The 41462-nt window shown below is 61.0% G+C and carries 31 protein-coding genes; 12 read left to right on the top strand and 19 right to left on the bottom strand.

The window, feature by feature from the left end; translation table 11 throughout:
• Nucleotides 1–224 precede the first annotated feature (224 nt).
• Together BSF44_RS25345 and BSF44_RS25340 are read left to right on the top strand one after the other, a co-directional pair.
• On the top strand, nt 225–13223 hold the full coding sequence (locus BSF44_RS25345) for a non-ribosomal peptide synthetase (protein WP_095945841.1): 12999 nt from the start codon (nt 225–227) through the stop codon (nt 13221–13223).
• Between the two features lie 185 nt (nt 13224–13408).
• A complete protein-coding gene (locus BSF44_RS25340; RefSeq protein WP_095945840.1) occupies nt 13409–14233 on the top strand; it encodes an alpha/beta fold hydrolase in 825 nt (274 codons plus the stop codon).
• 94 nt (nt 14234–14327) lie between these two features.
• Here the strand turns inward: BSF44_RS25340 and BSF44_RS25335 are convergent, their stop codons facing one another.
• The 5 genes from BSF44_RS25335 to BSF44_RS25315 form a co-directional block, all read right to left on the bottom strand.
• On the bottom strand, nt 14328–15275 hold the full coding sequence (locus BSF44_RS25335) for a hypothetical protein (RefSeq protein WP_095945839.1): 948 nt from the start codon (nt 15273–15275) through the stop codon (nt 14328–14330).
• Nucleotides 15276–15399: 124 nt separating this feature from the next.
• On the bottom strand, nt 15400–16167 hold the full coding sequence (gene dsbG / locus BSF44_RS25330) for a thiol:disulfide interchange protein DsbG (protein ID WP_095945838.1): 768 nt from the start codon (nt 16165–16167) through the stop codon (nt 15400–15402).
• A complete protein-coding gene (locus BSF44_RS25325) occupies nt 16143–16997 on the bottom strand; it encodes a TlpA disulfide reductase family protein (protein WP_095945837.1) in 855 nt (284 codons plus the stop codon). The genes dsbG and BSF44_RS25325 overlap by 25 nt, the downstream gene beginning before the upstream one ends.
• A complete protein-coding gene (gene dsbD / locus BSF44_RS25320; RefSeq protein WP_095945836.1) occupies nt 16997–18733 on the bottom strand; it encodes a protein-disulfide reductase DsbD in 1737 nt (578 codons plus the stop codon). Before dsbD ends, BSF44_RS25325 begins: the two co-directional genes overlap by 1 nt.
• Nucleotides 18734–18892: 159 nt before the next feature.
• A complete protein-coding gene (locus tag BSF44_RS25315; RefSeq protein WP_095945835.1) occupies nt 18893–19585 on the bottom strand; it encodes a hypothetical protein in 693 nt (230 codons plus the stop codon).
• 294 nt (nt 19586–19879) lie between these two features.
• Here BSF44_RS25315 and BSF44_RS25310 point away from each other — a divergent pair, with 294 nt between their 5' ends.
• From BSF44_RS25310 to BSF44_RS25295, 4 genes are all read left to right on the top strand, one after another.
• Nucleotides 19880–20560, top strand: coding sequence for a response regulator (locus tag BSF44_RS25310; protein WP_095945834.1), 681 nt, complete (start codon nt 19880–19882; stop codon nt 20558–20560).
• Nucleotides 20557–21882 carry an ATP-binding protein gene (locus BSF44_RS25305; RefSeq protein ID WP_095945833.1) on the top strand — a complete coding sequence of 442 codons (1326 nt, stop codon included), beginning with the start codon at nt 20557–20559 and terminating at the stop codon, nt 21880–21882. The genes BSF44_RS25310 and BSF44_RS25305 overlap by 4 nt, the downstream gene beginning before the upstream one ends.
• Before the next feature lie 266 nt (nt 21883–22148).
• Nucleotides 22149–23549 carry an aspartate aminotransferase family protein gene (locus BSF44_RS25300; RefSeq protein WP_095945832.1) on the top strand — a complete coding sequence of 467 codons (1401 nt, stop codon included), beginning with the start codon at nt 22149–22151 and terminating at the stop codon, nt 23547–23549.
• A gap of 81 nt (nt 23550–23630) precedes the next feature.
• The gene (locus tag BSF44_RS25295; protein WP_057713869.1) at nt 23631–23858 is read left to right on the top strand and encodes an MbtH family protein; all 228 of its coding nucleotides are present in this window, start codon (nt 23631–23633) and stop codon (nt 23856–23858) included.
• Nucleotides 23859–24038: 180 nt separating this feature from the next.
• Here BSF44_RS25295 and BSF44_RS25290 read toward each other — a convergent pair whose 3' ends face one another.
• From BSF44_RS25290 to BSF44_RS25250, 9 genes are all read right to left on the bottom strand, one after another.
• Nucleotides 24039–24941, bottom strand: coding sequence for a metal ABC transporter solute-binding protein, Zn/Mn family (locus tag BSF44_RS25290; protein ID WP_095945831.1), 903 nt, complete (start codon nt 24939–24941; stop codon nt 24039–24041).
• The gene (locus BSF44_RS25285; protein WP_095945830.1) at nt 24942–25841 is read right to left on the bottom strand and encodes a metal ABC transporter permease; all 900 of its coding nucleotides are present in this window, start codon (nt 25839–25841) and stop codon (nt 24942–24944) included. It abuts the gene before it with no gap.
• Nucleotides 25841–26689: a metal ABC transporter ATP-binding protein gene (locus tag BSF44_RS25280; RefSeq protein WP_095945829.1), complete on the bottom strand. Its 849-nt coding sequence runs from the start codon at nt 26687–26689 to the stop codon at nt 25841–25843. The genes BSF44_RS25285 and BSF44_RS25280 overlap by 1 nt, the downstream gene beginning before the upstream one ends.
• Complete coding sequence (locus BSF44_RS25275; RefSeq protein ID WP_095945828.1) at nt 26686–27612, bottom strand: metal ABC transporter substrate-binding protein; 927 nt, start codon at nt 27610–27612, stop codon at nt 26686–26688. The genes BSF44_RS25280 and BSF44_RS25275 overlap by 4 nt, the downstream gene beginning before the upstream one ends.
• A gap of 35 nt (nt 27613–27647) precedes the next feature.
• Nucleotides 27648–28220: a DUF6162 family protein gene (locus BSF44_RS25270; RefSeq protein ID WP_095945827.1), complete on the bottom strand. Its 573-nt coding sequence runs from the start codon at nt 28218–28220 to the stop codon at nt 27648–27650.
• The gene (locus BSF44_RS25265) at nt 28217–28546 is read right to left on the bottom strand and encodes a hypothetical protein (RefSeq protein ID WP_095945826.1); all 330 of its coding nucleotides are present in this window, start codon (nt 28544–28546) and stop codon (nt 28217–28219) included. Before BSF44_RS25265 ends, BSF44_RS25270 begins: the two co-directional genes overlap by 4 nt.
• The gene (locus BSF44_RS25260) at nt 28543–29085 is read right to left on the bottom strand and encodes a thiamine pyrophosphate-binding protein (protein WP_095945825.1); all 543 of its coding nucleotides are present in this window, start codon (nt 29083–29085) and stop codon (nt 28543–28545) included. The genes BSF44_RS25265 and BSF44_RS25260 overlap by 4 nt, the downstream gene beginning before the upstream one ends.
• Nucleotides 29082–30284: a PepSY domain-containing protein gene (locus tag BSF44_RS25255; protein WP_095945824.1), complete on the bottom strand. Its 1203-nt coding sequence runs from the start codon at nt 30282–30284 to the stop codon at nt 29082–29084. The genes BSF44_RS25260 and BSF44_RS25255 overlap by 4 nt, the downstream gene beginning before the upstream one ends.
• Before the next feature lie 290 nt (nt 30285–30574).
• Nucleotides 30575–31033, bottom strand: coding sequence for a VOC family protein (locus BSF44_RS25250; RefSeq protein WP_095945823.1), 459 nt, complete (start codon nt 31031–31033; stop codon nt 30575–30577).
• Nucleotides 31034–31315: 282 nt separating this feature from the next.
• On the opposite strand from BSF44_RS25250, the gene BSF44_RS25245 reads away from it, so the two are divergent.
• The 4 genes from BSF44_RS25245 (at nt 31316) to BSF44_RS25230 (ending at nt 35539) form a co-directional block, all read left to right on the top strand.
• Entirely contained in the window at nt 31316–31585 is a 270-nt protein-coding gene (locus tag BSF44_RS25245) for a hypothetical protein (protein ID WP_008054245.1), read from the top strand.
• Nucleotides 31586–31686: 101 nt separating this feature from the next.
• Nucleotides 31687–32301, top strand: a complete 615-nt coding sequence (locus BSF44_RS25240) for a LysE family translocator (protein WP_007993943.1) — start codon at nt 31687–31689, stop codon at nt 32299–32301.
• 206 nt (nt 32302–32507) lie between these two features.
• Nucleotides 32508–33665: a cysteine desulfurase family protein gene (locus BSF44_RS25235; protein WP_095945822.1), complete on the top strand. Its 1158-nt coding sequence runs from the start codon at nt 32508–32510 to the stop codon at nt 33663–33665.
• A gap of 65 nt (nt 33666–33730) precedes the next feature.
• Nucleotides 33731–35539 (top strand): aminopeptidase P family protein, encoded by a 1809-nt coding sequence (locus tag BSF44_RS25230; protein ID WP_095945821.1) that lies wholly within the window; start codon nt 33731–33733, stop codon nt 35537–35539.
• Here BSF44_RS25230 and BSF44_RS25225 read toward each other — a convergent pair.
• The gene (locus tag BSF44_RS25225) at nt 35532–36449 is read right to left on the bottom strand and encodes a LysR family transcriptional regulator (RefSeq protein ID WP_172435398.1); all 918 of its coding nucleotides are present in this window, start codon (nt 36447–36449) and stop codon (nt 35532–35534) included. The genes BSF44_RS25230 and BSF44_RS25225 overlap by 8 nt on opposite strands.
• 102 nt (nt 36450–36551) lie before the next feature.
• Here BSF44_RS25225 and BSF44_RS25220 point away from each other — a divergent pair, with 102 nt between their 5' ends.
• Nucleotides 36552–37550, top strand: coding sequence for a zinc-dependent alcohol dehydrogenase family protein (locus tag BSF44_RS25220; RefSeq protein WP_095945842.1), 999 nt, complete (start codon nt 36552–36554; stop codon nt 37548–37550).
• Here BSF44_RS25220 and BSF44_RS25215 read toward each other — a convergent pair.
• On the bottom strand, nt 37547–38137 hold the full coding sequence (locus BSF44_RS25215) for a 2-hydroxychromene-2-carboxylate isomerase (RefSeq protein WP_095945819.1): 591 nt from the start codon (nt 38135–38137) through the stop codon (nt 37547–37549). The two genes, BSF44_RS25220 and BSF44_RS25215, sit on opposite strands and share 4 nt — an antisense overlap.
• A 36-nt stretch (nt 38138–38173) precedes the next feature.
• Complete coding sequence (locus BSF44_RS25210) at nt 38174–38902, bottom strand: SDR family oxidoreductase (protein WP_095945818.1); 729 nt, start codon at nt 38900–38902, stop codon at nt 38174–38176.
• Nucleotides 38903–38995: 93 nt separating this feature from the next.
• Between BSF44_RS25210 and BSF44_RS25205 the strand changes: the two genes are divergently transcribed.
• Nucleotides 38996–39556 (top strand): TetR/AcrR family transcriptional regulator, encoded by a 561-nt coding sequence (locus BSF44_RS25205; protein WP_095945817.1) that lies wholly within the window; start codon nt 38996–38998, stop codon nt 39554–39556.
• Between the two features lie 14 nt (nt 39557–39570).
• Here the strand turns inward: BSF44_RS25205 and BSF44_RS25200 are convergent, their stop codons facing one another.
• Nucleotides 39571–39852 carry a hypothetical protein gene (locus tag BSF44_RS25200; protein WP_095945816.1) on the bottom strand — a complete coding sequence of 94 codons (282 nt, stop codon included), beginning with the start codon at nt 39850–39852 and terminating at the stop codon, nt 39571–39573.
• Between the two features lie 169 nt (nt 39853–40021).
• Nucleotides 40022–40909 (bottom strand): threonine/homoserine exporter RhtA, encoded by an 888-nt coding sequence (rhtA, locus tag BSF44_RS25195; protein ID WP_095945815.1) that lies wholly within the window; start codon nt 40907–40909, stop codon nt 40022–40024.
• Nucleotides 40910–41462 lie beyond the last annotated feature (553 nt).

The raw sequence follows: 41462 nt of genomic DNA, 5'->3' as shown, positions 1-41462 counted from the left end.
GACTCACTTCACACCTCTTTGTGTTCCAGCCTGGCGACTAATTATCTCCAGACGTCATCCGTTCTCATTGGTGAATGCAACAGCGCAATCCTCATACCCCCTGTAGGAGCGAGCTTGCTCGCGATGGGCTCACCGGCGCCGCGTTTATCCAATGGCAACGCGTCATCGTTAACGTCCATCGCGAGCAAGCTCGCTCCTACAGCCGAAATCAGGCAGGAAACCTCATGACCGACGCGTTCGAACTCCCCAGCACAATGGTCCAAGCCCTTCAGCGCCGCGCGGCCCTGACGCCGGATCGGGTGGCCCTGCGCTTTCTCGCCGAGACCCCGGACCAGGCTGTGGTGCTCAGCTATCGCGAACTTGACCTGCGGGCGCGGACGATTGCCGGCGCGTTGCAGGCGCAGGCGGATGTCGGCGACCGCGCGGTGTTGCTGTTCCCCAGCGGCCCGGATTACGTCGCGGCATTCTTCGGTTGCCTGTACGCGGGCGTGATCGCGGTGCCGGCCTATCCGCCGGAGTCGGCACGTCGTCATCACCAGGAACGCCTGCTGTCGATCATCGGCGATGCCCAGCCGCGCTTGCTGCTGACCGGTGCCGGGTTACGCGATGGATTGCAGCAGATCGAAGGGGCGCCGCCGCTGCTGTGTGTCGATACCCTCGACGGTGCGCTGGCCGAACGCTGGGTCGCGGTGGACTTGCAGGACGATCACATCGCCTTCCTGCAATACACCTCCGGTTCCACCGCGCTGCCCAAAGGTGTGCAAGTCAGCCACGGCAATCTGGTGGCCAACGAGTTGCTGATTCGCCACGGTTTCGGCATTGACCTGAACCCCGACGACGTCATCGTCAGCTGGCTGCCGCTGTACCACGACATGGGCCTGATCGGCGGCCTGTTGCAGCCGATTTTCAGCGGCGTGCCTTGCGTGTTGATGTCCCCGGCGTACTTCCTCGGCCGGCCGTTGCGCTGGCTGGAGGCGATCAGTGAATACGGCGGCACCATCAGCGGCGGGCCGGATTTCGCCTATCGCTTGTGCAGTGAGCGAGTCAGCGAGTCGGCCCTGGAGCGGCTCGACCTGAGTGGCTGGCGCGTGGCGTATTCCGGTTCCGAGCCGATTCGCCTCGACACCCTGGAGCGCTTCGCCGGGAAGTTCGCGACCTGCGGCTTCACCGCGGACAGTTTCATGGCCTCCTACGGTCTGGCCGAAGCCACCTTGTTCGTGGCCGGCACAGCGCGCGGCCAAGGCATCGGCAACCTGCGGGTAGACGGTCAGGCCCTGGCGCAGAACCGTGTCGAAGCGGGCGAGGGCAGCCCGATCATGAGTTGCGGTATCAGCCAACCGGCGCACGCGGTACTGATCATCGACCCGGTCTTGCTCAGCGAACAGGCCGACAACGTTGTCGGCGAAGTCTGGGCCAGCGGGCCGAGCATCGCCTCAGGCTACTGGCGCAACCCCGAGGCGTCGGCCAAGACCTTTGTCCGGCACGCCGGGCAGACCTGGCTGCGCACCGGGGACCTGGGTTTCCTGCGCAACGGCGAGCTGTTCATCACCGGGCGCCTGAAGGACATGCTGATCGTGCGCGGACACAACCTGTACCCGCAGGACATCGAGCAGACCGTCGAGCGCGAAGTGGAAGTGGTGCGCAAAGGCCGGGTTGCCGCCTTCGCCGTCACGGTTGACGGTCAGGAAGGCATCGGCATCGCTGCCGAAATCAGCCGTAGCGTGCAGAAAATCCTGCCGCCCGAATCCTTGATAAAAGCCATTCGCCAAGCTGTTGCCGAGGCGTATCAGCAAGCACCGAGCGTGGTGGTGTTGCTCAATCCGGGCGCGCTGCCCAAGACCTCCAGCGGTAAATTGCAGCGCTCGGCGTGTCGCAATCGTCTGGCTGACGGCAGTCTCGACAGCTACGCGATGTTCCCGTCGGCCGCCACCGAAAGTGCAGGCCAGATCGAGTCGGGCTCCGAGCTGCAAAGCCTGATCGGCCAGATCTGGTGTGAGCAGTTGCAGGTGGGGCAGGTGGGTGCCGACGATCATTTCTTCCTGCTCGGCGGCAACTCCATCGCGGCGACGCAAGTGGTGGCGCGCCTGCGTGAGGAGCTCGGTCTGGAGTTGAACCTGCGCCTGCTGTTTGAAGCCCCGACCCTCGGTGCATTCGCCGATGTCGTGGCCTGCCAGCAACAGGACGGTGGCCTGGCCCAGGGCGCGATCACGGCGTTGTCGCGCCAGCAACCGATGCCGCAATCCCTGGCACAAAACCGTCTGTGGATCACCTGGCAACTCGACCCGCACAGCAGCGCCTACAACATTCCCGGCGGCTTGCGCCTGCGCGGCGAACTGGATGAGGAGGCATTGCGCGCCAGTTTCCAGCAGTTGATCGAGCGTCACGAATCCCTGCGCACGCGATTCTTCGAGCGTGACGGCGTGGCGCTGCAACAGGTCGTTGCGGCTGCCGGGGTCAACCTGCAATTGATCGACATCAGCGACCTGCCGGCCGCCGAGCGTGAGGTCCGGGCGCGGCAGATCCGCGAGGACGAAGCGCGGACCCAATTCGATCTGGAGAAAGGCCCGCTGCTGTGGGTGACGCTGGTTCGCCTCGACGACGAAGACCATCAGTTGCTGGTGACGATGCACCACATCATCGCTGACGGCTGGTCGCTGAATGTGCTGATCGACGAGTTCTCTCGGTTGTACGCAGCGGCGACCCAAGGCCAGCAAGCGCTGCTGGCGCCATTGCCGACGCAGTACGCAGACTATGGCAGCTGGCAACGGCAATGGCTGGCGCAAGGGGAAGGCGAGCGGCAACTGGCCTATTGGAAGGATTACTTGAGTGATGAGCATCCGCCCCTGAGCCTGACCACCGATCATCCACGTTCTGCCCAACAACTGCACAGCGCCGCTCGCCACACCGTGCGTCTGGGCACAGCCCTGAGCGATGCGATTCGGCAGACCGCGCGGGCCCATGAATCGACTTCATTCATGCTGTTGCTGACTGTGTTCCAGACCTTGTTGCATCGCTATAGCGGCCAACGAGATATCCGCATCGGCGTGCCCAATGCGAACCGTCCGCGTCTGGAAACCCAGGGCCTGATCGGTTTCTTCATCAATACCCAGGTGCTGCGTGCCGAGGTGGACTCACGCCTGCCATTCGTTGAGTTGCTGGCGCAGACCCGGCAAGCCGCATTGGGTGCGCAAGCCCATCAGGACCTGCCATTCGAGCAACTGCTGGAAGCCTTCCCGCAGGCCCGCGAGCAGGGCCTGTTCCAGGTCATGTTCAACCATCAGCAACGGGACCTCAGCGCCTTGAAGCGCCTGCCGGGGCTGTTGGCCGAAGAGCTGCCGTGGCATAGCCGCGAAGCCAAGTTCGACTTGCAATTGCACAGCGAAGAAGACCGCAACGGTCGCCTGACCGTGTCCTTCGACTACGCCAGCGAATTGTTCGAGGCCGCGACCATCGAGCGCCTGGCCGAGCATTTCAGCAACCTGCTGCGCGCTGTCTGCGAGCAACCGGACACCACCATTGGTGACCTGCCACTGTTGACGGCCGCCGAACACCTTCAGCAATCAGACTGGGCCACCGTACCCTGCGCAGCGGCCAGCCAATGGCTACCGGAATGGCTCAACGAGCAGGCACGCCAGACCCCGCAGCGCACCGCGATGATGTGGGACGGCGGCCAGATGGACTTCGCCGAGCTGCACACCCGGGCCAACCGTCTGGCGCATTATCTGCGCGACAAAGGCGTCGGCCCGGACGTCTGCGTGGCCATCGCCTGCGAGCGTTCGCCGCAACTGCTGATCGGCCTGCTGGCGATCATCAAGGCCGGTGGCGCCTACGTACCGCTGGATCCGGATTACCCCGCCGAGCGCCTGGCCTACATGCTCAGCGACAGCGGTGTTGAATTGCTGCTGACGCAAACCCGATTGCTTGAGCGCCTGCCAGCGACTGACGGCGTCAGCGTGATCGCCATGGATGCCCTGCATCTGGAGAATTGGCCGAGCCATGCGCCAGGGCTGCATCTGCACGGCGACAACCTCGCCTATGTGATTTACACCTCCGGTTCCACCGGCCAGCCCAAAGGCGTCGGCAACACCCACGCCGCGCTGGCCGAGCGTCTGCAATGGATGCAGGACACTTACCGCCTGAACGAAACCGATGTGCTGATGCAAAAGGCGCCGATCAGTTTCGACGTGTCGGTGTGGGAGTGCTTCTGGCCGCTGATCACTGGCGCGCGTTTGCTGATCGCCGGCCCCGGTGAACACCGCGATCCGCACCGCATCGCGCAGCTGGTGCAAGCCTACGGCGTGACCACGTTGCACTTCGTGCCGCCGCTGCTTTCGTTGTTCATCGAAGAACCGCTCAGCGCTGAATGCACCAGCCTGCGCCGGCTGTTCTCCGGGGGCGAAGCCTTGCCGGCGGAGCTGCGCAACCGGGTGCTGATGCAACTGCCGACAGTGCAATTACACAACCGCTACGGCCCGACCGAAACCGCGATCAACGTCACCCACTGGCATTGCTCCAGCGCCGATGGCGAACGCTCGCCGATTGGCCGTCCACTGGGCAACGTGATCTGCCGCGTGCTCGACAGCGATTTGAATCCCGTGCCGGCCGGCGTGCCGGGTGAGCTGTGCATCAGCGGCGTTGGTTTAGCTCGTGGTTACCTCGGTCGCCCCGCGTTGACCGCCGAACGCTTCGTGGTCGATCCGTCGGGCGAGCCGGGCGCACGCCTGTATCGCACCGGCGACCGGGCACGCTGGACGGCCAACGGCGTGATCGAATACCTCGGTCGTCTCGATCAGCAGGTCAAGTTGCGCGGGTTCCGCGTTGAACCGGAGGAAATCCAGGCGCGGCTGTTGGCCCAGGACGGCGTTGCGCAAGCCGTGGTGCTGGTGCGCGACACCGTGGCCGGGACGCAGTTGATCGGTTACTACACCGCAGCGAGCAATGCCGGGGACGAAGCCGAGCAAACCGCGCGCCTGAAAAGCGCATTGGCCGCCGAACTACCGGAATACATGATGCCGGCGCAACTGATGCGCCTGGAACAAATGCCCCTCGGCCCGAGCGGCAAACTCGACCGCCGCGCCTTGCCGGAACCGCTGTGGCAGGTTCGCGAGCACGTCGAGCCAGGGACTGAACTGGAGCAAACCATCGCCGGTATCTGGCGCGGAGTGCTGGGTTTGGCGCAAGTCGGTTTGCGCGATGATTTCTTTGCCCTCGGCGGCCACTCGCTGCTGGCCACGCAAATCATCTCCCGCACCCGCCAGGCCTGCGACGTCGAGTTGCCGCTGCGGGCGCTGTTCGAACACAGCGAGCTTGGTGCGTTTGCCGAACAGGTTCGCCTGATCCAGGCCAGCGGCAGCACCAATAAACAGCCGCCCATTGAAAAAGTCGACCGCAGCCAGCCGGTGCCGTTGTCCTATTCCCAGCAGCGCATGTGGTTCCTCTGGCAGATGGAGCCCGACAGCCCGGCCTACAACGTCGGCGGCATGGCGCGGCTGCGCGGCGTGCTCGACGTGGCGCGTTTCGAAGCCGCGCTGCAAGCCCTGATCCTGCGTCACGAAACCCTGCGCACCACGTTCCCGAGCATCGACGGTGTCGCCCGCCAGCAAGTACACGCGCAAACTGGCGTGCGCATGGCGTGGAAGGATTTCACCGCGCTGGATGCCGAAGTCCGAGAATGGCAGGTCCAGCAACTGGCCGACGACGAAGCGCACCAGCCGTTCGATCTGGAAACCGGACCTTTGCTGCACGCCTGCCTGGTCAAGACCGCCGAACAGGAACACTACTTCGTTCTGACCCTGCACCACATCGTCACCGAAGGTTGGGCGATGGACATTTTTGCCCGGGAACTCAGCGCGCTGTACGAGGCGTTCGTCGATGATCGTGAGTCACCGCTGGCGCCGTTGCCGGTGCAGTACCTGGATTACAGCGTGTGGCAGCGTCAGTGGCTGGAGTCCGGCGAGCGTCAGTGCCAGCTCGATTACTGGACCGCGCAACTGGGCCGCGAACACCCATTGCTGGAGTTGCCGGCCGACCGTCCGCGCCCGCCGGTGCAAAGCCATCAGGGTGAGTTGTATCGTTTTGACCTGAGCGATGAGCTCGCGGCAAAGGTCCGCGCCTTCAACGCGCAAAACGGCCTGACCCTGTTCATGACCATGACTGCCACCCTGGCGACGCTGCTGTACCGCTACAGCGGCCAGACCGATCTGCGCATCGGCGCGCCGGTGGCCAACCGCATTCGTCCGGAAAGCGAAGGGCTGATTGGCGCGTTCCTCAACACCCAAGTGCTGCGCTGCCGGCTCGACGGGCAGATGTCCGTGGGCGAGTTGTTCGAGCAGGTGCGCCACACGGTGATCGAAGGCCAGTCCCATCAGGACCTGCCGTTCGATCATCTGGTGGAAGCCTTGCAACCACCGCGTAGCGCGGCCTACAACCCGTTGTTCCAGGTGATGTGCAACGTGCAGCGCTGGGAGTTCCAGCAAAGCCGCAGCCTGGCCGGCATGACGGTCGAGTACCTGGCCAACGATGCCCGCGCGACCAAGTTCGATCTCAACCTGGAAGTCACCGACCTCGACCATCGCCTGGGTTGCTGCCTGACCTACAGCACCGATCTGTTCGACGAGCCGCGCATCGCGCGTATGGCCGGGCATTGGCGCAACCTGCTGGAGGCGCTGATTGCCGATCCGCAGCAGCGCTTGAGCGAGCTGCCACTGCTGGCGTGTGACGAACAACAACATCTGCTCGACAGCCTCGGCGTCGCGCCGGGCGAACACCGGCTGGATCAGTGCATCCATCACCTGTTCGCCGAGCAAGCCTTGACGCGCAAAGACGCTCCGGCCCTGACCTTCGCCGGGCAGACTTTGAGCTACGCCGAACTCGACAGCCGCGCCAACCGCCTGGCCTGGATGCTGCGCGAGCGTGGCGTCGGGCCGCAGGTGCGCGTGGGCCTGGCACTGCAGCGCTCGCTGGAGATGGTCGTCGGCCTGCTGGCGATCCTCAAGGCCGGCGGCGCCTATGTGCCGCTGGATCCGGAGTACCCGCTGGACCGCTTGCATTACATGATCGAAGACAGCGGCATTGGATTGCTGCTCAGTGATGCAGCGATGTTCAAAGCCCTGGGTGAAGTGCCGCCGACAGTGGGTCGCTGGTGCCTGGAAGAAGACGCGGAAAAACTGATCGATTACCCGGCCACCGAGCTGCCGCTGATCAGCCTGCCGCAGCATCAGGCCTACCTGATCTATACCTCGGGCTCGACCGGCAAACCGAAAGGCGTGGTGGTGTCCCACGGCGAAATCGCCATGCACTGCCGCGCGGTGATCGAGCGTTTTGGCATGCGCCCGGACGATTGCGAACTGCACTTCTATTCGATCAACTTCGACGCCGCCACCGAGCGATTGCTGGTGCCGTTGCTCAGCGGTGCGCAAGTGGTGCTGCGGGCTCAAGGGCAGTGGGACGCAGAAGAAATCTGTGGCCTGATCCGTCGTCATCACATCAACGTCCTCGGTTTCACGCCAAGCTACGGCGGCCAGTTGGCGCAATGGCTGGCAACGCAAAATGAAACCCTGCCGGTGCGCATGATCATCACCGGCGGCGAAGCGCTGACCGGTGATCACCTGGCGCGCATTCGCGCAGCCTTCCAGCCGAGCCGGTTCTTCAACGCCTACGGCCCGACCGAAACCGTGGTCATGCCGCTGGCCGGTCTTGCCCCTGAAGTACTGGAAGAGGGTGCCGGCAGCGTACCGATCGGCAGCGTGATCGGCGACCGCGTGGCCTACATTCTCGACGCCGACCTGGCGTTGGTGCCGCAAGGCGCGACGGGCGAGTTGTACGTCGGTGGTGCGGGCCTGGCCCAGGGGTATCACCAGCGTCCGGGCATGACCGCGGAGCGCTTTGTCGCCGATCCGTTTGCCGCCAGCGGCGGGCGTATCTACCGTACCGGCGACCTGGTGCGCCAGCGCGCCGACGGCCTGGTGGAATACCTCGGACGCATCGATCATCAAGTGAAGATCCGCGGCTTCCGCATCGAGCTCGGTGAAATCGAAACCCGTCTGCTGGAGCACGAATCGATTCGCGAAGCGGTGGTGCTGGCGCTCGATGCCCCGAGCGGCAAGCAACTGGTCGGCTATCTGGTGACTGACGTCGCCGGACAGAATGAAGCGCAGCAATCGGCCTTGCGCGAAGCTCTCAAGGCGCATCTGAAATCGCAACTGCCAGACTACATGGTGCCCACGCACCTGATCCTGCTGGCCAGCATGCCGCTGACCACCAACGGCAAGCTCGATCGTCGCGCACTGCCTGCACCGGACCCGGAGCTGAACCGTCAACACTACGTGGCGCCGAGCAACGAGCTTGAAATCACGCTGGCGCAGATCTGGTGCGAAGTGCTGAACGTCGGACAGGTCGGCCTCAACGACAACTTCTTCGAACTGGGCGGTGACTCGATCCTATCGATCCAGGTGGTCAGCCGGGCGCGACAGCAGGGCATTCACTTCAGCCCTCGCGATCTGTTCCAGCACCAGACCGTGCAGACCCTTGCCGCCGTGGCCAGCCGCAGCGAGCAGGTCAGCGCCGAGCAGGGCTTGATCATGGGGGAGACGCGACTGACGCCGATCCAGCACTGGTTCTTCGACACCGACATCCCGCACCGCCAGCACTGGAACCAGGCGTTGTTGCTGCAACCGACTGTCGCCCTGGAACCTCATCGCCTGGAGCAAGCGCTGCTGGCTGTGATCGAACAGCACGATGCCTTGCGCCTGCGGTTCAACAAGGTCGCCGGCCAATGGCAGGCCACACACCAGGGGATTTCCGACACGCCGGTGTTGTGGCAGGTGCGCGTTTCGTCCATGGACAAATGCACGGCCTTGTTCGCCGATGCCCAGCGCAGCCTCGACCTGGAACAAGGGCCGTTGCTGCGCGTGTTGCTGGTCGATGGTCCCGAGGGCCAGCAACGGCTGTTCATCGCGATTCACCATTTGGTGGTCGATGGCGTTTCATGGCGCGTGCTGCTGGACGATCTGCAAACCGTGTATCGCCAACTGGACGCGCGGCAGTCGGTGAAACTGCCGGCGAAAACCAGCGCCTTCAAGGACTGGGCTGCACGTTTGCAGGCCTACGCCGGCAGTGAATCCCTGCGTGAGGAACTGGATGGGTGGCAGGCGCAACTGGCCGGACCCACTGCTGATTTGCCCTGCGATCACCCCGAAGGCGGGCGGCAGAACCGGCATGCACAAACCGTCAGCGTGCGCCTCGACAGCGAGCGTACCCGGCAGTTGCTGCAACAGGCACCGAGTGCCTATCGCACCCAGGTCAACGACTTGCTGCTGACCGCATTGGCCCGCGTGCTGTGCCGCTGGAGCGGTCAGCCATCGGCGCTGATTCAACTGGAAGGCCACGGTCGCGAAGCGCTGTTCGACGAGATCGACCTGACCCGCACCGTCGGCTGGTTCACCAGCGCCTATCCCCTGCGCCTGACCCCGTCGAACGTTGAAGAAGCCGCCGGGCAGGGTGCGTCGATCAAGGCGATCAAGGAGCAACTGCGTGCCGTGCCGCACAAAGGCCTGGGTTATGGCGTGCTGCGCTACCTCGCCGATGACCAGAGTCGCCAGCGCATGGCCGGGTTGCCGGTGGCGCCGATCACCTTCAACTACCTCGGCCAGTTTGACCAGAGTTTCGGGGCGGACGCGCTGTTCCATCCACTGGATGAAGCCATCGGCGCGGCCCACGATGCCAATGCCCCGCTGCCCAACGAGTTGAGCGTCGACGGTCAGGTATATGGCGGTGAACTGGTGCTGCGCTGGACGTTCAGCGCCGAACGCTTCGATCCGCAAACCATCGACGAGTTGGCGGACGCTTACCTCGGTGAACTGCAAAGTCTTATCGAACATTGCCTGCGCGATGACGCGGGTGGCCTGACGCCGTCGGACTTCCCCCTGGCGAATCTCAGCCAGACACAACTGGATTCGCTGCCGGTCCCGGCCGGCGCCATCGAAGACGTCTACCCGCTAACCCCGATGCAGGAAGGCATGCTCTTGCACACCTTGCTGGAGCCGGGTACCGGCCTGTACTACATGCAGGACCGCTACCGCATCAACAGCGAACTCGACCCGCAGCGTTTCGCCCAGGCCTGGCAAGCGGTGATCGCCCGCCACGAAGCGTTGCGCGCGTCGTTCTGCTGGAACGTCGGCGAAGACATGCTGCAAGTGATCCACAAACCGGGTAGCACGCCGATCGAATACCTCGACTGGCGCGATCTCGCCGAAGCCGACCAAGAACCGAAGCTGCAACTCTTGCTCAAGTCCGAGCGCGAAGCCGGGTTCGATCTGCTCAACCAGGCACCCTTCCAGTTGCGTTTGATCCGTGTGGGGGAGGCGCGCTACTGGTTCATGATGAGCAACCACCACATCCTCATCGACGCCTGGTGCCGTTCGCTGCTGATGAATGATTTCTTCGAGATCTACAGCGCCCTCGGCGAAGGCCGGGAAGCGCAGTTGGAGGTGCCGCCACGTTATCGCGACTACATCGGCTGGTTGCAGCATCAGAGCCTGGCCGAAGCGCGGCAGTGGTGGAAAACCAACCTGCAGGGTTTCGAACGGACCACACCGATCCCGAGCGACCGGCCATTGCTGCGCGAACATGCCGGCGACAGCGGCGGCATGATCGTCGGCGACCGCTATACAAGGCTCGATGCCCGTGACGGCGCGCAACTGCGCGAACTGGCCCAGGCCCATCAGCTGACCATCAATACCTTCGCCCAGGCGGCATGGGCGCTGGTGTTGCGGCGCTTGAGCGGTGATCGTGACGTGCTGTTCGGCGTCACCGTGGCCGGGCGTCCGGTGGACATGCCGCAGATGCAGCGCACCGTCGGCCTGTTCATCAACAGCATAGCGCTGCGGGTGAATATGCCCGAGGACGGCCAGCGTTGCAGCGTGCGCCAGTGGCTCGGCGGTCTGCTCGACCACAACATGCAGCTGCGTGAATACGAATACCTGCCGCTGGTGAACATCCAGGAGCAAAGCGAACTGCCCAAGGGCCAGCCGCTGTTCGACAGCCTGTTCGTGTTCGAAAACGCCCCTGTGGAAGTCTCGGTGCTGGACCGTGCGCAGAGCCTCAACGCGACCTCGGATTCGGGCCGGACCCACACCAATTTCCCGCTCACGGCGGTGTGCTATCCGGGGGATGACCTGGGCTTGCACCTGTCCTACGACCAGCGCTACTTCGATGAGGCCACGGTCGAGCGCATGCTCGGTGAGTTCAAGCGTTTGCTGCTGGCGTTGGTGGAGGGTTTCCATGGCGACATGGTCGATCTGCCGCTGCTGGGGGCCGAGGAGCGAGACTTCCTCATCCATGGCTGCAACCAGAGCGAACACCAGTATCCGTTGGAGCAGAGTTACGTTGCATTGTTTGAAACCCAAGTCGCCCGACACCCGCAGCGGATTGCCGCCAGTTGTCTGGACCGGCAATACAGTTATCTGGAACTGAACCAGCGCAGCAACCGCCTCGGTCATGCGTTGATCGCCGCCGGTGTCGGTCGTGATCAACCGGTAGCCTTGTTGGCCGAACGCAGCCTCGATTTGCTGGGCATGATCATCGGCAACTTCAAGGCGGGGGCGGGTTACTTGCCGCTGGACCCGGGTTTGCCGAGTCAGCGTCTGAGCCGGATCATCGATCTGAGCCGCACGCCATTGCTGGTGTGCACGCAAGCCTGTCGTGAGCAGGCGCAGGCCTTGCTTGAGGAGTTCGGCAGCACCAGCCGGCCACGGCTGCTGGTCTGGGAGGACGTCCAGGCCCTTGCGCTGTCGGCGGACAATCCTGGTGTCTACAGTGCTCCGGACAACCTCGCCTATGTGATCTACACCTCCGGCTCCACCGGTTTGCCCAAAGGCGTGATGGTCGAACAGCGTGGCATGCTCAACAACCAGTTGAGCAAGGTGCCGTACCTGAACCTGAGCGACGCCGACGTGATCGCCCAAACCGCTTCGCAAAGCTTCGATATTTCGGTCTGGCAGTTCCTCGCCGCGCCGTTGTTCGGCGCACGGGTGGACATTGTGCCGAACACCATCGCCCACGATCCGCAAGGCTTGCTGGCCCATGTGCAGAGCCAGGGCATCAGCGTGCTGGAAAGCGTGCCGTCGCTGATCCAGGGCATGCTCGCCCAGGAACGCATGAGCCTCGACGGCTTGCGCTGGATGCTGCCGACGGGTGAGGCGATGCCACCGGAACTGGCGCATCAATGGTTGCTGCGCTATCCGCAGATCGGGCTGGTGAATGCCTACGGTCCAGCGGAGTGCTCGGATGATGTGGCGTTCTTCCGTGTTGATATGGCGTCGACTCGCGGCAGCTACCTGCCGATCGGTACGCCGACCGACAACAACAAGTTGTACCTGCTCGACGGAGCGCTGGAACCGGTGCCGCTCGGCGCGGTGGGGGAGTTGTGCGTGGCGGGGACCGGGGTCGGTCGCGGCTATGTCAGCGAACCGCTGCGCACGGCACCGGTGTTTGTGCCGAACCCGTTCGGTGCACCGGGTGAGCGCCTGTATCGCACCGGCGACCTGGCCCGTCGTCGCAGTGACGGCGTACTGGAGTACGTCGGTCGCATCGACCATCAGGTGAAGATCCGCGGTTATCGCATCGAATTGGGCGAAATCGAGGCTCGCCTGCATGAACAACCGCAAGTCCGCGATGCGGCGGTCGGTGTACAGGAGGGGGCGAACGGCAAGCACCTGGTCGGCTATCTGGTGGCGGTCGATTCAGTGCTCAATCCGGCTGAACGCCTGGAGCGCATCAAGCAACGCCTGCGTGCCGAACTGCCGGAATACATGGTGCCGCTGCACTGGCTGTGGCTGGACAAGCTGCCGCTCAACGCCAATGGCAAATTGGACCGCAAGGCCCTGCCGGCACTGGAGATCGGCCAACTGCAACGTCAGGATTACCAGGCGCCACGCAATGAGCTGGAGCAGACCCTGGCAGACATTTGGGCCGAGGTATTGAAGGTCGAGCAGGTGGGCGTTCGCGACAACTTCTTCGAGTTGGGCGGGCATTCGCTGCTGGCCACGCAAATCGCCTCGCGGGTGCAGAAAGCCCTGCAACGGGATGTGCCGTTGCGGGCGATGTTCGAGTGCAGCACGGTGGAAGAGTTGGCCCGGTACATCGACGGGTTGGCGGTGAGCGAACTCACCGAGGAGAAGGTGGATCGCTTGAATGACCTGATGGCGGAGCTGGAGGGGCTTTGATCCTTTAGCGTCAGTACCGGCCCCATCGCGGGCAAGTTAGGTGGTGTACTCATGGTCGGTGAACACCTCGAACCCTGTGGGGCTTGCCCGCGATGGCGATAGTACAAACGCATACATTCTGGCGATTGACGGCTGTCCGTCAGCCGCTCAGTCTTCCTCCTCCATTTTTCTAGCGGAGACACTCGATGCCCTTCGTAACCCTGGACGGACAAGCCCTTCACTACATCGATCAAGGCACCGGCCCGGCGGTGCTGCTGGCCGGTAGCTATCTGTGGGACCAGGCCATGTGGGCGCCGCAGATTGCCGCGCTGTCGCAACAGTATCGTGTGATCGCCCTGGACCTGTGGGGGCACGGTCAATCCGGGCCGTTGCCTGTCGGTACGACATCGCTGGATGACCTGGCGCGTCAGGCATTGGCCTTGCTCGACCACCTGGACATCGAAAGGGTCACGCTGGTCGGTTTGTCGGTCGGTGGCATGTGGGGCGTGCGCCTGGCGCTGTCGGCAGCGCACCGGATCAATGGCCTGGTGTTGATGGACACCTACGTCGGCGCCGAACCGGAACCGACTCGCCAGTATTACTTTTCACTGTTGAAGCAGATCGAAGAGGCGGGTGTCATCACGCCAGCGCTGCTGGATGTCGTGGTGCCGATTTTCTTCCGGCCGGGCATTGATCCGCAGTCGGCGCTCTACCGGGATTTTCGCGCTTCTCTGGAGGCTCTACCCGCGGATCGCCTGCGTGAAAGCATCGTGCCGATGGGGCGGATTACGTTTGGGCGGGATGATCTGTTGCCACGACTGGGCGAACTGGACGCAGCGACCACACTGGTGATGTGCGGCGATCAGGACAAACCTCGACCACCGGGTGAAGCCCGTGAAATGGCTGAGCTGATTGGCTGCCCCTGGGTACTGGTGCCGCAGGCGGGGCATATTTCCAATCTGGAGAATCCTGGGTTTGTGACTGAAACCTTGCTGGCGTTTTTGACGGAGCAAAACTCGCGAAACGCTTGAATGCAAAATCATCAACAGCCTCGCTTTTACACTGATTCTGCGGTTTGCAGGGTTGTTGTAAAAGCGGGCCGATTTGGGCTGATATACCTGATACTCAAGATCTCGCTGTCCAACACCATTGGGTGTCACTCACGTCGATACCCAATGCGCTTAACTTTTCTGCTACGTATCTCAGGCAAGATCCTCCATCAGGCTTATAGTGGCCGGACGCATCGTTGATGTGAACGATCACATTTTTAATGGGGGTGGAATTTGTCTTCGACTCAACTTTGAATTCGCCCGCGCAAATCACGGGGCGACCGCTGCCAAGTTGACTGTGTCGTATGTAATTCTGAGTATCTGCGTGTTTCCAGCGCCGATAAATTATTGATCCTTCCGGTGTATACACCCAAGTATAACTATCATTGTCTGCATTGGGGTGCAGGATCTCGGTTTCTCGTGTTTTCAAAAGCTCGCCAATCAGTTTCCCGTCTATCATTCCGATTAGTTGGCCCACACCTTCAATTTTCGACGGATCGTAAGTGCGCCAGGATTTCAGATCGGCGATGTAGGGCAGCCATCTGACCGGATAGGTCTGGGCATTCAGATCGATAGGACGTTTATCAGTGTTTGACCATGCAGACCATTCGATCTGTCCGGCCCAGACCTGATGCAGGTGTGTTGAGTGATTCCCGAGCCATTGGTGGATTTTTCTGAAGGATGAATTACTGAAAATGCCATTTGCGGTCAGCGTCACGCTTCCTAGTTCCCAATCATCATTGTCCAGCGGATGATCTGTCGGAATTTGATAAATTCCCACATGGTTTATTTCGCTGATGTGTATGCTTGGTTTTCCAAATAATCTCAAAATATCAACTTCGATGGTGGTGTTGGATCCGGCTCTCGGGGCCTGTTTCAGCAGTTGCATGTTGGTTGTGTGGCCCATGCTTATATAAATGCTGTCGTCGGTGCCGGCCCAGTAATCGTTGTCGATGGCTATCGATACGGTGAGTTCGGTAACCATCGCGCTTGGTTCAAAGTTTCTGGTGAATTCGCTGACCATTTTATTCGTCCTTGAGTTATGTCAAAGGTCTATCCATTGCCAAGATAAGACTATCTGATAGCTCTAAAGGTCAGCCAAGTGTTATTGTATTGCCTTTTGTTAGTCCAAGATGGATGTCGGATTATTATTTAGGCCCGAGAATCTTCGCCAACTTGTCCGGCGACGGCGCGCCTTGCTGCTGTTGCAGATTACCCTTGTCGTCCATGTAGAAAATCGCCGGGGTCGCCTGCAGTTCCAGCTCTTCCATCAATTGCATGTTGGCTGCGAATTTTGCCTGAATCACCGGCGGCACTTCCTTCAAGGCCTTGAGCGCGCTGTCCTTGCCAGCCGCTTCGTGATCCTGCAGGGCTTTTTCCGGGTCTTTGGCGGCGAGCAGTGCGGCGGATTTCCCGGGGCTGTCCTCGCGGATGATGCCCACCATGATGTGGCGCAACTGCACCTTGCCGGCCTTGACCCACGGCCGGGCCTGCTCCCAGAACATGTTGCAGTACGGGCAGTTCGGGTCACTGAACAGGTACACCACGCGCGGCGCATCCTTCTTGCCGTCGCCGATCCAGTTGCTGGTTTCGAACTTGGCCCAGACTTCCTTGGCCATCGGGGCATACACCAGTTTCTGCAATGGCGCGCTGCTCAGGTCATTGCCCTGGGCGTCATACAGGTTGCCCAGCAACACGTGTTTGCCATCCGGGGTCAGGTACAGCGCCATGCCGCGGTTCTGGTATTGCGCGGCATAACCGCGCAAACCGTCGGGGGCGTCGAACTGACCGACGATTTTCGCGCCTTTGGCCTCGATTTTCTTGATCGCATCGGGCAACTCTTCGGCCTGCACCAATGGCAGGTGCAACAGGGCGGCACCGAGGCTCAGGGTCAGCAGGTGGCGGAGGCGGGACATGGCAATTTCCTTGAAGAGGTGGCAGGTACGGTGTCGAAGTTTTCCAGCGCGCGGGCCAGGCTGGCTTCCGACAACTCGCCCAGATGGCTGCCCAGCAGGCGACCCTCGGGGTTGTAGAACAGCGTAGTCGGTAACGCCATGGAACCGACGGCCTGACTCAGACGCCCGCTGCCGTCGAACAGCACGTTGGACAGGCTCAGGCCTTGGGTTTCCAGAAAGGTCGCGACGCTTTGCATGCTTTCCGCCTGATTGACGAACAGGAACGTCAGGTCCGGACGCTGTTGCTGGGCGTTTTCCAGCACCGGCATTTCCCGGCGGCACGGCGGGCACCAGGTAGCCCAGAGATTGATCACCAAGGGGCCGCCCTTGTAGTCGGCCAGTTGCACGGTTTCGCCGGCGGCGTTACGCAGGGTGATTTCCGGCAGGCGTGTGCCTTGTTCATAAATCGACAGGGAGAACGTCGCCAGCAGCCAGAACGCCAGGCCACTGGCCACGCCATAGCCCAATGGGCGACGCAGCCCCGGGCGACGCCAGCCGCGATACAGCGTGGCGAGCAAAACCACAATCACCCCCGGCCAGGCGAGAAAACCGCCATCGCGCAGGTCGATGACCTGCCACGGATCGTTGCGATAGTGCACCCAATAGGCCACCACGAAACTGATTCGGGCCGCCAGCATGCCCAGCAGGAACAGACTGAACAGTACCGATTCGGGGTTTTCACCACCACGCTTGGCGACCCGCCAGCCGACAAAGGTGGCCAGCGCCAGCGCACTGATCAGCAGCAGGTGATTAAGCGCGATGGCAAAGGTGCCGAGGGTGAAGGTCAGCATTAACGAGCGTCTCGGGTGGCGGTCCAGCGTTGCAGGAAAGTATCGGCATCGACCTCGCCGGTGATGCGCTGGCTGCGCCGCTCTTCACCGTCAACGCCAATCCACAGCAGGCTCGGTGGCCCTGGCACTTTGTAACGGCCAAGCAGTTCGCGGCTGGCGGCATTGTCGGCGGTGACGTCCAGTCGGAGCAAGCGCACATCACTCAAGGCTTCGAGGACACGGGTTTTGCCGAAGACCTGTTTTTCCATGACCTTGCACGACACGCACCAGTCGGCGTAGTAGTCCAATAGCACCCACTGGCCCTGAGCCTGGGCAGTGTCGAGTTCCCGTTGCAGTGCCTGCGGATCCTTGAGAGTGGTGAAGGCATCGTGGCCAACCGGCACGGCGGTCACCGCCTGGTCCGAGGCGCGGAAGACCTGCAATGGATTGAACGGATCATCACTGCCGCCGGCCGCCCCGATCACCAGCAGGCCACCCCACAAACCCAGCAACAACGAACTGGCGCCAAACAGGTGTGCGATACGGCCAAAACCTTCCGACTGTTTCCAGGCGCTGTAGGCCGCGATCAACAGCAGCGCACCGCACAAGCCGACCCACAGGGACTCGTCGAGCACCGGGCGTAGCATCAACAATGCGGTGGCGAGGAACAGGAAGCCGAAAATGCCTTTGACCAGGTTCATCCAGGCACCGGGTTTGGGCATGAAGCGATTGCCGACGGTCACCAGCAGCAACAGTGGCACACCGATGCCGATGCCCATGGCGAACAGGATCAGCCCGCCATGCAACGCGTTACCGCTTTGCGCGATGTAGAGCAGGGCGCCGGCCAGCGGTGCGGTCATGCATGGGCCGACCAGCAGACCAGACAGCGCCCCCAGCACGCCGGCGCCGATCAGGTTGCCGCCACGTTGATTGCGTGAGACGTTTTCCAGGCGATCACGCACGGCCACTGGCAGCTGCAGTTCGAAGAAGCCGAACATCGGCAGCGCCAGCAGCACGAAAATCGCCGCGAAACTCCCCAGCAGCCAGGGGTTCTGCAACCAGGCTTGCAGGTTGGCCCCGAGGGAGGCGGCCAGGACACCCATCGCCGCATACACCAGCGCCATGCTGATCACGTAACTGCTGGCCAGGGCCAATCCACGTATGGGCGTGGCGCCGCTGCCGACGATCAACCCGGCCAGGATCGGCAGCATCGGCAATGAACAAGGCGTGAAGGCCAGCAACAGGCCCAGGCCGAAGAACAGCAAAAGGCTCCAGCCCAGCGCCCGTTGCTGCAGGCTACTGGCCAGTGCCTGATCCGGTGCTTCATTGGCCACACTCTGCGTATTGGCGTTACCCAGGTCCACGACCCGGGTTTGCGGCGGATAACACAAGCCGGCATCGGCGCAGCCCTGGTAACTGACCTTGACCTGGCCGCTGGCCCCCGCCGGAATCTTCAATTCCAGGCCCTGACGGTAGACTTGCTGCTCGCCGAAAAACTCGTCGCTGTGGGTTTCACCTTCCGGCAACGCGGGATGCTGCGCGACGGGCAGTCCGTCGAACTTCAAGCGTTTCTGGTACAGGTAATAGCCGTCGGTGATCTGCCAATAGAGCTGGGTTTCACCGGAATCCAGACGTTCAGAGGTAAACGTGAAGGCTTTATCAACCGGGAGAAATTCAGGTTTGGTGTCGAACGGATTGGTTCCCGCCTGGGCCAGGCCCGCGATCATTAGGGTAAAAAGTAAAAACAGACGACGCATGGATAAGCCTTTGCCCTGTGCTAATGAGGTGCACGGTGGCGGGTGGCGATTAACCGATGATTAACCCCATCCGTTGTGGGATTAAAAATGCGTCGTTTGATTCCGGCTTTTCAGACAGTTGATCGATGACGGGTACCCGAATCATGTGGGCGCGGATGCCTATTTTACAATTAATCCTGGCCACGACTCTTCATCGATCGCGATCGGATCCGATATGCTCCGTTTATTTACGTCAAATCTCAGATATTCATTTTTGGTCAGGAAGATATAAAAAAATGTGTCAAGTAGTGGGTGGTCGTTAAGTACTGTCGTTATCATGCGATCTTTATATTGCTCAAGTTTGCTCCACATCGAGCCTTTGAACGGGTTTAATTTCGATGCTTTTTTTAACCACGGATTGTAGATGAAGTAGTTTCCGTCATTCAGCAGTATGTGGAAAGTGTGCTTGATTTCCGCCTTTTCATCCCACATGACACCAATAATTTTGTCGAAGTAAGGTAGTAGTGGCGACCAGTCAGTTTCTGAAATGTTTTTTTTGAACTTTACTTTGTCGTTGTGTTGATCGTACTTGCATACCATCGGTTTATTGCCATCGTAATAGAAAAACCAAGTCATATCACTTTCGAATTCGAGATTCCAGTTACGGCCCGAAGTGTTAAACCCGAAGCGCAGGTCTTTCACATGTTGGTCAAAGTCGTCCCAGTGCGAGACTACAGAGGCGGGGTGATTGTCCGCGACCTTGTTGTCCCCCAAGTTGAAGCGAGAGTAGGTGTTCGTGTCCTTGAAGAAAAAGTAAATGCGATCGGGTCCGCTGCGGTGGTCGGTAGCTACAAAATTTTTAAGTTCTGGCATGATCTGATTCCTTTCAGAATGTTTAAGTGGTGAAGTACTTCGAGATGTGCTGTTTTCGGTCTTCGAAGTTGGGGCGAGATTATCGTTTTTGCTAGAGTAAGTTGAAGGTGTTTTTATCGGCTTTATATTTCCATGCTAATTGAGGTCACCAAACTTGCGTGTTCCTGTAAACACGCGTGTCGGGCGCGACGGATGGGCTGGAGCTTTTTCATGCTGTTCGTCAGTCGGTCCCCTTGTCATAATTGCGCCTTAATCCACAGGTGTTTGACTCTGGTTTTTACTTTTGGAGCGCCCATGCACGTACTGGTTTGCGAAGACGATGAACTGATCGCCAGCGGTATCGTCGCCGGCCTGACTGCCCAGGGCCTGACCGTGGAACATGTGGCCACGGCGTCAGCAGCCCGGGCGATGCTCAAGGTGGCGGAGTTCGACGTCATGGTGCTCGATCTTGGCTTGCCCGACGAAGATGGCCTCAAGTTGTTGCAGCAGTTGCGCCATAACGGTCTGGAACTGCCGGTGCTGATCCTCACGGCCCGTGACTCGGTCACCGATCGCGTCGATGGCCTGCAGGCCGGCGCCGACGACTATCTGCTCAAGCCGTTCGATCTGCGCGAACTCGCTGCACGCTTGCACACGCTGTTGCGGCGGGTGGCGGGGCGCAGCGTCAACCTGATCGAACACGGCGCCCTGACCTACGACCCGAGCAGCCGCGAAACCACGCTCGCGGGGCTGCCGGTGGACTTGTCGCGCCGCGAACAGGCGCTGCTGCAAGCCTTGTTACACAACCGTGGGCGGGTGTTGTCCACCGAGCAGCTCAAGGACAGCGTCTATGGCTTCAACGACGAGTTGGAGAGTAATGCCCTCAACGTCCATATCCATCACCTGCGGCGTAAACTTGGCAATGGTATTGTCGAGACGGTGCGCGGCCTGGGCTATCGCCTGGGGCCGGCTGATGGCGGAGAAGAATCGAAGTGATGAGTCTGCGTTTGCGCCTGAGCCTGACGCTCGGCGCCGCATTTGCCTTGATCTGGGCCCTGGCCGCGGCCTGGATGCTCAGCGATTTGCGCAATCAAATGATGTTTTCCCTCGACCAGCGCCTGGTGGCATCGGCACGCATGGTTGCCGGCCTGATGGAGCAACTGCCGCCCGTGCCGAGCAAGGGCGAGGGCACTCATTTCAGCGCCGAACAACTGAACATTCCGGGCGGCATGGCCTGTCAGGTCAGCTCGTTGCGCGGTGAAATCCTCGCTCGCAGTCACACCGAGCCGCAGCAGACTCTGGAGGCCGAGAAACTCGGTTTTCACGATCAGATGATCGACGGCGCGCCGTGGCGCAGTTTCACACTGGCCCGGGGTGATTTGCGCATCACCACCGCCGACCGGCAGATCGAGCGCGAGGCGTTGAACATGTCGATCCTGCTGGCCGCTTCAGTGCCGGTGGGTGTGGCGCTGCTCGGTTGCCTGTGTTTGCTCTGGCTGGGTATCGGTCAGGGGCTGGCGCCGCTCAACCGCATGCGTGACGCCTTGATGCGCCGCAGCGCCGACTCCCTCGAACCCTTGCAGATCCAGCCGCTGCCCAGCGAGCTGCAACCCTTGCTGGAAACCCAGAACCAGTTGCTCCAGCGCATCGGCAAGACCATCGAGCGCGAACGTCGCCTGACCGGAGACGCGGCCCACGAACTGCGCAGCCCGCTGACCGCGATCAAGACCCACCTGCAAGTGGCGCGGATGACTGACGGCAGCGCCCGGGATCAGTCCCTGGCCCGGGCCGAAGAGGGGGCGGACCGCATGCACCGGACCCTCGAACAATTGCTGTTGCTGGCGCGGGTCGAGGGCAGTCTGTCGTTTGACGACGGTGTGCAATGCAACGCCGAGCAAGTGGCGAAACTGGCGATCCAGGACGCGGCGAGCGGCGATCGCCAGCGCATCAGGTTTCAGGCGCCGGGCAAGGTTTCCGCCGCGCCGGTACAAATGCCCGCTGTGCTGTCGATTGCCGCGCTGCGCAACTTGCTCGACAACGCACTGCGCCATACCCCTGCCGACAAAACGGTGGAGTTGAGCCTGGAAACCACCGGCGATCGTGTGCAGTTCGTGGTGCGCGACCATGGGCCGGGGATCGCCGAAGAAGACCTGCAACACCTGACCCAGCGTTTCTGGCGCAACGGCCAGAGCACCGGTTGTGGTCTGGGGCTGGCGATTGTCCAGGCCATCGTTCAGCGTTGCGGTTGCACCCTGCATTTCGATAGCCGGCCGGACGGCTTGCGGGTTGAGCTGACGATGCCGCTGCAACCGGTCTGAAAATCACCACATACCACTGTAGGAGCGAGCTCTGCTCGCGATGGTCGATAACGATAACGCGTGCTTTCTGAATGCACGCGGTGTTCTTGAGTCCATCGCGAGCAGAGCTCGCTCCTACCGAGGTTTGCGTGTTACCGCCTAAATCCTTCCAGCGCTGATGCGTTTCCAGAACAGGAAAACCTGACAAGTGCGCCCCGTGACCGGAACGCGCACCTGCCCGGTGTGCAGTTTTGGTCACTATTCACAGCGTATTGAGGGGTCGAGAGATGTCAGTCGCTACCAGCCTTATCGAAGAGCAGCCGGCGACGTCCGCCGAGACGCTTTATCAATTCAACGAATCGCCGCTGCTCGCCCGTCAGAGCCGGCAGGAATCCAACGCCCGCAGCTATCCACGGCGCATTCCCCTGGCACTCAAACGCGCCAAGGGCCTGTATGTCGAAGACGTCGAAGGCCGCACCTTCATCGATTGCCTGGCCGGCGCCGGAACCCTGGCCCTGGGGCACAACCACCCGGTGGTGATCGAAGCCATTCAGCAAGTGCTGGCCGATGAACTGCCGCTGCATACCCTGGACCTGACCACCCCGGTCAAGGACCGGTTTGTCCAGGATCTGTTCGGTCTGCTGCCACCAGCCCTCGCCGCTGAAGCGAAGATCCAGTTCTGCGGCCCGACCGGCACCGACGCGGTGGAAGCGGCACTGAAGCTGGTGCGCACCGCCACTGGTCGCAGCACCGTGCTGTCGTTCCAGGGGGGCTACCACGGCATGAGTCAGGGCGCGTTGAGCCTGATGGGCAGCCTGGGGCCGAAAAAGCCCCTGGGCGCCTTGCTCGGCAGTGGCGTGCAGTTCATGCCGTACCCTTACGATTACCGCTGCCCGTTCGGGCTTGGCGGCGCGCAAGGGGTCAAGGCCAACCTGAGTTATCTGGAAAACCTGCTCAACGATCCCGAGGCCGGCGTGCAATTGCCGGCGGCGGTGATTGTGGAAGTGGTGCAAGGCGAGGGCGGGGTGATCCCGGCGGATCTGGACTGGTTGCGCGGTGTGCGGCGGATCACCGAAGCGGCGGGTGTCGCGCTGATCGTCGATGAAATCCAGAGTGGCTTCGCCCGCACCGGCAAAATGTTCGCCTTCGAGCACGCCGGGATCATTCCCGATGTCGTGGTGATGTCCAAGGCCATCGGTGGCAGCCTGCCGCTGGCGGTGGTGGTCTATCGCGACTGGCTCGACACCTGGCTGCCGGGTGCCCATGCCGGGACGTTCCGTGGCAACCAGATGGCGATGGCCGCCGGTTCCGCAGTGATGCGTTATCTGGTGGAACACAAGGTCTGCGAGCATGCCGCCGCGATGGGCGAGCGCCTGGCCGAGCACCTGCGCATCCTGCAGCGGGACTTCCCGCAACTGGGTGACATTCGCGGACGTGGCTTGATGCTTGGCGTCGAACTGGTCGACCCGACAGGCGCACTGGATGCTCAAGGTCACCCGCCGGCCTTCGCCCGCCTGGCACCCCTGGTGCAGCGCGAATGCCTCAAGCGTGGCTTGATTCTGGAACTCGGTGGCCGCCATGGCGCGGTGGTGCGTTTCCTGCCGCCGCTGGTGATTACTGCCGTGCAGATCGATCGCGTGGCCGAAATCTTCGGCCAGGCCCTGACCGCCGCCACCACCAGTCTTTAAATTTTCCGCCCTGCGGACCGTTCCTTCTACATAACGGCTGTGCACACAGCGCAGCCCACCCGATAACGATGGAGAGACACCATGACGTCAGTATTCGACCGCGAGGACATCCTCTTTCAGGTCGTGGTCAACCACGAAGAACAGTACTCGATCTGGCCCGACTACAAAGCCGTGCCACAAGGCTGGCGCACCGTGGGCAAAAGCGGGCTGAAAAAGGAATGCCTGGCCTACATCGAAGAAACCTGGACCGACATGCGCCCGTTGAGCCTGCGGCAAAAAATGGACGAGCAGGCGGCTGTGGCGCACTGATTGGTCATGCAAAAAGAAGCCCGCTGGACTGGTAACGGTCAGCGGGCTTTTTCAGGTCTTGTGTCGCCTATCAGGCCGCTATCGCGAGCAGGCTCGCTCCTACATTTGATCTCGGATTTGCACAAGTTCGGTGTCCACTGAAAATCCCCTGTAGGAGCGAGCCTGCTCGCGATAACTCAGCTACACACCACTCAGTCCCTTGATCAGCAAATCCACATTCCCCTCCAGTTCCGCCACCGGATCCTCGGCATCGGTACTCAACACCACCAACCGGCTACCCGACCCGGTAATCACCGCTTTCAGCGCATCCGACGGCTGCCGGTGATGCAGCACCACCGCCACGTCATTGTCCTTGAGGGTTGTGCCCAACAGTTTTAGCGCCTCCGGTGTCCACTCGGCATCGGTGCGTGCGTCCATGCCGATCAATTCCAGATTGAGGCCGCCAATCAGGTAGCCAAAATGATCGCTCAGGCTCATCACGCTGAGGTTGTCCGCATTGGCCAGCCGCGCCTCGCTGGCGGCACTGAGCTTGAGCAAACGCTGTTTCAACGCTGCCAGGTTGGCTTCGATTTTCGGCTTGGCCTCGGGCGCCAGGCGTACCAGGTCCGCCGCCATCACATCGGCCATGCGCCCCATGTTATTGCTGGAGAACCACGGTTGACTGTTCAACCCATCGATCTTGTTACCGGGTTGCACGGCAATACCGGGCAGGGCGCCGTCCACCGGGCGGGCAGCGTCGACTTCGACGATGCGGATATTGCTGCGCCGGGAGATCGGGTACAGCGGGTCATCCGGCCACAGTGAGCGCAGGCCGATCACCGCATCGGCACCGTCCGCCAGCTTGGCCAGCGCCGGGGCGCCACGGCCGGTGAAGTAGGCGGTCTGGCGGCTGCCGGGCAGGTTGGCCGGGGCCGCACGTTCGAGGCTGACATCGGTGCCCTTGAGCAACACTTCACCCAGCCCATAAGTAATCGGCAAAGAGGCCAGCACCCGCAGCGGTTTGCCGTTGTCGGTGGCCATGGTCGTTGTCACCAGCCCGCACAGGGCGACGGCGAGGGTCAGTTGGCGCAGTGAAAAAATCATTTATCCAAGGTTCCCTTTCAGGCTGGGGACAACGCCGCGCGCGAGGGCGGCCAGGGCGAAGGCGATACCGGCCACGAGGATGATCGCGGCACCGGACGGGATCGGCAGGTCGAAGATGATCGGCGCGAGAATCCCGCACAGGGTGCTGACCGTGGCGATCAGCACCGAACACCAGAAAAAGCCCTTCAGCGATTGGCTGAGCAGGCGTGCCGCGGCGGCCGGAATCACCAGCAGGGCGCCCACCAGAATTGCACCGATGACCTTCACGGCGGCGACGGTGATCAGCGTCACCAGAATCACGAACAGGTAATCCAGAGTTTTCACCGCCACCCCGCGCACCGCGGCCAGTTGCGGGTTGAAACTGGCGAGCATGATGCGGTTGTACAAAGGCAAGGCCAGGGCCATGACCAGCGAACCGACGATGGCCAGCACCAACAGGTCATTGCCGTTGACCGTCAGCACCGAGCCGAACAGCACGTTTTCCAGGATGTGCACGTTGATCTTGCCCGCCAGAATCAGCAGCAGGCTCGCGCCCAGGGCGAGCGACACCGAGAGAAACACACCGATCAAGGTGTCCGGCGCCAGGCCGGTGCGGTTGCGCAGGTAATTGAGCAGGATGCCGAACAACAGGCAGTAGCCGAACAGGCTGCCGTAAGGTCCGGTGTAGGGTTCGCCGAGCAGGATGCCGATGGCCACGCCGGTCAACGCGGCATGACCGACCGCCTCGGAGAAAAACGCGAAGCGCTTGACCACCACCAGCGTGCCCAGGCCGCCCAGCACCGGGCCGATCAGCAGCCCGGCGATCAAGGCGTTGACCACGAACCCATAGGCCAGCGCCTCGGGCAGATAACCCGACGACGCCCAGCCCTGGACCATCAGGCGAAAAGCTTCGTAACTCATCAGGCAAGGCTCCGTGGGTGCGTCGAGAACAGCGTCAACAGGCGCTCCGGTGTCAGCGCCTGTTGCGGCGTGGTGTCGAACAACACCCGGCGATTGAGCCCGGTGACGTGATCGGCCAGGCGCCCGACCGCTTCCAGATCGTGCTCGATCCACAGCACGGTGATGCCCGCCGCTCGCCAGTCGCCGAGCAAGCGTTCGAATACCCGGATGCCGGCTTCATCGAGGGCCGACATCGGCTCATCGAGCACCAGCAATTGCGGAGACGGAATCAGTCCCTGGGCCAGCAACACCCGTTGCCGTTCGCCGCCGGACAGCGCGCCCATGCGGCGTTTGCGCTTGTCCTGCATGCCGACCCGCTCCAGCGCCTCGCCAATCGCCGCCGCGTAGTGTTTGCTCAAACCGAGAAAGGCCGGGCGACGCTGGCACAGGACAGCCATGAAATCGTCGACGGTCATCGGCAAGCCCCGGTCGAACTCCAGCGCCTGTGGCACATAACCGATGGTTCCCGGTTCGGCAGGCCATTGCAGGCTCAAGCGGCCCTGATGCGGCATTTGCCCGAGCAGGGTCTTGATCAGCGAACTCTTGCCACCGCCGTTGGGGCCGACCAGTGCGTGCACGGCGCCGGGGCGGACCTGGAAGGTCACCTTGTCGAGGATCGTCGTGCGCCCCAGCGTCAGGCTGATGTCAGCAAAATCCAGCGTCGGCCCCGCCCCCTGTAGGAGCGAGCCTGCTCGCGATTGCGCTGTGTCATTCAAGGAAGATGTTGGCTGGTCGGACGCCTTCGCCAGCAGGCTGGCTCCCACAGGGTTTTCGGCGTCTCGGGCGATTAGTGTTTCTTTTGAAGTCATGCGCCGGACTCCTGAATCGCCCGCACCACGGTGTCGAGGTTGCCGGTCATTTCCTTTTCGTACTTGTCGGCGGTGTATTCGCCGTAGGAAATGTGCGACAGCGGATACAGCTTCACCCCGGATTCGCGTTGGATGGTGTCGACGTAAGTGGAAGGAAAGTCCATCTCCGAGAAGATCACCTTCACGTCCAGCTCACGCAGTTGATCGATGGTTTTTTTCAGCTGGCTCGGGCTCGGCTCGATACCGTGGGCCGGTTCGACCACGGCCGTCACTTCCAGGCCGAATTCGCGCAGCAGGTAGTCGTAGGCGGCATGCACCGTGGCCACCCGCAGTTCGGCGTTCGGTGCCTGGGTCAGTTTGGCCAGGGCGTCGGCGCGCATCTTGCGCAGGCGCTTGCCGTAGGCGCGGGCGTTCTCGGTATAGGTCTTGGCATTGACCGGGTCGAGCTTGCCCAGCTCCCGGGCGATGTTGTTGACCTGGGCGATGGAGGCGCTGATCGACAGGAACGTGTGGGGGTTCACCACTTTACCGGCGCCGCGTGCGGCCACGCCGGTGGCGGCCAGCAGCGGTACGTTTTCGTTGGCTTCGATCACCGGGACCTTTGGGGTTTCGCTGGCGGCGATCATGCGATCGGCGAAATCATCATGACCGACGCCATTGAGCACGATCACGTCCAGCCCGCTGATGCGCTTGATGTCTTCGGCGCGGGGTTCGTAGGCATGCGGGTTGAAACCGGCCGGAATCAGCGGCACCACCTCAGCCTTGTCGCCGACGATGTTCGCCACGTAGCTGTAGTAAGGGTGCAGGGTGATGCCGATGCGCAGACGCTTGACTTCATCAGCGCTGGCCAGTGAGGGCAGCAGGCAGGCGAGCAAGCCGACCAGCAGCAGGCGTAAAAAACAACGGTGAGATGAATTGGGCATGGGAAAGCGGTCTTCTCTCGGAAAAAGGCGAGGGTTCAGTGCCGGTGCTGGCGGGTCACGCCGGCATCGAATTGCGCGATGACCTGCTGCCAGCCGGCGCTTTCGAGCGCGGCGTCGCTGAGGTCGGCCGGTGCCGTGAGCGTGCTGGCGCGGTTGAGCCAGATGTCCGGTGCATCATTGGCTGCAGCCAGGCGCATCAGGAAAGAACCGGCGACCGTCGGTGTCTGGCTCTGGCCGAAATAGGCCTTGGCGTCGAGCAATTGCCAGGCATGGCCGCCCCGGCTGACGGAGCTGGCGTCCCGGGCAAACGGCGCAAACCCTTCCTCGGCCAGCGCCTCGGGTGTCGGCAGCGCTTGCTGTTCCTGGAGCAGCAAATGGATCTCGTCCAGCGTCACCCGCAGATCGGCGTAGATACCTTGCTCGGATGCACTGAGGTCACGGCGCGCATCCAGTTGATGGCTGCTGACGCTGCTCACCTCATGGGATTCACCGCGCCAGAGCACAATGGTACCTGCGACCGCCAGGATCATCAGGCACAGCAGCAGAACGTAGAGGGTTTCGTGACCGGCACCGGCCGGGCGCACGACTTGGGTCGTTGGAGTGCTCATGGCGCCTCGATGTCCGCCTGGTCGATTTCCACGACATGACCGGGGCCGGCATCGAACAGCACATAGAACTCGGCGCCGGGCTTCTTGAAGGTCAGGGACGAATCAGGCCCGAGCTTGCCCGGCACCAGAATGGTTTCGTCGTAGCCGATCACATCGAGGGTCACGCCCGGCGCGCCGCTGCCGTCGGAAAAACCGCCGGTGCACTTGATTTGTTCGGCGTCGATGGCCTTGCATTCGCACATCGGGTTGTGGGCCAGGGCGCTGGCACTGAAACCGGCGCAGAGCACCAGCAACAGGGGGTTGAGCGAGCGAATAGGGTTGATCATGGTTTGCCTCCTTGTTTGTTCAACCAGGCGATGGTGGCGGGGGAGGCCTGGCTCAAAGGAATGGATGCCTGATGCATGGCGCCGTCCCAGCCTTCCATGGTGATCCACAGTTCGGCATCGGCCGTGGTCTTTTCCGGGACGGGCAGCGAAGCGCCCATGCGGTACGGGGCGCCGAAGAAAATCACCCCGGCGGCGCGCAGGCTGCGGGGCTTGCCGATGCGCAGGTAAGTGGCCTTGACCTGGTCGATACAGGCCTCGCACAGCGCGGCGTTGAAACCCTTCATGAAGCCGGCGGGGCCTTCGAGCATCGGGGCTGAGTTGCGCAATTCCGCCAGGCGCAGGCTCCAGGGGCCGACCCGGACTTCGCCGACTTCCCGTTCGCCAAGGCCACTGTCGCCGCGCATCAATGCCTCGTCGGCGAAGTACTTGGGCATGAAACCGAGTGGGATCAGCAGCAACAGGACGTTCAGGTGAAAGCGCCATCTGTGCCAGAACACATTCAGGCGCGAGGGTTGCGGGGCCGCAATGTCTTGGCTCACAGGTCGACCTCTGACACTTCGTGGTTCGTGGCCGCTTGCGCCGCGGTGTCGCGCTGTTTCTTGCTACTGCGTTTGAAGGCATTGGCGGTGGCCAGCGCCGTGCGCTTGGTCCAGATCAGCAGACCGCTGAGCACCATCATGCTCAGCAGCAGGCCGAAGAACGCCCAGATCAGCTTGATCCACAGTCCGCCGAAATCGCCGGTGTGCAGCGGGCGCATGGATTCGGTGACGAACTCCAGGGGCGAACGGTCCGAAATCAGGCGCGAGGCGGCGATTTCGCCGTTGTACGGGTTGATCGTGGCGGTCTGGAACATCAATGGATACCAACCGCGTCCGCCGACATCCAAGTGGCTGTAGGCATTGCCCGGCAGGCTGACGAAACTGGCTTCCAGCCCGGAAATTTTCTGTGTGGCGATTTCAACCGCGCGGTCGAGGTCGATACGCGGCGGGGGCGAGCCATTGGGCGACAGCGGCACCGCTTCGCGGGACATCGCCGGGATGATCTTTTCCGTGGAAATGGAAATCTGGTTGTCGGACAGCACTGCCTGGATCAGGAACCAGGTGCCGGTGACGGAAATCACCGCGATGAACCAGATCGACCAGATGCCGCTCAAGCGATGAAAGTCGCCCCAGAAAATCCGCGCGCCGTGGCGAAGGCGCAGGGTCGGACGGAAGAAGCCTTTCCAGAAGCGTTTGTAGACCACCAGCCCGGTGATCAGCGAAGCCAGCAAGGGCAAACCGAGAAACGACACCAGGTACCAGCCCCAACTGTAACCATTGGTGAACGGCACCAGCCACCAAGCGTGCAGCGCGCGGGTGAAGGCGCGGAAGTTGAACTCCGGTGCGACACCCTGGATCACGCCGCTGTACGGATTGACATAAATCACCACAGAGCGCCCGTCGGGGTAGCTGACTTCGACATCCAGGGCGAAGTGCGATTCGTCGGGGCGACTGATGCTCTGCACCACGGTCTGCGGCTCGGCCCTGTTGATGGCCTCGATGACCTGCTGGTAGCTGAGCAGCGGAGCATCGTCCGAGGGTTGGCTGGCGCGCATTGGCGGGTTGGCCAGCCAGACGATCTCCTGGCTGATGACGGCCAGGGTTCCGGTTACACAGACGATCAGCACAAAAAACCAGATCGGCAATGCCAGCCAGCTATGGACCAGGAACCAGATTTTTGAACGGGACTTCTTTGACATGTTGGAGGTCTTGGCTAGATGAGACGCAACTCGGCTACGGGCTTCGCAGGGCTGAGCGCGCTGAAGGTCCAGTCGTGGCTTTTGCCTACGCGAAAGGACTGCATCTATGTAGGACGGATGAGCAGGGGAAATCCCGAAAGGGGAAATGAAAGAAAATGTTTCTCATTGCCGACAGGTCAGGGGCGGGCATGCTTGCGCAAGTGATTGGCAAGTCGGCGGTGCTGTTGAAGGCGGTGCCCCTTGTGGGAGCGAGCCTGCTCGCGAAGAGGCCCGCTCCGACACCAACAATTTTAACCTTGCTGAAACATCTCCTTCGCCCGTTGCTCGATCTGTTCCTGAGTCAGGTCTTCCTTGTGCGTGGCCAGGAACCACAGGTGCCCGTAGGGATCTTTCAAGGTGCCCGAACGGTCACCGTAAAACTGATCCTTGACCTCCGATACAACGGTTGCGCCGGCATCGATCGCCTGTTTGTAGGACTTGTCGACATCCGACACGTACAAATGCAGACCCACGGACGGTGAATTGTCCGGGTTGCTCAGCGGCCCTTGATCGCACGGTGTGCCGAGCATGATCGGGCAATCGCCGATGCGCAGTTCGGCGTGGCCGACACCGCCATCGGGCATGTCCAGACGCATGATTTCAATGGCGCCGAAGGCTTTTTTGTAGAAGGCGATGGCTTCGGCGGCTTTTTTGATGCCCAGATAGGGGGTGACGCTGTGATACCCCTCTGGAATGGGTTTGACGCTCATGATGGATCTCCCTGTTCCGGATGTGTGAATAGAAGTACCTCTGCCGTTATACGACCGAATAAATATAGGTCAGCCTCTTTCGCTTCACCGAGTGCCCGACGAGCAGCAATGCCATTCAACTGCCATCAGCTCCAACCCGTGCGTCTCCAGCCCGCGTTCCCCGGCACATCGACAATGATCGCCATTTCTTGATAGCCACTATTGAAAGCGTTGATTTCTGCTGCCCGGGAGGCGCGGGTAGCCTGTGTTCATTGCCTCGAACCCAGTCGCCAGGACGCCAAAATGAAACCGATGATTGCTACTTTGCTGATGCTCGCCGTCTCCGTACTCGCCGGATGTGCCAGCCATGTTTCCCCTGAACTTCGGCCTTACACGGCTGAAGAAAGCAAGGAACTGGCACTGGAAGCGCTGAACCGCCGCGGCCTGTCCTTCGACGAATACCACGCTAAAAAAGCCGAACTGCTTGGCCAGCCGCAAAAGTCGTTCAACTTCGACAACCAGGGTGAAATGAACGCTGGGCGATCTGTACAGCTGCACGGCCGTCCAAGCTGAGGCGAAACTGTACTGCTCCAAGTTTCGCGTAACTGTCCATGGGTTTCGCTCTGGGTGTGCGATAGGGTCAACACCTGACCGACCCTGACGGACTGCCACCCATGACGCTCTCTCTTGACCTGCTGCTGGGCTTCGCCCTGTTTGCACTCGTTACTTCAATCACCCCCGGCCCGAACAACACCATGTTGCTGGCATCCGGGGTGAACTTCGGCTTCAACCGCACGATTCCGCACATGCTCGGCATCACTTGTGGCTTCTTCGTACTGGTGGTGGCGGTCGGTTTTGGCCTTGGCGCGGTGTTCCAGACTTACCCTTTGCTCTACACGGTGCTGCGTTATGTGGGGGCGGCGTATTTGCTGTACCTGGCGTGGAAAATCGCCCATTCCGGGCCCATGTCGGAGAGTCAGCAGGGCGAGGCGAAACCGATCAGCTATCTGGGCGCCGCCGCGTTCCAGTGGGTCAATCCCAAGGCCTGGATCATGGCCATTGGCGCTATCAGCACCTACACGCCGATGCAGGGTTACTTCACTAATGTGATCGTGATCGCGGCCGTCTTTGCGATCATCAACCTGCCGAGTGTCGGTGTCTGGGCCGCTTGCGGCACGCTGTTGCGCAACGTTCTGAAGGATCGCCGCTGGCTGCGTCTGTTCAATTGGGGCATGGCCGCGTTGCTCGTGGGCTCGCTGTATCCGCTGTTGCTCGAAAGCTTTAGCTGATGCATTGCTTCAACCGGTTGCCCGATGCCTGTTAAGCTGACTTTTCAGGAGCGTTCCTACGCACTTTTAAATGAAGTAATTCTTCTTTAACGGCATCCGATCAGGTATTGGTAGCGTTCTGAAAACAGCGCGCAGCTCACAAGGCTGCGCTTTGCCGTTTGCAGTCACGCGCTTCCTGATCCCGGAACACGCTCTGCGAGTCTTATATGAATAAACGTCCGTTGTATTTCGATTACGCCGCCACCACGCCGGTGGATGAGCGGGTCATCAAGGTAATGGTCGAGTGTCTGGGCTTTACCGGCAACTTCGGCAACCCGGCCTCCAGCTCCCACGTCTTCGGCCAGCAGGCCCGGCAATCGGTCGAACAGGCGCGACGCCAGGTCGCCGAACTGGTCGGCGCGACGCCCGGGCAGATCGTCTGGACCTCCGGCGCCACCGAATCCAACAACCTTGCGCTCAAAGGCGTGACCCAGGCCCGCGGCACTGGCGGCGGCCATATCATCACCAGCCAGATCGAACACAAGGCCATTCTCGATACTGCGAAGCAACTGCAGGAAGCCGGTGTCGCGGTGACTTATCTGGTGCCGGACGCCGAGGGCCTGATCACTGTGCAAGCGGTCAGCGAAGCCATGCGCGAGGACACCTTCCTGGTGTCGCTGATGCTGGTCAACAACGAACTGGGCACCCTCAACGATATTCCCGCCATCGGTCAGGTCGTGCGTGATCGCGGGGCGTTGTTTCATGTCGACGCCGCACAGGGCGCGGGCAAAGTGGCGATCGACCTCGCGCAGTGGCCCGTGGACCTGATGTCGTTTTCCGCGCACAAGCTCTATGGCCCCAAAGGCATCGGCGCGTTGTACGTCGGTCCGCGAGTACAACAGCGTTTGCAGGCGCAGATCCATGGCGGCGGGCATGAGGGCGGTTTGCGTTCCGGCACGCTGGCGACCCATCAGATCGTGGCCATGGGCGCGGCCTTTGCACTGGCGGCGGCTGCGTTCGATGAAGAGAAAGCCACTATCGTGCGTTTGCGTGAACGCTTGCTTGAGCAATTGCAGTGTGTTCCCGGCGTGCACCTGAACGGCAGCCCGACCCGGTGCATTCCCCATACCCTGAGCCTGACCTTCAGCGAAGGCGAGTTCAACCCGGCGGCGTTGCTGGCCTCGATCGCGTTTTCCGCGACCTCGGCCTGCAATTCCGCGAGCAATACCCCATCCCATGTACTGCTGGCCCTGGGGCACGATGCCCGCTCGGCCGGCCGCACCATCCGCTTGAGCCTCGGGCGTTTCACCACCGAGCAGGACATCGACCAGGCGGTTCAACTGATCAAGGCAGCCTGCGCCAGTGCTCCGGCATTCTGGCAATAGGGCGACGAAGCGCCGACGTTGATCGGCACTCAACAATAATGAACAAGTGATTAGCAGGAGACACGATGAATACGCAGCTTTCGATCACTGGATCGGTGCCCCAGCGCCTGGCGCAAACCCGCGAACTGATGAGCCGGGAGGGCATTCACGCCTTGCTGGTGCCGTCGGCCGATCCGCACCTGTCCGAATACCTGCCGGGCTATTGGCAAGGGCGCCAGTGGTTGTCGGGTTTCCATGGTTCAGTCGGCACCCTGATCGTGACCCCGGACTTTGCCGGCGTCTGGGCCGATAGCCGTTATTGGGAGCAGGCGACCAAGGAGCTCAAGGGCAGCGGCATTGATCTGGTCAAGCTGCAACCGGGTCAACCCGGGCCACTGGAATGGCTGGCCGAGCAAACCCCCGAGGGCGGCGTTGTCGCGGTCGATGGCGCGGTCATGGCCGTGGCATCGGCACGGACCCTGGGCGGCAAACTTGAAGAACGTGGCGCCCGCCTGCGCACCGACATCGACCTGTTGAGCGGCGTCTGGAGCGATCGCCCGGGCCTGCCGAACGAACCGATCTATCAGCACCTGCCGCCACAGGCGACCGTCAGCCGTGGGGAAAAACTCGCCAAACTGCGTGAAACCCTTCAGGCGCGAGGTGCCGACTGGCATTTCATCGCCACCCTGGATGACATCGCCTGGCTGTTCAACCTGCGTGGCGGCGACGTGTCGTTCAACCCTGTGTTTGTTTCTTTCGCCTTGATCAATCAGCAACAGGCCACGCTGTTTGTCGCCTTGAGCAAAGTCAGTGCCGAGCTGCGCGTCATCCTCGAACAGGACGGCGTGACCTTACGCGATTACAGCGAGGTCGCCGCCGCACTGCGCGCCGTGCCGAGCGGTGCGAGCCTGCAGGTCGACCCGGCGCGGGTCACGGCGGGGTTGCTGGATAACCTCGACAGCGGGGTGAAGCTGATCGAAGGCCTGAACCCGACCACCCTGGCCAAATCGCAAAAAAGCCTGGCCGATGCCGAACACATCCGTCAGGCCATGGAACAGGACGGCGCAGCGCTGTGCGAATTCTTCGCCTGGCTGGACTCGGCACTGGGGCGCGAGCGCATCACCGAACTGACCATCGACGAAAAACTCACCGCCGCCCGTGAGCGTCGTCCGGATTATGTGTCGCTGAGTTTCAACACCATCGCCGCGTTCAACGCCAATGGCGCGATGCCGCACTACCATGCCACCGAAGAAGAGCACGCGGTGATCGAAGGGGACGGCCTGCTGCTAATCGACTCCGGCGGCCAGTACCTGGGCGGCACCACCGACATCACGCGGATGGTTGCGGTGGGCACACCGACCGATGAGCAAAAGCGCGATTGCACCCGCGTGCTCAAGGGCGTGATTGCCTTGTCCCGCGCGCAGTTCCCGAAAGGCATCCTGTCGCCGCTGCTCGATGCCATCGCCCGTGCGCCCATCTGGGCGGAAAGTGTCGACTACGGTCACGGCACGGGTCATGGCGTCGGCTATTTCCTGAACGTCCACGAAGGTCCGCAAGTCATCGCTTATCAGGCCGCACCTGCACCGCAAACCGCGATGCAACCGGGCATGATCACGTCCATTGAACCGGGCACCTATCGTCCGGGTCGTTGGGGGGTGCGGATCGAAAACCTGGCGATGAACCGTGAGGCAGGCAAAAGCGAATTTGGCGAGTTCCTCAAGTTCGAAACCCTGACCCTGTGCCCGATCGATACGCGCTGCCTGGAAACTTCGCTGCTGTCGGACGAGGAAAAACAGTGGTTCAACGCCTACCACGCTGAAGTGCGCGAGCGCCTGAGTCCGTTGGTCGAAGGTGCCGCGCTGGAGTGGCTGAATACCCGTACTGCGGCTATCTGATGTGAAGCTCAGGTGCTTTTTCCAGCGCTTGAGCCATGTAGTCGACAAAGGCTTTGACCCTGGCGGATTGGCGACGATTCGCCGGGGATACGGCATAAATTGGCAGCGACAACGTACTGTAGTCCTGCAAAATCGCGCTCACCCGGCCGGCGCTCAGATCTTCGCTGAATAGCCACACCGGTGACAACGCAATCCCCAATCCCCCCAGCACCATTTCGCGGATCGCCTCGGAATTGTTGCTCTGCGCATTGCCCTTGATCCGCACTTCGTGGCGTTGGGCGTCTTTTGTGTACAGCCACAGGTTTTGACTGCTCAGCAGGTTGAACATCAGGCAGTTGTGCCTGCCCAGTTCCTGCGGTGTTTGCGGTTGGCCGTTTTGCCTGAGGTAGTCAGGTGAAGCGACGGTTACCCGGTGGGTCGTGCCGACAAGGCGAGCGATCAGGCCACTGTCGTTCAGGGCTCCGATCCTGAAAGTCACGTCCAGCCCTTCGCTGACCAGATCCTGGTTTTGATCGCTCAGTTGCAGGTCTATCTGTACGTCAGGGTAGTGTCTGAGAAAGTCCGGCAGGCGGGGGGCGATCTGCAAACGTCCGAAACTGACCGACGAGCCGACTTTCAACGGTCCGGCGACCTTTTCCCGACCGGATTGAAAGCTATGTTCCGCCGCATCCACGGCGGCGAGGATGCGGCGGCATTCGTTGTAGTACCGCCGACCTTCGTCCGTCAGGGACAACTTGCGGGTACTGCGGCTAATCAGCTTTCCGCCCAATCGGGTTTCCAGTGCTTGCAACACTTTGCTGATGGTCGGCTGGCTGGTCTGCAACTCCCGGGCTACAGCGGAAAAACTGCCCCGTTCGACCACCCGCACGAAAATCGCCATTGCATTGAGTTTGTCCACGGGATCGCTCATTGATGCTGTAGTGGAATGGTCACTATAGCGATATAGCGTCTTATCGGCATGAATTGAGCGAGGCAAGATGGTCCACATCCACTTCTGATGGGGCATGGCGAAATGACTGACTCACTGAATATGCGCGCTCTGATGGTCGACTCGGCCAATGCGCCGTTACGTTTGGTTTCCATTGCACGGCCCGTGCCGCAGGCGGGGCAGGTATTGGTCAGGATCAAGGCCAGCGGTGTCAATCCGCTGGACGGCAAAATCCGCTCCGGGCAGGCGGCCCATGCGGCTCAACCATTGCCGGCGATAGTGGGGATGGATCTGGCCGGAACCGTGGAGGCGTTGGGGGAGGGTGTCAGTGGCTGGTTGCCGGGGGACGAGGTGTATGCCATGGCCACCGGTATTGGCGGTATTCAAGGTTCGTTGGCCGAATACGCGACGGTCGATGCGCGACTGTTGGCTCACAAGCCGCACAATTTGAGCATGCGGGAGGCTGCCGGATTGCCGCTGGTGCTTATTACGGCTTGGGAAGGCCTGGTGGACCGGGCGCGCGTTCGATCCGGGCAGACGGTATTGATTCATGGCGGCGCCGGTGGCGTTGGCCATGTCGCGGTGCAAATCGCCCGCGCTTTTGGCGCAGAAGTTTTTGCCACGGGTTCTGCCGGGCAGCAGTCGATTATCGAAGGGTTCGGCGCGACCTTTATCGATTACCGCAAGTCTTCGGTTGAAGATTATGTGGCTGAGCATACGGCCGGTGAGGGCTTCGACATTGTCTATGACACAGTAGGGGGGGAAACGCTGGATGCGTCATTCAAGGCGGCACGGATGTATCACGGTCATGTGCTCAGTTGCCTGGGGTGGGGGCAGCACAGCCTGGCACCGCTTTCCTTTCGCGGGGCGACTTACTCCGGTGTCTTCACTTTGCTGCCGCTCCTGACCGGCAAGGGGCGTGAGCATCACGGCGAGATTCTGCACGAGGCGGCGCAGTTGATTGAAGCGGGCAAGCTCGCGCCATTGCTTGACCCGCACTCGTTCACGTTGGAATCGGCAGAAGCCGCCCATGTACTGCTCTTGTCAGGAGCGGCAAAGGGGCGGTTGGTGGTCGAGATTTAACTCAGGGCCTCGAGCACGAAGTCCAGTCGATCCTGGCCGAAGTACAGCTGGTTATCGACAAACATGCTTGGCACGCCGAATACGCCGCGCTGCACTGCTTTCTCGGTGTTGTCCTTGAGCGTTGCCTTGACTGTTTCGTCGGCGGTCAGTGCCAGCACCTCATTGGGATCGAAACCGTTGTCGCTCAGCACCGCCGCCACGGTTGCCGGGTCATTGAGGTTGCGGCCGTCGACCCATAGGGCCTTGAACAGGCAGTCAATGAAGGCAAAAAAACGCTCGGGTTGGTGCAACTGAATGCCGGTCACGGCACGCATCAGCACGAGAGTGTTGATCGGGAAGTGCGGATTGAACTTCAGTGGCACGTCATAGCGCCGGGCAAAACGGTCCAGGTCCTGAATCATGTGGCGACCCTTGGCCGGAATGGTCGCCGGGGAGGCGTTGCCGGTGGCCTTGAACACACCGCCGAGCAGGATCGGGATGTAGATCAGCTGGCTGTCGGTTTGCTCGCAGATTGCAGGTAACTGGGTATAGGCCAGGTAGGTGGTGGGGCTGCCCAGGTCAAAAAGGAATTCCACGGTTTTGCTCATGTTCGGTGCGCTCTGCTTATTGTTGTAGGGGAGGGCTTACCAGCGTTCGCTCCAGGGGCGCAGGTCCAGTTCGAAAGTCCAGGCGTCGCGGGGCTGGCTGTGCAGGTACCAGTAATTCTCGGCAATGTGTTCGGGGTTGAGGATGCCGTCCTGATCCTTGGTCGCGTATTTCTCGGGGAAGCTGTCACGGATGAAGTCGGTATCGATGGCGCCGTCGACGACGACATGGGCAACGTGAATATTCATCGGTCCGAGCTCTCGGGCCATGCTTTGCGCCAGTGCACGAATGCCGTGCTTGGCACCGGCAAATGCGGCGAACCCGGCTGCGCCACGCAGGCCTGCAGTGGCACCTGTGAACAGGATTGTGCCCTGCTGGCGCTTGGCCATGCGTATGGCCACTTCCCGCGCATTGAGAAACCCCGAGAAGCAGGCCATTTCCCAGATCTTGAAATACTTGCGGGCGGTTTCTTCGAGAATGCTGCACGGCACGTTGGCGCCGATGTTGAACACGAATGCCTCGATGGGGCCGACCTCGCTTTCGATCTGCTCGACCAGTGCCACCACATCGTCTTCCTTGCGGGCGTCGCAGGCGAAACCGTGTGCCTCGCCACCATCGGCCTTGATGGCATCCACCAGTGGCTGGAGCTTGTCCGCACTGCGGCGGGTGACGCAGGCGACAAAACCCTCTTGGGCAAAACGCTTGGCAATGGCGCCGCCCGTGGCATCACCTGCACCGACGACCAGTACGACCTTCTTGTTATTCATGGGTAGATCCATTTTGGTAAACGATCGTTAACTAAACGAACGTTATGCTATGATTCGACAGACGTCAAGGTGAGCAATCCAGGGGGAAGGACAATGCGTTATTCGGCCAGTCACAAGCTGGAAACCAGGCAAAGGCTGCTGGAAAGCAGTGCGGTATCGGCCAAGAAGTCCGGATTTTCAACGGTAGGCGTGGACGGCCTGATGAAAGCGATTGGCTTGAGTGGCGGCGCCTTCTATAGCCACTTCTCGTCGAAAGACGAGTTGTTCGCCAGCATTGTCGAACGTGAGTTGGGACAAAGCCTGACGCGACTGGGGGAGGGGCAGGACCGTGACAAGCTTGAGCGCTGCTTGAAGCAGTACCTGAGTATGTCTCATGTCGAGAATCCGGAAACCGGATGTGCATTGCCGGCATTGGGGGCGGAAATTGCCCGTTCCGACCTGACTGTCCGCCAACAAGCGGAGCTCTGGATTTGTCGGCTTCAGGAACGTTGGGCGGGTGTTCTGCAAAGCGACAGCCTGGCGTGGGCGATTCTGTCGCAATGTATTGGCGCGCTGGTCGTGGCGCGCATGCTGGCTAGCCCGGATATCCAGCGCACAGTGCTGAAGTCCAGCTACGAGGAAATCGGCCGTCAGATCGCAAGTCCGAGAACCTGACGCGACGACCCTGCCTATTTGCAGATGACGATCATGCTGCGGCTGGTATAGCCAGCAGGATTGAGGCCAAACGGGTAATCGCCGGGCTCTTCCACGGCATCCCCCGACTTGGCGATGACCTTGTATCCCTTGGGGGCGCAGGAATTGGCGGCGCTGGCGTAGCACTTGTCCCAGGATGAAGATAATCCGGAACAGTTGATGTGTAGCCCTTTCTTGCCGTGCTTGATCTGTGTTTCCGAGGTCGCTGCGCAGCCTGCAATTGCAAGTACGGCGACCAGTATCAAAAATCGGTTCATTACTGTCCTTATAGCGTCCCCGGATCTTGTGCCCGGGTCTGGCTGCATTCGCTTTTGCTTGACGCGTACCGATATCCCTATCTGAAATGGTCCATGGCATGACTCTGGGGTGCGGGGCTAAACATGGCCTAATTGAGCGGCAAATACCAGAGCCGTGTCATATCCGCTTTCAATCTGCCGCTACTGCTGGTCTGGCGGCTGAGCTCATGGTCATGGTGGCACCGACGGATGCCAAAATGATGCACATGATGGCCATCCATTGTGACAGCGAGAGGTACTCATGAAGGAACAGCAAGCCGGATAGCGCGCCGAAGGCTGGCTCGATACTCATCAGGGTGCCGAAGGTCCTGGCCGGCATGCGGGTCAGCGCGACCATCTCCAGGGTGTAGGGGAGGGCGGTGGACAGGATGGCGACGCCCAGGGCCACAGGAATCAATGACGGGGTCAATAGAGCGGAACCGGCATGGACAATACCGATAGGGGCTACGAAGAGCGCCGCGATCATTACCCCGAGTGCGGCGGTTTGCACGCCATTGTCGGCCCCCGCTTTTTGACCGAACAAAATGTACAGTGCCCAGCAGACCCCTGCACCCAAGGCATAACCGGCGCCTACCAGATCAATGCCGGCGGTCGCCTCTCCCGTCGGTATCAGTAACAGTAAGCCGGCGGCTGCCAGGGCGATCCACAAAAAGTCGATCGCACGACGCGAGGCGTAGATTGCCACCGCCAGTGGGCCGGTGAATTCAAGCGCCACTGCGATACCCAGCGGGACAGTTTGCAATGACATATAGAAGAGGAAGTTCATGCCGCCCAGCGCCATGCCGTAGACGATGACGGTGCGCAGGGATTTTGCCGTGAGTTTTGCCCGCCATGGACGCAGTATCAGCATCATGATCACGCTGGCAAAAATCAGTCGTAATGTTGTCGTCCCCTGAGGGCCGACAACGGAGAACATGCTTTTGGCCAGGGAGGCTCCGGACTGGATCGACGCCATGGCTATGAGCAGCAGCCCAACCGAGAACAGAGTAGAGGCTAGACTGCGAGGCTGGTCATTCATTACGTGGCATCGTCCGAAATATAGGAATCAAGGGTATTTCTATTTGTGTTGGGCAATATACTGCGCATTCCATGCGGGCGCGTCTATATATACGCAGTGTTTTTGCACATATCGATAGAAACCCGAATCAGTGCTTGACGGCAGATTCTGGAGGCCTATAATTCGCCCCACTTCCGGCGCAGTCGAAACGAAAAACTCCTTGGTAAACAATGAGTTACGCAGTTTTCGGCAGCAGGTTGCTTCAGTTCATCGAAGCCGAAAGGGAGTTGAAAAAGAGGTGTTGACAGCAGCGTGTAACGCTGTAGAATTCGCCTCCCGCTGACGAGAGATCTGAAGCGCAAGTGGTTGAAGTTGTTAAGGATTTCCAAGCGAAACTTTGAAAGCTTCAAAAAATAATCACTTGACAGCAAATGAGGCTGCTGTAGAATGCGCGCCTCGGTTGAGACGAAAGATCTTAACCAACCGCTCTTTAACAACTGAATCAAGCAATTCGTGTGGGTGCTTGTGGAGTCAGACTGCTAGTCAACAGATTATCAGCATCACAAGTTACTCC

The organism is Pseudomonas sp. ACN8 (assembly GCF_002303925.1).
GTDB lineage: Bacteria > Pseudomonadota > Gammaproteobacteria > Pseudomonadales > Pseudomonadaceae > Aquipseudomonas.
This window is presented reverse-complemented; position numbering and strand designations above follow the sequence as displayed.

Coding starts and splice junctions, on each gene's coding strand:
- BSF44_RS25210 (WP_095945818.1), bottom strand. CDS start 38,902: ATGAATAACAAGAAGGTCGTACTGGTCGTCGGTGCAGGTGATGCCACG.
- BSF44_RS25235 (WP_095945822.1), top strand. CDS start 32,508: ATGAATAAACGTCCGTTGTATTTCGATTACGCCGCCACCACGCCGGTG.
- BSF44_RS25280 (WP_095945829.1), bottom strand. CDS start 26,689: ATGACTTCAAAAGAAACACTAATCGCCCGAGACGCCGAAAACCCTGTG.
- BSF44_RS25290 (WP_095945831.1), bottom strand. CDS start 24,941: ATGATTTTTTCACTGCGCCAACTGACCCTCGCCGTCGCCCTGTGCGGG.
- BSF44_RS25265 (WP_095945826.1), bottom strand. CDS start 28,546: ATGATCAACCCTATTCGCTCGCTCAACCCCCTGTTGCTGGTGCTCTGC.
- BSF44_RS25215 (WP_095945819.1), bottom strand. CDS start 38,137: ATGAGCAAAACCGTGGAATTCCTTTTTGACCTGGGCAGCCCCACCACC.
- BSF44_RS25250 (WP_095945823.1), bottom strand. CDS start 31,033: ATGAGCGTCAAACCCATTCCAGAGGGGTATCACAGCGTCACCCCCTAT.
- BSF44_RS25275 (WP_095945828.1), bottom strand. CDS start 27,612: ATGCCCAATTCATCTCACCGTTGTTTTTTACGCCTGCTGCTGGTCGGC.
- BSF44_RS25345 (WP_095945841.1), top strand. CDS start 225: ATGACCGACGCGTTCGAACTCCCCAGCACAATGGTCCAAGCCCTTCAG.
- BSF44_RS25205 (WP_095945817.1), top strand. CDS start 38,996: ATGCGTTATTCGGCCAGTCACAAGCTGGAAACCAGGCAAAGGCTGCTG.
- dsbG (WP_095945838.1), bottom strand. CDS start 16,167: ATGTCCCGCCTCCGCCACCTGCTGACCCTGAGCCTCGGTGCCGCCCTG.
- dsbD (WP_095945836.1), bottom strand. CDS start 18,733: ATGCGTCGTCTGTTTTTACTTTTTACCCTAATGATCGCGGGCCTGGCC.
- BSF44_RS25325 (WP_095945837.1), bottom strand. CDS start 16,997: ATGCTGACCTTCACCCTCGGCACCTTTGCCATCGCGCTTAATCACCTG.
- rhtA (WP_095945815.1), bottom strand. CDS start 40,909: ATGAATGACCAGCCTCGCAGTCTAGCCTCTACTCTGTTCTCGGTTGGG.
- BSF44_RS25310 (WP_095945834.1), top strand. CDS start 19,880: ATGCACGTACTGGTTTGCGAAGACGATGAACTGATCGCCAGCGGTATC.
- BSF44_RS25225 (WP_172435398.1), bottom strand. CDS start 36,449: ATGAGCGATCCCGTGGACAAACTCAATGCAATGGCGATTTTCGTGCGG.
- BSF44_RS25245 (WP_008054245.1), top strand. CDS start 31,316: ATGAAACCGATGATTGCTACTTTGCTGATGCTCGCCGTCTCCGTACTC.
- BSF44_RS25240 (WP_007993943.1), top strand. CDS start 31,687: ATGACGCTCTCTCTTGACCTGCTGCTGGGCTTCGCCCTGTTTGCACTC.
- BSF44_RS25270 (WP_095945827.1), bottom strand. CDS start 28,220: ATGAGCACTCCAACGACCCAAGTCGTGCGCCCGGCCGGTGCCGGTCAC.
- BSF44_RS25200 (WP_095945816.1), bottom strand. CDS start 39,852: ATGAACCGATTTTTGATACTGGTCGCCGTACTTGCAATTGCAGGCTGC.
- BSF44_RS25335 (WP_095945839.1), bottom strand. CDS start 15,275: ATGGTCAGCGAATTCACCAGAAACTTTGAACCAAGCGCGATGGTTACC.
- BSF44_RS25295 (WP_057713869.1), top strand. CDS start 23,631: ATGACGTCAGTATTCGACCGCGAGGACATCCTCTTTCAGGTCGTGGTC.
- BSF44_RS25300 (WP_095945832.1), top strand. CDS start 22,149: ATGTCAGTCGCTACCAGCCTTATCGAAGAGCAGCCGGCGACGTCCGCC.
- BSF44_RS25340 (WP_095945840.1), top strand. CDS start 13,409: ATGCCCTTCGTAACCCTGGACGGACAAGCCCTTCACTACATCGATCAA.
- BSF44_RS25230 (WP_095945821.1), top strand. CDS start 33,731: ATGAATACGCAGCTTTCGATCACTGGATCGGTGCCCCAGCGCCTGGCG.
- BSF44_RS25255 (WP_095945824.1), bottom strand. CDS start 30,284: ATGTCAAAGAAGTCCCGTTCAAAAATCTGGTTCCTGGTCCATAGCTGG.
- BSF44_RS25315 (WP_095945835.1), bottom strand. CDS start 19,585: ATGCCAGAACTTAAAAATTTTGTAGCTACCGACCACCGCAGCGGACCC.
- BSF44_RS25285 (WP_095945830.1), bottom strand. CDS start 25,841: ATGAGTTACGAAGCTTTTCGCCTGATGGTCCAGGGCTGGGCGTCGTCG.
- BSF44_RS25220 (WP_095945842.1), top strand. CDS start 36,552: ATGACTGACTCACTGAATATGCGCGCTCTGATGGTCGACTCGGCCAAT.